Raw genomic sequence first — 56,695 nt, forward strand, 5'->3', positions numbered from 1 at the left:
GGCACCGCACCGGTCTGATACGGCGAGTTGCGGAACCCCGCGGGACGCAGGCGGCGAGTCGTGGAACCTCGGGAGGCAGGCAGGCAGGCGGGCAGGCTCGGCAGGCTCGGCAGGCGGGCAGGCGGGCAGCCGGGCAGGCAGGCACCTGCAGACAGCGGCAGGCAAGCGAGCAGACGGGTGCCGGACGGGAGGCTCGTGGCAGGGCCGCCACGAGCCTCCCGTCATGCGGTGGCGAGCCGACCCATCTCGGTCACCACGGCGCGGACCCGCTCGGCGAGCTCCTCGTGCGAGCCGACCGTGTACCGGTGCGCGGTCTCCATCACCGCGGCCATCACGAGCGTCGTTGCGGTGCGCGCGGTGTCGGCATCGGTGCGGTCGCAGGCGATCGCGTGGACCGCGAGCCGGGCGTCGGCCATCCACTGCAGCATCGTCGGGACCATCTCGGGACGGGCCTGCACGAGCGCCTTCACCCGCGCACGGTCGCCCGGCAGGTCGACGGTGTGCGCGACGAGGTCGCAGAGGTCGTCGACGAGGCGTCCCTCGGATGCCAGGAACCGATCGCGAGCCCGGTCCGGGATCGCGGTCTCCGGCAACCCGAGCGCGGCGTGCCCCTTCGACGGGAAGTAGTTGAAGAACGTCCGGGTGGAGACGCCGGCGTCGGCGCAGATCTCCTCGACCGTGACGCCGGCGAGTCCGCGGTCGCCGACGAGCGCGAGGGCCGACTCGTGCATCGCCTGTCGGGTGCGCTGCTTCTTGCGTTCCCGGAGACCGCAGGACTCGGGGTCGATGCCGCCGACCGCGATGCCGCCGGTCTCCGCGCCGCGGGCGTCGGGCGCTTGGATGGTGCTCACGTGGTGCTCCTGATGCGGCTCGGGGCCTCCCGCGGTGTGCGGGAGGCCCCGAGGTGACCTAGTCGTCCGAACGGGGACGCTGGACGGGGACCGAACCGGTGGCGGGCGCCGTGGGCGACCCCACCGTGTTCGCTGCCTCGACGGCCTGGGCCTCGAGGTCGTCGGCGGTGCCGTCCGCGTCGGCCTGCTCCTGCAGGGCCGAGCTCTTGCGGAGCGGCGGCGCCTTGAAGAACCAGCTCAGGACGAACGCGAGCAGGATCACGCCGAGGCCGACCCAGTAGACGGTCACGGCCGAGGAGTTGAACCCGGTCATGAACGGCCGCGTGAGCGCCGGTGCCGCACCGTTGAGGTACGACGTGTCACTCGTCTCCGAGCTGGAGCTGCCGGACGAACCGGTGCCCTTGTCGATCTGCTGCACGAGGTCGGGCACGACCCGGTCGACCCAGTAGGTGCGCTCGTCCCGGTTCGACCAGTCGACCACGAGGGCGCCGTCCTGGACCGAGGCGTGGGCCTTGTCCGCTGCTGCGGCGAGCGCCTGCGACTCCGCCTGGGGCAGTGCCGCGGCGACCTGCTGGTCGATGACGCCCTGCGCGGCGGCGGCCGGGACGGTGCCGGCGGCGACCTGCTGCTGGACCGCCGCGGTGACCTGCTGCGTGACGGCCTGGTCGGCTGCCTGCTTCGCGGCGCCGGTCGCGTCGGTCAGCCCGGAGGACACCTGCTGCTTGAGCGGGGTGACGATCGGGTTCCAGATCTGCTCCATGACGCCCTGGTTGGCCTTCGCCGAGGCGACGGTCGGGTTGAGCGCGGCGTCGAGCGCACCGGTCAGGTTCGCCTTGTCCGCCGTGGCGTGCACGATGTTCGTCGGCATGATCGAGAAGAGCACGCTGAGCAGCACCGCGGTGCCGAGCGTTCCACCGATCTGCCGGAAGAACGTCGCCGAGCTGGTGGCCACGCCCATGTCGCGCGGCTGGACCGAGTTCTGCGAGGCGAGGGTGATGCTCTGCATGAGCTGTCCGAGGCCGAGCCCGATGAGGAACATGCCGATCATCAGGAACCAGAGCGGCTTGTCGATCGTCATGAACGTCAGCACGACGTAGCCGACCGAGACCAGCGCGGTGCCGATGATCGGGAACTGGCGGTACCGGCCCGTCCGGGCGACGATCTGCCCGGAGGCGATCGACGCGATCATGAGGCCACCGATCATCGGCAGCGTGGCGAAGCCCGACTCGGTCGGGGTCAGCCCCGTGACGATCTGCAGGTACAGCGGGATGGTCAGCATGGCGCCGAACATCGCGAAGCCCACGAGGAAGCCGAGGATGGTCGCCATCGAGAACACCCCGGAGCGGAAGAGCTTCAGCGGGATGATGGCGTCGTCCTTCATGAGCGTCTCGATCACCAGGAAGGCGACGAGGCCGAGCGCGCCGATCACGTAGCAGGTGATCGCGGCTGCGGAGCCCCAGCCCCAGGTGCGGCCCTGTTCGGCCACGAGGAGCAGCGGGACGAGCGTCGCGATGACCGAGGTCGCACCCCACCAGTCGATGCGCGGCTTCGCCTTGGCGTCGCCGAACTTCGGCAGGTGCAGGAACGCGATGACCATGAGGAGCGCGCCGACGCCGATCGGCACGTTGATCAGGAAGACCCAGCGCCAGCCGGTCACGAAGAGGATCTGGTCGGCGCCGGCGAACAGGCCGCCGATGAGCGGGCCGATGACGCTCGAGATGCCGAAGACGGCGAGGAAGTACCCCTGGTACTTCGCACGCTCACGCGGGGCGAGGATGTCGCCCATGATCGCCAGCGGCAGCGACATCAGCGCACCCGCGCCGATGCCCTGGAACGCACGGAACGCGGCGAGCATGATCATCGACGTCGACATGGTCGACAGCAGCGAGCCGATGATGAAGACCGCGATGCCGAAGATGTAGAGCGGACGACGGCCGAAGACGTCCGAGAGCTTGCCGTAGATCGGCGTGGTGATCGTGCTCGCGATGAGGTAGGCGGTGGTCACCCAGGCCTGCTGGTCGAGCCCGTGCAGGTCGTCACCGATGGTGCGGATCGCCGTCCCGACGATCGTCTGGTCGAGCGACGACAGGAACATCCCGGCCATCAGGCCGTAGATGACGAGGAGGATCTGGCGGTGCGACATGACCGGCTTGCCCGGCGTGGTCGCCGGTGCCGATGATCGCCCGCGCTGCACCTCGACGGGTGCGGTGGCAGTTGACATGGGGGTCCTTCTGAGTGCGTGTGGTGGTCGATGCGGCCTGGAGGGACGCCGGGGCTCGCGCGGCGGGTCAACCTTGCAGACGCTGCAACTTTACACCATCGGCAGAATTGCCGCCACGCAATCTTGCCCGGAGCGCAAGTCCGTGCTCGACGCGGTCGGTTACGGTCGGACGATGGGGCGGACAGCATGGGACGACGTACCGGCGGCACTGCGGGCGGGGGTGGAGGACCTGCTGGGGTCCCCGGTCACGACGGCGGTCTCGCAGGCCGGCGGGTGGTCGCCCGGAGGCGCTGACCGCGTCCGGACCGAAGCGGGTCGGCGCGCCTTCGTGAAGACCCTCTCCCGTGCCACGAACCCCGACGGGTACGGCTTCCACGAGCAGGAGGCCCGGGTCATGGCGCACATCCCCGCGTCCGTGCAGGCTCCCGCACTCCTCGGCACGCTGCGCCGGACCGTCGACGGCGACGACTGGATCGCGCTGGTGCTCGAGGACGTCGACGGAGGGCACCCCGGCGGCGCGGACGTCGGCGCGGTGCTCGACGCGCTGGACACGCTGCCCGTGGCGACCGGCCCCCTCGCCGAGCTCCCGCGGGCCGCACCCGACCTGGCCGAGGAGTTCGGGGCGTGGGACCGGATGCTGCCGTCGGACACAGCAGCACTCCCGCCGGACGTCGCCGCCGCCGCGGACCGCTTCGCCGCGGCGGCACGCGGCGGCGCGACCGCGGCGGACGGTGGACACCTCGTGCACCTGGACTGCCGCGCCGACAACCTGCTCGTCGACCGCGACGGCGTCGTGTGGGTCGTCGACTGGCCCTGGGCGGGTGTCGGCGCCCACTGGCTCGACCCGCTCACCTACCTGCTCGACACCGTCGTGCGCGGCGAGGACGTCGACGTCGAGCACCACGTCGCGACCCACCCGGTCTTCGACGGCGTCCCGTCCGAGTCCGTCGACGCGGTGCTCGCGGGCCTCGCGGGCATGTTCCTCGAGAAGGCGAGCCGACCGGCGCCACCGGGCATGCCGACGATCCGCGCGTTCCAGCGGACCGAGGGTGAGGCCGCTGCGCGGTGGTTCCTCCGGCGGCAGGCCGCCTGACGCACCCGGGATGCGCCAGCGGGATGCCGGAGTCCGCCGTGTGCCACAATGCCGACGCCGGTGACGACGCCGGCGCCACGAGGGGGTCCGGTGTCCTGGTCGCGCAGTGTCCGCCGCCGCCCGGCAGCAGCGGTCGTGCTGGCCGCCCTCGCGCTCGTGTCCACGGTCGTGTCGGTGATCGCGCCGCTGCTCCTCCGTGCCGTGGAACAGGCGTCCCTCGACGACGCGCTCCGGGGAGCCGGCCTTGCGCGGACCTCGATCGCCGCGTCCGCGGAGATCCCCGTCGGGTCGCTGACCGATGCGCAGGGGGCCGTCGTCGCGACGACCTCGCCGGCCTCCGACCACCGCCGGTGGCTCCCGCACGTGGTGGTGGCCGAGAGCAGCGCGAGCGTGTCGTACCCGGTGCCGGGAGCGACGGACTCGACGACGAGGGCGGTCCAGCTCGCCGGACTGTCGAACGACTGTCACCGACTCGGACTCCGGGACGGCAGGTGCCCGACGGGCGACGACGAGGTCCTCGCCGCGAGGGGCTCCGGCATCGCCACCGGTGCACGACTCCCGGTGACCGTGCAGTCCGTCCCGCAGCAGACCCGCACATTCCGCGTCGTCGGCACCTACGACCCGGACACCCGCGTCGGCCGGATCGCGGGTGGGGCCGGGAAGCTCTTCGGCAGCGGCGGCAACGGCGATCCCGACCTCGTCATGTCCCTCGGCGGGTTCGACCGGCTGTCCCTGGAGGGCACGGTCTGGTCCGTGGCGACGCTCGCGCCGGGGCTGCAGCTGGACGACGTGCGGGCGGTCGTGCAGGACGTCTCGGACGTCAGCGACGCCACCCTGACGACCACCGGAGCGGCGTCGTCCGTCTCCGTGCAGCAGCGCATCGACGCACTCGTCGACCACGTGGCCGACGGCAACGACGCCGCCACCGTGGTGGTCGCGGTCGCCGCACTCCAGGCGATCGTGCTCGCGTGGTTCGCCCAGGGCGTCGTCGTCGGTCGCATCGGTCAGGCACGCGCCGCCGAGTGGGGACTCGCCCGCCTCCGGGGGCTCCCGGCGCGGCGGCGGCTCGGCGCGGTCCTGCTGGAGCCGGCGATCGCGACGCTCGTCGGCGCGCTCGTCGGCACGGCCGCGGGATCCGGCCTCGCGGTGGTCTGCGCGCCGCTGCTCCTCGGCGCGCACGCCCCGGCGATCCAGCCGTTCCGCGCCCCGGTGGGGCTCGCACTCGCCGCCGCGCTCCTCGGTTCGCTCGTCGCGCTCGTCGTCGCCAGCTCCCGCGCTGCCAGGGTCCCGCTGGTCGACCTGCTGCGCCGGGTCACCGAACCGAGGACACTCTCCCGCGCAGGCGCGGTCGTCCAGGCTGTGGCCCTCGTCGCCGCGGTCGTCGGGATCGCGGCCGTCGTGACCCAGCCGCGCATCTCCGGCCCCGGCGTGGCGCTCCTCGCGCCGTCGCTCGTGGCGGTCCTGCTCGGGGTCGTCGCCCTCCGGGTCGGCGTCGCGGTGGTGCGTCGACGGGCATCGCGGCCGGCCCGCTCACTGACCGAGTTGCTCGTCGTCCGGCGGATCGCGAGGACGCCGTCGGTGCTGACGACCGCCGTCATGGTGGTGATGGGTGTCGCGCTCACGGTGTCGTCGACCCAGACCGCCGTCCTCGCCGTCCGGCTGGCGGACGACCACGCCGCGGCGAGCCTCGGGGCCGCGACGGTCCTCGACGTCGCGGTGGGCGACGGCACGTCCTTCCAGCAGGCGGTCCGGGACGCAGACCCCTCCGGCCGGTCGGCGATGGCCGTCGAGACCACGACCGGCGGCTCCGGCGTCGGACGGCTCGTCGCGGTGGACACCACGCGGCTCGGTGCGGTCGGGTCGTGGAACACCGCGTGGGGTGGCCGTGACGTCGCGTCCGTCGAGCGTGCACTCCGTCCGGCGAGCGGCCCGTCGCTCCGGATCACGGGGCAACGCCTGTCGGTCACCCTGGCGGAGGTGGGGGCACCGGACGGCCAGGCGGCGCAGACGATCGCGACGGCCGATCCCGACGATGTCGACCTCGTCGCGGTCGTCCAGGCCGGCGACGGGTGGCACCGCGTCGACTTCGGCGGGGTCCGCGCGGGGACGCTGACCAGCCCGGACGGAGCCGTCCCGTGCCGTGACGGATGTCGACTCGCCTGGCTCGGCATCGCCAGTCACGCCTCCGAGGCCACGCCGTACGGCCTCGGGGCGACGGTCACCGCCATCAGCGTCGACGACCGTGCCGTGTCGACCAGGTGGCTCGACCCGGACCGGTGGCGTGACCGCATCGGTGAGGACAGCCTCCCGAGCGGCGGACCGAGCGCCACCGTCGGCGAGCACCGGACGGGACTCCGGGTGTCGTGGGTGGACCCGACCGGCCAGGGCACACCGAGCATCGCGCCCCGGGACGCGACGGAACCGCTCCCGGCGCTCGTCGGTGCGGGCACCGCACTGCAGCCGTTCGCGGGGATCCGCGACGCCGTCGTCGGCGTCGGTCTGGACGGCGAGTCCCTCGTCCTCCGGGTCGTCGGGACGGCCCCGACCCTGCCGCGTGTCCTCGGTGACGGGGCCCTCGTCGACCTGACCACGGCCGGACGGGTCACCGACCCCCGGGGCGTCGGCACCGACCACGAGGTCTGGGTCGCACCGGGCGCCGCTGACCGTGTCACGGCGGCGCTGCGGGCACACGACGTCACCGTCACCGGGCACCGCACGCTCGGGGACGCCGAGCGACGCGCGGAACGGGACCCGCGCGTCCTCGGGGCACTCGTCGGCGTCCCCGTCGCCGGCGCGGCGCTCGTCCTGACGCTCCTGGTCGTCGCGGGGGTCGCCGCGATCGGCGGCCGGGCACGCCGCGACGACGTCCGGGTGCTGCGCACGGCCGGGTTCGGTCGGCGCGCGCTCCGGAACGCCCTGCTCCTCGAGACCTTCCTGCCGGTCGCGGCCGCCACCGTGGTCGGCGCCGTCGCGGGGACCGCCGCCACCCTCCTCACCGCGGGGCGCCTGCCGCTCCGCCCGGACGCACTGCCGCCGATGGGGGTGCCGGTCGGACCCGTGACGGTGCTCGTCGTCACGGTCGCGACCGTCGCGATCGCGCTCGCGGTCTCCGTGGTCGTCGCGCGGGTCGGCGCACGACCACCGGGGCGGCGCGGCGGCCGGGACGGAGGCACGGCATGAGTCCCGACCCACAGCCCGCGTTCCGCGCCTCCGGGCTCGTCCACGTCTACCGCGAGGCAGAGGTCGACGTCGCCGCCCTGCGTGGCGTCGACCTCACGGTGCCACCTGGCCAGCGGGTCGCCCTCCTCGGCCGCTCGGGGTCGGGCAAGTCCACCCTGCTCTCGATCGCCGCGGGCCTGATGCGCCCGAGTGCCGGGACCGTCACGATCGGCGACCAGGACCTGGGGACCGCCGACCGACGCGCGCTGGAACGCCTGCGACGGGACGTCCTCGGCCTGATGCTCCAGGGCACGGACGTGAACCTGCTCGCACACGAGTCCGCGGCGGCGAACGTGGCGTGGTCCGTCCGCGGGCTCCGCGGCCGCGACACCACGCTCGGGGCGCGTGTCCTCGCCGCGGGCGGCGTCCCCGACGACGACCGTCCGGTCTCCGCACTGTCGGTCTCGCACCGGCAGACCGCCGCGCTGGCCGTCGCGCTCGCGCCACGGCCACGCCTGCTGCTCGCCGACGAACCCACGAGCCGGCTGGACGGTGACGCGCGGGACGCCCTGCTCGACCTGCTCGTCCAGGAGACCACGCGCGAGGGGATCGCCGTGCTGCTCGTGACGCACGACGAACGGGTCGCGCGGCGGATGGACCGGATGATCCACCTCCGCGACGGCCGTGTCGGCGAGGAGGACTCCGGCTCGGGACGCCGCGCGGTCGTGGCCGCCGACGGCTCCGTGCCGATCCCCCAGCACCTGCGCGGCGACTGGCCGACCGGGTCCCTGGTCACGGTCGAGCCGGACGGGGACGGCGGCCTCCGGATCCGACGAGCCGACGACGGGGAGACACGATGACCGTCCTGCAGTTCGACCGGTTCGCCGTGCGGACGGGTGGGCGCGAGGTCGTCGTCCTCGACGGCCCCGTCCCCGCCGGGACCGTCCTGGTCCTGTCCGGGAGCGACGGCGCCGAGGTGTCCGCGGTGCTGGCCGCCCTCGCCCGCGAGCTCGCGGCCCACGCGGGCGTCGAACCGCTCCTGGAGGTCCCCGCCGACGTCACCACGACCGGGTCCGCGCGGGTCGTGCAGCGCACGAGCACGAGCACGAGCACGGGCGCGGGTACGGGCGCGGGCGCAGACCCGGACACGGGCACGGGCGAGCCGGGCGTCGACCGGGTCGTGCCCGTCGCGGCCATGTCCCGCGACCACGGACTGCTCGGTGCCCTGACCGCCACCGAGAACGTCGCGCTCGGCCTGCTCGCGAGCGGACGGCCCCACCAGACGACCAGGACCGGCGACCGGGCCGACGCCGGCACGGGCACCGACCCGGTCCACGCCGCACTCGACGCCGTCGGTGTCCCGGACGCCGTGCGGCACAACCTCGCCGAGCAGCTCTCCGGTGGGCAGCAGCAGCGCGTCGCCCTCGCCCGGGCACTCGTCGCCGACGCCCTGGTCACGGTCCTCGACGACCCGGCGAGCGAGCTCGACCCCGCCTCCGTCGGTGTGGTGGACCAGGCGATCGCGGCAGCCGCTGCACGGGGCGGCGTCGTCGTCGTCGGGCGGTCCGACGACGGGGACGGCGTCAGCGGCGACGACGTGCGGGGCACCGTCCACCGGCGCGTGGGCGTCCCGGAGCCGCCGGGGCTCCGCCCGCACGGGCGCCGCCGTGCGGGGTACCCCATCGACCCAGGTCCCGGGACGGTCGGGAGCGTACGGTCCGCCCCATGAACGACGAGAACGGAACGCACCGCCCGGAAGAGGACGCCGCACGCCTCGGGCTCGTCGTCGTCGGCGAGGCCGCCGCCCTGCACTCCGGTGACGAGGCCGCGCTCGACGCGAGCGAGGACAACATCCGCGAGACCATCGACGACCTGATCGACGAACCGCTGACCCCGCGCCAGGAGGAGGTCGTCGAACGCCTCGCCGCCGCGAGCGGCACGATCGCCGCCGGCCTGAGCGGTGCACTCGCCGCACAGACGGACCGCCCGGTGGAGGACGTGCTCGAGGGCGCCGCCCGGGCCGTCGTCTGGCAGGAGCGCATGAGCGCCGAGCAGGACCGCCTCGACCAGGACGGGATGCCGGCGGACCAGGACCGCCGCGACCAGGACTGACGTCCCGGCGATCCACCGTCGGCTCGGCGGCGCCCCCGCAACACCGCGTCACGAACGAGCGCGGGATCCGGTCGCGTCCCTAGCCTCGCAGCATGCCGAAGCGACTCCTGCTCAACGTGTTCGAGATGAACTGCGTCGGACACATCACCCACGGGCTGTGGCGCCTGCCGGGCAACAACCGGCACCGCTACACCGACATCCGGTACTGGACCGAGCTCGCGCAGACCGCCGAGGCCGGACAGTTCGACGCGGTCTTCATCGCCGACGTCCTCGGCGCGTACGACGTGTACGGAGGTTCGGCGGCACCGGCCCTCCGCGAGGGACTGCAGATCCCGAACAACGACCCGATGCTCGTCGTCCCCGCGATGGCCGCCGTCACGGAGCACATCGGCTTCGGCATCACCGCGTCGACCAGCTACGAACCCCCGTTCGCCTTCGCCCGGCGCATGTCGACGCTCGACCACCTGACGAACGGCCGCGTCGGCTGGAACGTCGTCACGAGCTACCTGCCGAACGCCGCCCGGAACTTCGGGCTCGCGACCGAGATCCCGCACGACACCCGCTACGAGATCGCGGACGAGTACCTCGAGGTCGTGTACCGGCTCTGGGAGGGCTCGTGGGAGGACGACGCCGTGGTCCGCGACGCGGCGAACGGCGTCTACACCGACCCGGACAAGGTCCACCCGATCGACCACGTCGGCCGGCACTTCAGCGTCGCCGGACCGCACCTGTCCGAGCCGTCGCTGCAGCGCACCCCGACGCTCTTCCTGGCGACCGGGTCCCCCGCCGGCATCGCCCGCGCCGGGACGCACGCCGAGGTCGTCTTCACCGGCGGGCACGGGGTACAGCGGACCGCCGACGCCGTCCGCGCCGTCGCCGAGGCAGCCGGTCGGGACCGTGGCGACGTCCGCTTCGTCACGCAGGCCGCCGTCATCACCGCGCCGACGCAGCGCGACGTCGACGACAAGGTGGCGCGGTACCGGGCCTTCGCGAGCGAGGTCGGTCCGCTCGTCCACGGCAGCGTCCCCTTCGACGCCCTCGCGCACCCGCGGAACCGCACGGTCCGGGACGCGCTCGAGGCCGAGGGCGTCGAGGGCGGCGAACGGCTCGTCGGTCGGGTCGCGCTGGACGCCACGGTCGGCGAGCTGCTCGACCGGGTGGACGAGGCCTGGCACGGGGCATTCTGGGCCGCCGGCGTCCCCGAGGCCGTCACCGAGCAGATCGAGGGCTGGCTCGACGACGACGGCATCGACGGCATCAACCTCCGCCAGTACCACTCGTTCGACACGGTGCGGGACTTCGGCACGTACGTCACGCCGCTCCTGCGGGAGCGCGGGCGCCTGCCGGAGCGCTACACGGACGGGGAGACGCTCCGCGAGCGGGTGACGGGAGGCCCGGCTCGGCTCCCCGTTTCGCACCCGGCCGCCGGGTACCGGCAGACGCCGGTCACCGCCTGAGCGGGTCGGCGAACGCGGGGGGCGTCAGGAACGCCACCAGGTGTCGAACGGCGTCGCCGGCACCCGGCGCTTGTGCTCCGTCGCGCGGTACCGGGTCTCGATCGCCTCGGCGACCTCGACCGGCACGTCGTGGCCCTGCAGGTAGGCGTCGATCTCGGCGTAGCTCAGGCCGAGGTTCGCCTCGTCGGTCTGCCCGGGGGTCTCGTCGAGCAGGTCCGCCGTCGGGGCCTTCTCGTACAGCCGGGCCGGGGCGCCGAGGTGTTCGAGGACCTGCCGGCCCTGGCTCTTCGTCAGCCCGGTCAGCGGGGTGATGTCGACGCCGCCGTCGCCGTACTTCGTGAAGAACCCGGTGACGGCCTCCGCCGCGTGGTCCGTCCCGACGACGATGAGTCCGCGCTGCCCGGCCACCGCGTACTGCGCGACCATGCGCATCCGCGCCTTGACGTTGCCCTTCACGAAGTCGCTCAGCGGGACACCGGCGTCCGTGGTGTCCCGGACGACGCCGTCCACCCCGTGCTCGATGTTGACGGTGATGCCCGGTTCCGCGGCGATGAACTGCAGGGCGAGCTGCGCGTCGTCCTCGTCGGCCTGCACCCGGTAGGGCATGCGCACCGTGGTGAAGGTCACGTCGTGTCCCTCGGCGCGGAGCGACTCCACCGCCAGCTGGCACAGACGCCCGGCGAGGGTGGAGTCCTGGCCACCGCTGATCGCGAGGACGAGGCCCTTCGCGCCGGTGGTCGTCAGGTAGTCGCGCAGGAAGCCGACACGACGAGACACCTCCTCGGCCGGGTCGATGGTCGGCTGGACGTCGAGGGCCGCGGCGATGGCGGCTTGGAGTTCACGCACGTGCCCAGTATTCACCGTTGCCGGCGCGCCTTCTCGGCGACGTCCTCGGTCCGCTTCTGCCGCCACATCGCCGCGGGCTGGTCCGGCCCGTCCCAGACCTGCACGGCGCCCCACGCGGCGGCGAGGAGCGGCACCGACATCACCGCGCCGGTGATGCCGGCGAGCACGGTGCCGGCGGTCAGGCCGACCAGGATGACGAGCCCGTGCAGCTTGAGCGTCCGGCCCATGAGCACCGGCTGCAGGAAGTTGCCCTCGAGCTGGTTCACGAGCACGACGATGCCGACGACCACGAGCGCCTGGACCGGCCCGAGTGCGACCAGCGCCACGAGGGCGGCGAGGATGCCGGCTGCGGTCGCACCGACGATCGGGATGAACGCCGTGACGAAGACGACGACGGCGAGGGGCAGCGCCAGCGGGACGCCGACGATGGCGATCCCGACGCCGATGCCGATCGCATCGACGGCGGCGACGGCAGCGGTGCCGCGGACGTAGCCGCCGAGCGTCGAGACGACCCGGTCGCCGACACGACGAGCTCGGGCGTACCCGGAGCCGGTGAAGGGACGGAGCAGGAACTCCCAGATGCGGGGGCCGTCCTTGAGGAAGAAGAACAGCACGACGATCATCAGGACGAGCCCGGTGAGGAAGTTCGCCGTCGCCGAGGCACCCGCGAGCGCTCCGGACCCGAACTGCGCGCTGGTGACGAAGTCGGTGACGGTCTTCGTGGCGTCCTGGATCTGCGAGTCCGAGATCGAGATCGGCAGCGAGGTCACCCATCCCTGCAGCTGCCGGAAGCCGTCCACGGCCGAGTCCTGCAGGTCCGACCACTGGTTCTCGACCGCAACGACGATGAGCCAGCCGACGAGCCCGAGCACGACGAGCACCCCGACGAGCACGGCCAGCGTGGCGAGCACGGACGGCACGCGGTGTCGGCGCAACCAGGCCACGACCGGGTGCATGGCCGAGGCGATGATGAGCGCGATGAGCACCGGGATGGTGACGACGCTGATCGTGCTGGCCGCGAAGACGATCGCGATGACGACGACCAGCACGATGATGGCCTGCAGGCAGCGGGTCGCGAGGCGTCCGAAGGGGTCCGACCACGCCTTCCGCTGGGCCTGGGGCACCTCGGTGGGAGCGGGCGCGGACGGGCGGAAGAACGGCATGCGGATCCTTGTCGGTGACGGCGGGGCGATCTGCACTCGAACGCTCCCTCGATCTTGGCAGGCCGTCCGTGAGTACGCTCAGGAAGGTGACGACGACGTTCCCGCGCAGCACCCCGTCCGCCCTCGGCATCGACGCCGCCGGCATCGCCGGCCTGGTCCGGTCGCTCGAGTCCACGCCCGGCGTGGAGCCGCACAGCCTGGTGCTGCTCCGACACGGGCAGGTCGCCGCCGACGGATGGTGGGCGCCGTACTCCGCCGACCGCCCGCACCTGCTGTACTCGCTGAGCAAGAGCTTCACGGCCGCGGCCGTGGGCATCGCGAGCCGCGAGGGCCTCCTCGACCTGGACAGCACCGTCGTCAGCCACTTCCCCGAGCTCGACGCCGAGGTGACCGACCCCCGCAGCCGGGCGATGACGCTGCGGAACCTCCTCGCCATGTCGAGCGGGCACCGGCAGGAGACCCTGGACCGGGCTCGGGCCGTCGACCCGGGGAACCTCGTCCGGGGCTTCCTGCTGCTGCCGCCGGACGAGGACCCCGGGACCGTCTTCGCGTACAACCAGCCCTGCACGTACACGCTGGCGGAGGTCGTCCGACGCGCGAGCGGCACGTCGCTCCTCGGCTTCCTGCGGCCGCGCCTGTTCGACCCGCTCGGCATCGCGACGTTCGGGTGGCGCCGGGACGAGCACGGCAACGAGCTCGGGTTCAGCGGTGGCTACACCACGACGGAGTCGATCGCGAAGCTCGGCCAGCTGTACCTGCAGCGCGGCGTCTGGGACGGCGTCAGGATCCTCGACGAGGACTGGGTGGACCAGGCGACGCGGCAGCAGGTCGCCAACCCCGACGAGGCGAACCCGGACTGGCGGCAGGGCTACGGCTACCAGTTCTGGATGGCGCGGCACGGCTTCCGCGGCGACGGTGCGTACGGCCAGTTCTGCATCGTGCTGCCCGAGCACGACGTCGTGCTGGCGATGACCGGGCAGAGCACCGACATGCAGGCGGTCCTCGACGCGGTGTGGGAGCACCTGCTCCCGGCGATCGACCGCGCGGGCGACGACCACCGGCTGGACCTGTCGACGCTGACGTCGCCGCCGGTGGCCGGTGGTCCGATCGGCCTGGAGGCCCGGGGCCGCTCCACGCGCGCCTCCGGTCCCGGGATCCCGGGTCTCGACACCGTCGAGCTCGAGCACGACGACGACCGCGGGTGGACCGTCACGCTGCACCAGGACGGCTCCGCCGTGCGGGCCCTGGTCGGCGAGGGGTCCTGGGCCGTCGACGGCGCCACCGCGGCGAGCGCCGCCACCGCCGACGACGGCCGGACGGTCGTGTCCGTGCGACTGGTCGACACCCCGCACCAGCTCTGGCTCGACCTCGACGCCCCGACCCGGACGTTCACGGCGCGGTGGGAGACCGAGCCGCTGCACGACGCGATCTCCCAGCTGCACTTCCCCGCCGAGGACTAGCGGCTCACCAGGGCACGACCCCGGCGTCGTCGAACAGTCCGCCCCGGGGGCCGTCGTCCGGCAGCGTCGCGAGCCGGACGACGGCCGCGGCACCCTGCTCGGGGGTGCGGTCGCCGGCGAACCCGTTGAAGTCGGTCGCGACCAGGCCCGGGCACGCGGCGTTCACGATCACCGGGGTGTCCGCGAAGGCCCGCGCGTACTGGACGGTGATGCCGTTGAGGAACGTCTTCGACGAGGAGTAGACGCCCATCACCGGTCCCGGCTGCCGGGTCAGGGACCCCATGCTGCTCGACGTGTTCACGATCCGCGGGTGCGCCGACCGGCGGAGCATCGGCAGCATCGCGTTCGTCACCCGGACCACGCCGTACACGTTCGTGTCGACGACGCTGCGGAGGTCGTCGAGGTCCATCGTCGTGGGGTCCTGCCCCCACGTGACGGGGTCGAACGGTCCGGAGATGCCGGCGTTGTTGACGAGCACGTCGAGGGTGCCGAACCGCTCCTCGAGCTCGCGTGCCGCAGCCGCGACGCTCTCGTCGCTCGTGACGTCGATCCGCACACTCGTCGCGTCGATGCCGGACGCGGCCAACCGCGCCGCGGCGTCCGAGCCGGCCGCCTCGTCACGTGCGCCGACGACGACACGGAGGCCGAGCCTCCCGAGCGACTCCGCGATCGCGGACCCGATGCCCTTGTTCGCCCCGGTGACCAGGGCGGTGGTTGCTGTTGTCATGGTCCGATCCTCCGGCCGTCGCCGGGGTCCGGTCCAAGACCGATCCGGTGTCGACCGATACCCGACGGGTATCGGTCGACGTAGGCTCGCTGCCGTGGACGACCTCGAGACGCGTGAACTCCGGTACTTCGTGACCGTGGCCGACGAGCTGCACTTCGGCCGCGCCGCCGTGCGCCTCGGGATGTCGCAGCCACCACTGTCGCGCGCGGTCCAGCAGCTCGAGCAGCGGATCGGGACGGCGCTGTTCGTCCGCGGGACCCGCGGCATCACCCTCACCGCGGCCGGGACGGTCCTGCTGGCGGAAGCTCGACCGGCACTCGCGGCGGTGGCGGCCGCCGGTCGCCGTGCCCGTCGTGCCGGGCAGCCGGACCGGAACCTCGTGCTCGCCGTCAAGGCGGGCGCGGACCACGAGCTCCTGCAGGCGTTCCTCGACGTGCAGGCGGCTGACGCGGACGCACTGCCGGTCGAGGTGGTGTTCGGCGAGGTCCACGAGCAGGCGGCGTTGCTCCGGGACGGCACCGCGGACGTGGCGCTCATGCACCGCACGTACGACGACCTGACCGGGTTCGACACCGAGGACCTCCGCACCGAACAGCAGGTCGCGATCCTGCCGCGGTCGCACCCGCTGGCGTCCCGACCGGCGGTGTCCACCGCCGACCTGCGGGACCTCCCCGACCTGCCGGCCGCACGGTGGCCGCGGGTCGACGGCAGCTACCCGGACGGCCCCGGGCCCGAGGTCCGGTCACAGGCGCAGCTCGCGCAGCTCGTCGCCCTCGGGCGCACGGTGATCGTGATCCCGCGGTCGAGCCGGACGCTGCAGTGGCCGGAGCACGTCGCCGTGCCGGTGCTGGACGCGCCCCTCGCGACGACGGTGGTCGCCTGGCCGGCCGCGTCGACCTCGCCGGACGTGGCCCGTGCCGTCCGGAACGCCGTCGTCGCGGCGGAGTCCGCCGCTGTTCCGCGTTCCGCCTGAGCGTCAGGTCCGGACCGCCGGGTCCGGCGGGTCCGCCGGGTCCGCCGGGTCCGCCGGGTCCGCCGGGTCAGATCTCGACGTCGCTCCCCATCGTCACGGTGCGCTGCGGCGGCAGCCCGAACCGTGCCGCCGGGTCGGCGGCGTTGTGGGCGAGCCCGACGAAGAGTTTCTTCCGCCACGACACCATGCCGCGGTTCCCGTGCATCGGGCGGAGCGCACCACGGGAGATGAAGTACGACGCGTCGGCCATGGCGTCCGGGTCCAGGTCGAGCACCTCGGACAGGCACGCCGCGTGCAGGGCGTGCGGCAGGTCCTGGTCGTCGGAGAACCCGAACTTGACGGTGATGTGGTCGATGCCGTCGTCCGTGTAGCCGAGGTCGTCGCGCACGAAGGCCTTCGCGTGCGGGACGTGCGGCACGTTCGCCGTGATGACGGACACGATGATGACGCGCTCGTGCACGACGTGGTTGTGCTCGACGTTCGCCCGGAGCGCGAGCGGGGTCGTGTCCTTGTTCGGGTGCGGGAACACCGCGACGCCCTGCACGCGTGGGAGGTGCTTGGTGTTGATCTTCTCGATGAACGCGTCGAGCGGTCCCTCGCGCTCCTGCCGTTCCTGCTGCACGAGCTGCCGGCCGCGTCGCCACGTGGTCATCACGGTGATCACCGCGAGGGCGATGAGGAGCGGGACCCAGCCGCCGTGCAGCACCTTCGACAGGTTGCCGGCGAGGAACGTCAGCTCCAGGCCGCCGAACACGACGGCGACGAGCACGAGCTTCCAGGTCGCCCACTGCCAGAGGGGCTTCACCACGAGCAGCAGCAGGAGTGTGTCCGTGACCAGTGCACCGGTCACCGACACCCCGTACGCGGTGGCGAGGCTCGCCGACGACCGGAAGGTCAGCATGATCGCCATCACGCCGATGAACAGCAGGAGGTTCACGGCGGGCAGGTAGATCTGGCCGCCCTCGCGCTTGGAGGTCTGGCGGATCGTCAGCGGCGGCAGGAGCCCCAGCTGCACGGCCTGCCGGGTGAGCGAGAACGCGCCGGAGATGACGGCCTGGCTCGCGATCACCGTCGCGGCCGTCGCGAGCACCACGACGGGCAGCTGCGCCCACCCGGGGAAGAGCAGGAAGAACGGGTCCTTCGTGGCCTCCGGGTGCTCGAGCACCAGGGCGGCCTGCCCGAGGTAGTTGAGGACGAGGGCGGGGAACACCACGAAGAACCAGGCGCGGCGGATCGGCACCCGGCCGAAGTGCCCCATGTCGGCGTACAGGGCCTCGGCACCGGTGATGACGAGCACGACGGCGCCCATCGCGACGAACGAGATGAACGGGTGCGCGAACACGAACGCGATGGCCCACGTCGGGGACAGCCCCTGCAGGACGCCGGGGTGCTGCACGATGAGCGGCAGTCCGGCGACCGCGATGACGACGAACCAGAGCAGCATCACCGGGCCGAAGAGCGTCCCCACCCTGCCGGTGCCGAACCGCTGCACGAAGAACAGCACGACGAGGATCACGGCCGCGATCGGCACGATGAGGTGCCCGATCGTCGGAGCCGCCGTGCCGAGACCCTCGACCGCGGAGAGCACCGAGACCGCCGGGGTGATCACCGAGTCGCCGTAGAACAGCGAGACGCCGACGATCCCGACGATGAGGAAGATCGTGGAGCCCCCGCGGCGCTTGGCGTAGAGCCGCCGAGCCAGTGCGGCGAGCGCCATCACGCCGCCCTCGCCGTTGTTGTCGGCGCGCATGAGCACGAGCACGTACTTGATCGACACGATGATCGTGATGCTCCAGAACATCATCGAGATCACGCCGTAGACGTCCTCGGGGACCGGCTTCACGATCCCGCCGTCGATGGTGAACACCGTGCGGAGCGCGTACAGCGGGCTCGTGCCGATGTCGCCGAAGACGACGCCGAGTGCCGCGAGCGCCAAGCCCATCAGACTCCTGGGGACACCGCCCCCGGCGTCGTCGTGCCCGGCGTCGTCGTGTCCGGCGTCGTTGCCGGGTGCGGTGTCCTCGCCGACAGGAGCCGCGGAGTGGGTGTCCGTCACGCTCGATCTCTCCCGAATCCAGTCGCCAGGGAAGCGGCCAGCGATCATCCTGCCACCGTTGCTCGTGCGCGCGTGCAGCTGGCGCGAAGCGGCTGACCGACGCCGGTCACTCCTCCATCTGGAGGGTCTTGCCGCGCATCACCAGCTGCGGGTCCGGCGGCAGGGCGACGGCGGGGTCCTTGTCGTCGTAGTCGAACTGCGCCAGGAAGTAGCGCATCGCGTTGACGCGGGCCCGCTTCTTGTCGTTCGAGCGGACGATCGTCCACGGCGCGTACCGCTTGTCGGTGCGCCGGAACATCTCCTCCTTCGCCGCGGTGTAGTCGTCCCACACCCGGAGCGAGGCGACGTCGTTCGGGGAGAGCTTCCACCGTCGCACCGGGTCGAGCTGGCGGATCGCGAAGCGGGTGCGCTGCTCCTTGCGCGTCACCGAGAACCAGAACTTCGTGACGTGGATCCCGGCGTCGACGAGCATCCGCTCGAACGAGGGCGCCTGCGTCATGAAGGTCTCGTACTGCTCGTCCGTGCAGTACCCCATCACCCGCTCGACGCCGGCGCGGTTGTACCAGGAGCGGTCGAACATCACGATCTCCCCCGCGCTCGGGAGGTGCTCCACGTAGCGCTGGAAGTACCACTGCCCCTGCTCGCGCTCGCTCGGCTTCGAGAGCGCCACGACGCGGGAGGTGCGCGGGTTCAGGTGCTCGGTGAAGCGCTTGATCGTGCCGCCCTTGCCCGCGGCGTCCCGTCCCTCGAACAGGATGATCGCCTTGCGACCGTTGTCCTCGAGCCAGTACTGGAACTTGAGCAACTCGACCTGCAGGCGGTACTTCTCGTACTCGTACTCCTCGCGGCTCATGAGCTCGTCGTACGGGTAGTCCTCCCGCCAGGTGTAGATCGGGTTGCCCTCGGGGTCGATGAGCTCCGGGTCCGGCGTGTGGGCGTTGTCGACCGTGTAGCCCTTGGTGCGCAGGTCCTCGATGTACTCGCGCAGGTCTCCGATCGGAGCGGCATCCAGCACGGGTCCTCCTCTGCCGCACGGGTCCGGGTGCGCGGCTCGTCCCGGTCTAGCAGGCGGTCGTGAACACCGCCCGACCGGCGTGGGTCCCGCCGTGGAACGGTCGACGGGACCGTAGGCTGTGCGCGATGACCCTCGTGCAGCTCCGCGTCTTCGTCGCGGCGGCGCGGCTGGGCTCCTTCACCGCCGCGGCGACCGCGCTCCTCATGTCGCAGTCGTCCGTCTCGGAGTTCATCCGACGGCTCGAGGGCGCCTACGAGACCCGGCTGTTCGTCCGCGGCGGCCGGCGGCTCGGACTGACGGACGCCGGGTCGGTCCTGCTGCCGATCGCCGAGCGGATCGTCGCCGAGGCGGACGCGGCGGACCGGGCGCTCCGCGCGGTGACGTCGCTCGTCGGCGGCACGGCCTCGTTCGGGCTGCTGCGGAACGCGAAGTACTACGCCCTCGACGAGCTGCTCTCCCGCTTCCACACCGCACACCCCGCAGTCCGGCTCCGGGTCATCGGCCTGAACTCGGTCGAGGTGGCGAACGAGGTCGCGTCCGGCGGGCTCGAGGCGGGCCTCGTCGTCCTGCCGATCGACACCGACGGGCTGCGGGTCACCCCGCTCCGACGGGACGAGGTCGTGTTCGTGAGCCGGGACCCGTCCGTCACCCGGCATCCGATGACGATCCAGGAGATGGCTGCGCGTCGGCTGGTCCTCTACGACGCCCACTACGGCTGGCGTGATCCCACCCGTCGGCAGTTCGCCGAGCGTGCACGGCTCGCCGGCGTCGCCCTCGAGCCGCACGTCGAGGTCGAGCAGGTCGAGACGGCACTCGCCCTCGTCGCATCGGGGGTCGGCGACACGTTCGTGGCGCGGGCCGTCGCCGAGGCCGCCGTCACCGACGGACTGCACTGGACCCCGTTCGCCGATCCGGTGCACGACACCGTCGCACTGGTGGAGCGGGAGGGCGCGGTGCTGTCCGCCGCCACCGCGGAACTCGCCCGGCTGGCCCGGGAGCTCCTCAGCGACTGAGCGGTCCGTAGAGGTCGGGACGCCGGTCCCCGTGCAGGTCCGCGTTCGGGGTCAGCGTCTTGTCCCGGTTGGCCGCCAGGTCGAGGTCCGCGATGGCCGTCCCGGCACCCGGGCCGGTCGCGGCCCGCACCCATCCGTCGGCGTCGACGATCGACGTGCCCTCGTTCCAGTCGACGCCGCGCTCCGTGCCGCAGCGGTCCGCGCACACCATCGCCATCCGGTTGACCCGGGCTGCGGCCATCGCGATCTGCACCTCGGGCGCGCGCTCGCCCTCCGGTCGGTCCACCCATGGCCAGTTCGTCGGCACCGCGAGCATCTCCGCCCCGTCCAGCGCCGCCATCCGGGTCCACTCGGGGAACTCGACGTCGAAGCAGATCGACACCCCGATCCGGCCGTGGACGGTGTCCACCACGAGCGGGCGTTCCGAGCCGGGCGTGAAGCACGCCTTCTCGCCGTCCCACAGGTGCACCTTGCGGTACACGCCGACGACGCCGGTGCGGTCCACGACCGCCGCCGCGTTGTAGACGGCACCGTCCTCCCCCAGCTCCGCGAAGCCACCGACGACGATGCCGCCGGTGCCGTGGGACAGCCGGGAGGCCGTGGTCGCCCACCCGGTCACGCTCGCGTCCCGCGCGGGGACGGCACAGGCCCTCGCCTCGGCCGCGTCCCGGAAGACGTACCCGCTGGTCGCGAGCTCCGGCAGGACCACGACGTCGACGTCGTCCGGCAGGGCGTCGAGGGCCGCCCGGATGGTCGCCGCGTTCGCGGCGAGGTCGCCGACGACGGGCGCGAGCTGGACGGCCGCGACCCGGGTCACCGGACCACGTCCTCGACGTCGTCCGGGGTGGACTCGCCCCGCGCCGGCGCCGGGCCGGTCCCGGCGACCGCGGGAGGAGCCTCCCGGTCGGTCCCGGTGGACGCAGCCAGGGCGGCCCGGACCCGCTCGACCAGCCCGCGGCGGAACGTGATGCCCAGGCCGATGAGCAGCCAGGCGGCGACGATGTACGGGAACCAGCTGTACGGCGCCTCGAGCCCGACGGCGTTCTTGTAGATCGTGTACAGCACGAGGGCGAGCGCCAGGACCGGGATGACGATCTGCCACTTCGGTGTCGCGGCACGCCCCGAGAAGAACAGGAACCGCACGGCGCCGACGGTCGCCAGCACGTACGCGACGAGCAGGGCGATCGTGCCGACGGTGAGCGCCCAGTAGGTCGCGTCGAGCACCGCGGCGCCCGAGAAGCGTTCGCCGATCACGATGAGCACCGCGACGACCGCCACCACGCTCAGCGCGTTGACCGGCGAACCCTGCGCGGACAGCTTCGACACCGGCCGAGCGAGACCGGTGTCGCGCGAGAGCGCGAACAGCACCCGGGCGGCGCCGGACAGGGTGCCGAGGAAGATCGCGAACAGGCTGACCACGGCGGCCAGGGTGAGCAGGTCGGCGAGCCAGGTGCCGACGTAGGTGCGCGCGAGGTCGCCGTACGGCGCGGCGGAGCCGGCGAACTGCTTCACCCCGGCGGCCGAGGTGCCGTAGCCCAGCGACTGCGCGATGATCGAGAGCAGGTAGAACGCCCCGACGACGACGATCGCGATCTTCAGCGCCTTCGGGATGTCCCGCTTGGGGTTGCTCGTCTCCTCGCCGAGCGTGGCAGCGCCCTCGAACCCGGCGAACGCCAGGAACCCGAACACCGCGGCACCGGCGATCAGCCCGACGTCGGTCCCGCTCGGCAGCGCCAGGAAGTCCCAGCTGAGGTGTCGACCTGCCGGAGCTGCACCGACGCCCAGGCGGACCAGCACGACGACGTTGAGGATCGTGACGAGCACCGCGCCGATGAGTTCGGCGTACAGCAGGGACCGGGTGATGACGTGCACCTCGCGGCGCCCGAGCAGGACGACCACCGCCAGGGCGACGACCGTGATCCAGATCCAATCGGGTGCGACGTCGAGGCCCAGGTCGTTCAGCAGCTGCGTCACGAAGAGGCTGATCTCGATGCCGGACCCGGCGCCGATCGTGACGTAGGCGAAGAACAGCGCCCAGCCGGCGATGAAGCCCGCGCGGGCGCCGAGTGTCAGGCCGACCGTGGCGTACACCGACCCGGTGTGGGCGATGTGCCGCGAGAGCTTGACGAACCCGTAGGCGACCAGGGACACGGCCACGAGGGCGAAGACGAACGCCCAGGTGGCACCGCGTCCGAGGATCCCGGCGGCACCGGCTCCGAGCAGCGCCATGACGCCGACCGGTCCGATCAACCCGACCGAGAAGGCGGCCGCGTCGGCGACCTTGAGTTCACGCTTGAGGCCGGGGGCGGCCGGGGTGGGGTGGTGCTCGGTGGTCATCGCTGGCTCCGATGCGGTCGGGGGTCGGGGTGGGGGGACAGGTCAGTCGGAGGTTGCGTGCACCGGGGCGTAGGTCTCCAGGCGCATCGTCGCGGTCGCCCGGTGTGCGCTCATGCCCTCGCTCGCGGAGATCACGTCCACCGCGTGTGCCACCGACGGCGTCGCCTCGCGGGCGATGCGCTGGTAGGTGAGCGGCTTGAGGTAGCGCGACACCGACAGTCCGGCACTGTGCTTCGCGCCACCGGCGGTCGGCAGGGTGTGGTTCGTGCCCGCCATGCCCTTGTCCGAGTACGCCACGGTGCTCCAGTGCCCGAGGAACAGCGAGCCGTAGTTCGTGAGGTGGTCGTGGTACCAGGCGTCATCGGCCGTCTGCACCTCGAGGTGCTCCGGCGCGAACTCGTCCATCACCCGCACGGCGTCCTCACGGGAGCCGACGAGCACGACCGAGCCGTGATCCCGCCAGGCCGGACCGCAGATCGGCTCCGTCGACAGGGTCGGGAGCTGCCGTTCGACCGCGGCGACGACCTCGTCGGCGAGGCGCTCGGAGGTCGTCACGAGGGCAGCCGGGGAGTTCGGCCCGTGCTCGGCCTGCCCGAGCAGGTCCGCGGCGACGACCTCGGCGTCCGCGGTGTCGTCGGCGATCACGGCGACCTCGCTCGGCCCGGCGAGCAGGTCGATCGCGACCGTGCCGAACAACTGGCGCTTCGCTTCGGCCACGAAGGCGTTGCCCGCGCCGACGAGCATGTCGACCGGGTCCAGGTCGGTGTCGAGCAGGCCGAACGCCATCGCGGCGAGCGCCTGCACGCCGCCGAGCACGAACAGCCGGTCGACGCCGGACAGGTACGCGGCGTAGGTGACCGCGTCGTTGGCGCCACCGTCGGGCTGCGGCGGGGTGCACGCCACGACGGTGGGGACGCCCGCGACCTTCGCGACGCCGACGGTCATGAACGCGCTCGCCGTCAGCGGGAAGCGGCCGGCGGGCAGGTACGCACCGACGCTGCCGACCGGCACGTAGCGCTGCCCCACGACCAGGCCGTCGACGAGTTCGGCTTCGAAGTCGACGAGGTGCTCGCGCTGCATCGCGGCGAACTGCTTCGTCCGCGCCGAGCCCAGCTCGATCGCCGACCGCAGGTCCGGGGCGAGGCGGTCCCCGCTCGCCGCGATCTGCGCCGCGCTGAGCTCCACGGGGGCGTCCTGCCGGTCGAGCTCCTGTGCGTACCGCCGGATGGCGTCCATGCCGTCGCGCTCGATCTCGGCGAGCATCCGGCTGACGGTGGCGACGACCTCGGGGTCGCGCTGCGCCGGCGGGACGTCGACGCCGGGTGCCTTGACGAAGCGGAAGCGGTCGCTGTTCCGTGCGGTGAAGCGGGAGGAGAGTTGCATGCGATCAGCGTGGCCGCTGCCGCGCTGCGGAGAAAGCCCGAAGTCCGGGCAGGAGCCATCGGGGAACACGATGGCTCGGGGCCGGGCGGTGCATCACGCCAGCGGTTGACGGCCTCGATGACGAGCGCGTTCGGTCGCCACACGCCGTCCGGCCGTAGTAGCGGATGCCGCTGCTGTCGCCCGCGGACAACAACGCAGCTACCGGCTTGCGCAGCGACCACCCGGTGTTCTGGGGAGAGCAGCGGCGTTCTGGACACGGGTCCGCGACGGGCGGTGACCACGCGCAACCCGTCCATGGGTCGAGACCCACGGGGGGCGCGCAGTCACATGCTGTCGATGAGCCGGAGGGCGTACCCGTCTGGGATCTTCTGCTGCTCGACGTAGTGCACGAACACCGGTGCAGCCTCGTCGGCGGTGAAGAGCTCTGCCGGGTGCCGGGGCTCGTGCGCGTCCTGCACGTCGATGGCGTCCGTCAGCGGCTCCGCGAGGTCGTGGTCGCGGCCGACGACGTAGAACCGGTACTCGCCGTCGTCCTCACGGCGGCGCAGTTCAATGCTCATCTTCTCCGCGGTGCCGCCGGCTTGCAGATAGGCGGCGTCGAACTCTGCTTCGACCTTCTCCGGGTTGAACATCCAGTCGGCGTCGTCGGGGCACCACCAGATTCGCCACGCGAAGTGCTCGTCGTCGTCGAGCAGACCGAGCATGTGCCTCACCTGTTCCTGCATCGGCCGGAACGTTTCCTTGAGGACACTGCTGATGCTGCTGTTGGTCTCTTGGATGATCATGCGTTACTTCACTCGCTGGTAGTTGACCGACGTCGCAGTCCACGTCGTCTTCACCGGACGCCCCGACGAAGAGCGGCTGCATCCACGTTGATGCAGCCGCTTCTCGTGCTTGACCGGTGGTCGTCACCGTTGGGTGAACGTTGACCTGGGTGGAACCCCAGCCTGCGGACCCTTGCACTTCCGCTTGTCTGTGCCCCTGGAGGGACTCGAACCCCCAACCCTTTCCTTAGGACGGAACTGCTCTTCCATTGAGCTACAGAGGCCGGCCCGTCCACTCTAGCGGGCGCCGGCTACACCCTCGCCCGGAACGGCTCGAGGAACGCCGCGAGCTCCGCCGTGTACGACTCGGGCTGCTCAAAGGGCGCGAAGTGCCCACCACGCTCGGGCTCCGTCAGCGACACCAGGTTCGTGGTCCGTTCGAGCCACTCCCGAGGCGCTCGGACGAGGTCGCCCGGGTAGAGCGTGAACCCCGAGGGCGTCTCGACGCGTCGGGAGGTCTGCTCCGGCGGGATCGCGGCGTTCGCCCGGTACATCCGCATCGCGGAGCCGATGGTCCCCGTCGCCCAGTACTCGGTCACGAGCGCCAGGACCTCGTCGCGCGTGTAGACGGACCAGAGGTCGCCGTCGCAGTCGCTCCACGACCGGAGCTTCTCGACGATCCAGGCCGCGAGTCCGGCCGGCGAGTCGGTGAGCCCGGCGGCGGCGGTCTGCGGCTTCGTGCGGTGCATCGCCGCGTAGGCACCTTCGGCGTCCCGCCACGCCGCGGTGGCCCGGACGAACTCCCGCTCGGCAGGGGAGAGCGCGTCGACGTCGATCCCCGGCCACGGCAGTCCGCCGTCGATACGGTGGACGGCGACGACGCGGTCGGGGTGGTCGAGCGCGAGGTACCGGGCGACGTGCGTCCCGATGTCCCCACCGGCGACGGCGAAGCGCTCGTGGCCGAGCTCGGTCATGAGCGTCGCCCAGAGTCCGGCGACGTCGCGGGCATCGAGCGTCGTGGGCGGGACGGCGGAGAACCCGTACCCGGGCATGTCCGGCACGACGACGTCGAACCCGGCGTCCGCCAGGAGCGGCAGGACCTTGCGGTACCGCCAGTTCGAGTCGGGCCAGCCGTGCGCGAGCAGCAGCGGCATGCCGCCCTCGCCGGAGCGCAGGACGTTGATGCCCAGGCCGTCGACCTGGACGGTGCGGCTCGGCAGCGCGGCGAGGGCCGTACGGTGCGCCTCGAAGTCGAACCCGTCCGCCCAGTACGCCACCAGGGCGCTCAGCTCCTCGACGTCGGCGCCGAGGGACCACCCCGCGCCCGCGGGGGCGTCCGGCCAGCGGGTCGCACGCAGGCGCGCTCGGAGGTCGGTGATGGTGTCGTCGTCGATCCACATCGCTGGCATGCCCGGGACGCTACGCACGCCCACCGACACCCGGCAGGATGGGACGGTCCCGTCACCACAGGAGGAACTCCGATGCCCACCGTCCTCTTCGTATGCGTGCACAACGCCGGTCGGTCGCAGATGGCCGCCGGTTACCTCCGGCACCTCGCCGGTGACCGCATCGACGTCGTCTCCGCCGGCTCCGAACCCGCCGAGCGCCTCAACCCCGTCGCCGTCGCGGCGATGGCCGAGGACGGCGTGGACATCGTCGGCGAACAGCCGCGCGTGCTCACGACCGACGCCGTGCGCACGGCCGACGTCGTCGTCACGATGGGCTGTGGTGACGCGTGCCCGGTGTTCCCCGGCAAGCGGTACGAGGACTGGGAACTGACCGACCCCGCAGGACTCCCCCTCGACGCCGTGCGGCCGGTGCGGGACGAGATCCGCGCCCGCGTCCAGACGCTCGTCACGGAGCTGGTCGGCTGACGGCGACGCTGCTGGACTTCCCCTTCCGGAACCACTTGCCATTCTGGCAAGTACATGCCAGGGTGGATCGTGGAAGGGAGCAACCATGAGCAACCACGAAACCGTCAGCCCGAGCGAGGCCCGTCGACTCCTCGATCACGCAGACCGACTCAGCCGACGCGCCCACGACCAGACGCGGTGGCCGTACGTCACGTTCATCCTCGCGCTCGGCATGGTCACCGCGTTCGGCGCACTGGGGATGGGCCTGACGACCGGCGACGCGTTCGGGCTGGTGTACGTCACCACCCTCGCCGCGTTCTTCGCGCTCATCGTGTTCTTCGCGGTGTCGATCCGCGGCCGGTCGGCGTTCGCTCGGAGCCGACGGTGGACGGCGTACATCGCCAGCTGGGTCGTCACCTACGCGGCCGCCATCGCCGTCGTGGGCTGGGTGCACGGCTCGGTGCTGTGGTCCGGCGTGACCAGCGGGGCGATCCTCGCCGTGACGATGGCCTGCGCGGCGTTCGAGGCCCGGCGATGACCGTGACGGACCGCACGCACGCTCGACACCGCCTCGACGACCACCTGCAGAACCCGGTGCGGTTCTCGATCGTCGCCGCGCTCGACCGCGCGGGAACGCTCGGCTTCCGCGAAGTGCGTGACGCCGTCGAGGTCACCGACTCGGCGCTCAGCAAGCAGGTCGCCGTCCTCGAGAACGCCGGCTACCTGTCGGTCGGCAAGGCCTTCGTCGGGAAGACCCCCAGGACGTCGCTGACGCTCACCCGCAGCGGCCGCGACGCGTGGCGCACGCACCTCGACGCGCTCCGCGAGATCGCCGGTCAGCCGGAGCGGGACGACCCGGCGCGGTGACCGGAGGTCGGACTGGAGGCCCGTGGCGGTGCCGCCACGGGCCTCCAGTCCGACGCCGAGCAGCAGTCCACCGTGCGGACGCTGCCGACGAGCGTCAGACCGCGGAGACGACCGAGTACGCCGCCTCCCTCGCGGCGGCGAGTGCTCGCGTCGACGACGAGTGCGCGCGCGGGCGCGGGCGCACTCGTCGTTCCGACGCGCAGAGGTTCGGCCCTGCCGTCAGGCGGCGACCAGGAACTCGTCCCAGTCCGGCTGGGGCCGCTCCACACCGCGCACCACCCAGCTCGCACCGTGCGGGGCCTTCGGGCGGAACCGCAGGTGCCAACCCATCTCCCGCGGGGTCCGGTCACCCTTCTTGTTGTTGCACGCGAGACAGCAGGCGACGAGGTTCTCCCACGAGTCCTCGCCCCCACGCGACTTCGGCTGCACGTGGTCGATCGTGGTGGCGTGCCGGTCGCAGTACGCGCAGCGGTTGGCGTCCCGACGGAGGACCCCGCGGCGGGACACCGGCACCAGTCGCGCGTGCGGGATGCGCACGTACCGGGTGAGGATGATGACGGACGGACGGTCGTAGCTCGACGTCGACCCGGCGATGGGGTGGTCGAGGTCGGCGGCGACGATGGCGGCCTTCTGGTTCATGACCAGCACGAGGGCCCGACGGAACGAGATCACCGCGAGGGGCTCGTAACCGGCGTTGAGGACGAGAGTGCGCATGGGTTCCCTTCCGACGAGCCTGGACGGCTTCCAGGCGGTGCGGGACACCGGACCGGACGACGTCGAACAGGGGATCGCGACCCGGTCCCGGAACGAAGAAGAGCACCACCCCGCAGGGCAGTGCTCGTCGTCACGCTGGGGCGTGCAGTTGCACGCAGGTCGTGGTCGACCGTATGTCGACGTACGCGCGCCGACCCATGGTGCGGGTCGTGCGTGACGATGACATGAGGTCTCCTGTTCGGGCCGTGTCGGGCCGATGTCGCCAGGTTAACCCAGAAACCGGCTCAGCACGAGGAGTGCTGAGCCGGTTCTCCGGTTGTTCACCGGACGCAGTGCGTGAGCAGGGACGTCAGACGCCCATCCGGACGATGTGGTAGTCGCTGGTCCAGATCGGACGGATCGACACCGAGCCGCCGGGCTTCGGGGCGTCCATGATCATGCCGTTGCCCATGTAGAAGCCGTCGTGCGCCTCGTTGTTGAAGATGACGACGTCGCCGGGCTGGGCCTCGGACGTGGGGATGGTGGTGCCGGCCTGGTCCTGGAGCGGGACCGAGTGCGCGAGCTTGATGCCGTACTGCGCGTAGACGAACATCACGTAGCCGGAGCAGTCGAATCCGGACGGGTCCGCACCGCCGAAGACGTACGGGGTGCCGATGTACTGCTTCGCGGTCGCGACGACGGCCGGGAGCGAGAACGGGGTGTTCGCGGCCGGGGCGACGGACGCGCTGGCCGTGGAGGTCGTCGTCTTGGAGGCCAGGTAGTCCTGCGCCGTCGGGCCCTTGTAGGACGCGTACTGCGCGGCGGTCGCTGCGCGGGCGGCCTGCACCTCTGCTGCGTGCTTCTCGGCGGCGAGGGTCGCGGACGAGGTGGCGGAGTAGCCGTCACGGCTCGTGTCGGCGAGCGCAGCGGCGTCGGAGACGGAGAGCTGCTGGCTCTGCGTCGTGCGGATCGCCTGCTGCGCGGTCGCGGTGTCGGAGGCCCCGGACTGCTGCGTCGTCGCGAAGGCGGCGGGGACGGCCATGGTGCCGAACATGCCGGCAGCCATCGTGAGGACGATCGGCGCCATGAACCGGCGCTTGCGCGAGCTGGAGCTCGGCTTCTGCGGGTCACTGGCGGTGCGCGTCGCGACCGGCTGCTTGGCGTGGGTACCGGTGGCACGCATCGCCCGCGTGGCGCTGGAGCGCTTCGGGGTCTTGGCCTCGGCTTCACGAGCGGCCCGCCGGGTGAGCGGGGCGACCGTGTCGAGCGTCGAGTTCGCGGTGTTCGTCGGGTTCGCGGGCGTCACGTCCGCGGCGGAACCGGTCTGCGTCAAGGTGGGGGGTCTCCGGCGTCTCGTCATCGCACACCCGACGAGCGTCGAGTGTGCGCAACCCCATCCGTTCGTCATCGTTTCCGATCGAGGCAGGAGACGGGTTCGAGACGTCCTGCCACGGGTTCCCGGGTCGGTGTCAGCCCGGGGACTCGTCGAGTGTACGGGCGCTTCGTTACCTTGTCGAGACGAAAACGGCCCTTTGTAACAGAACGATGACGAAGCCCAGGTCAGAGCCGGTTTCCTGATCTCGACACGATTCCGTCGGGCGGGTCGCCAGACGTCCCCCGACGGTGTACCCCGACGGGCTACGCGGCGTCGATGTAGACGTGCTGCGCGACCTCGGAGGGCAGCTCGATGCCGGCGTCTTCGCCCTCCACGCGGACGGCGACGTAGGCGCCGGCGCGCTGGACACTCGCCATCCGGCCGGGCATCACGCCGGCCGACCGCAGCTGGTGCAACAGCTCCGGTTCGAACTGCACGGGCTCACCCAGGCGACGGATGACACCGCTCGCGACGGCGTCGGTGCCCTCGGTCGCGGCGACGATGTTGCGGACGCCGTCGAGGAAGCCCCCGGCGTCCGGACCACCGATCTCGGCGAGACCGGGGATCGGGTTGCCGTACGGGGACTCGGTCGGGTTGCCGAGCATCTCGAGCAGGCGGACCTCGACCTGCTCGCTCATCACGTGCTCCCACCGGCAGGCCTCGTCGTGGACGAATGCCCAGTCGAGGCCGATGACGTCGGCCAGCAGCCGCTCGGCCAGTCGGTGCTTGCGCATCACGTGGGTGGCGCGGGAACGGCCCTCACCGGTGAGTTCGAGGTGGCGGTCCCCCGAGACGACGACGAGGCCGTCGCGCTCCATCCGGGCGATCGTCTGCGAGACGGTCGGGCCGGAGTGCCCCAGTCGCTCGGAGATGCGCGCACGCAGCGGGACGATCCCCTCTTCTTCGAGGTCGAGGATCGTCCGGAGGTACATCTCCGTGGTGTCGACGAGATCGGTCACGGTCCGCCTCTCCTGTACTGGGCCCAGCGCAGCCCACCCTACTTGTTCGGACCGACAGGAACCGACCCCTGGCCGCCCAGCGCGGGGCCGGATGGGATACCACCGCCGGTAGGATCGCTCCATGGCAGACATCGTCATCCCCGCCGAGTTCCTCCCCACCGACGGCCGCTTCGGCTGTGGCCCGTCCAAGATCCGCGGCGCGCAGCTCGAGGCGCTCGTGACCCGGGGAGCGACGATCCTCGGGACGTCCCACCGTCAGAAGCCGGTGAAGGACCTCGTCGGCAGTGTCCGGCAGGGCCTCGCCGACCTGTTCGACCTGCCGGACGGCTACGAGGTCGTCCTCGGCAACGGCGGCTCGACCGCGTTCTGGGACGCCGCGGCGTTCGGGCTGATCGAGCAGCGCGCCGAGAACCTGTCCTTCGGAGAGTTCGGCTCGAAGTTCGCCAAGGCCGCCGCCGCCCCGTGGCTGCAGGCACCGCACGTCGTCGAGGCACCGGGCGGTTCCCGCGCCGAACTCGAGATCGTGGAGGGCGTCGACGTCTACGCCTACCCCCACAACGAGACGTCGACCGGCGTCATGGCCCCCGTCGTCCGCGCGGCCGGCGACCCGGGCGCCCTGACGGTCGTGGACGCCACCAGCGCTGCCGGCGGCGCCGCGTTCGACGTGAGCGCGACCGACGTCTACTACTTCGCGCCGCAGAAGAACTTCGCCTCCGACGGCGGGATCTGGCTCGCGCTGTTCTCCCCCGCCGCGATCGAGCGCGTCGAGCGGATCGCCGCATCGGGTCGCTACATCCCGGAGTTCCTGTCGCTCAAGAACGCGGTCGACAACTCGCGGCTGAACCAGACGCTGAACACCCCGGCGATCTCCACGCTCCTGCTCCTCGACGACCAGGTGCAGTGGATCAACGCCTCCGGCGGTCTGGCCTGGGCGGACACCCGCACGAAGACGTCATCGTCGACGCTCTACGACTGGGCGGAGTCGGTCGACTACGCCGCGCCGTTCGTGCGCGACCCCGACCACCGGTCGCAGGTCGTCGCGACGATCGACCTCGACGACGCGATCGACGCGAAGGCCGTGGCCGCGGTGCTCCGCGCGAACGGCATCGTGGACACGGAGCCGTACCGGAAGCTCGGACGCAACCAGCTCCGGGTCGCGACGTTCACGGCCATCGACCCGGACGACGTGCAGAAGCTCGTCGGGGCCATCACCTACGTGGTCGGAGCCCTGCAGTCCTGATCGCTGCTCCGGCACGCCGGCACAGCACCCCGGAACGGACACAGCACCGCGGATCTCCGCGGTGCTGTGTCCGTTCCGAGGTTCGGAGCGCTGGCTACTGCTCGTCGTGGTCCGGCTCGCGGTGGTCGGCGAGCTGGTCGACGTCGACGCCCTCGATCTCGTCGTCGTCCGACTCGGCCAGGTCACCCTCGTCGGCGTCGGTGAAGTCGTCGTCGTCGAACTCGTCGTCGACGTCCGACGCGTCGTCGTCATCGTCCTCGTCGTCGTCCGACTCGTCGTCGTCGAACTCGTCGTCGTCGTCATCCGACTCGTCGTCGTCATCATCCGACTCGTCGTCGTCCGACTCATCCTCGTCCGACTCATCCTCGTCCGACTCGTCGTCGTCGTCGTCCGACTCGTGGTCGTGCCCGTCCTGGGCCGCACGGTACTCGGCCAGCCGCTCGGACCACGGGACCCACTCGGGCGCGAGGAGCGACCCGTCGCCGGGCATGAGCTCGACCTCGAGCACGGTGGGGTCGTCGCCCTCGACCTGGGCGATGCTGACGGTCCAGCGCCACCCCGGGTAGCCGGGCATCCGGTTCGCGAACAGGTACGACACGACGCCGCCACCCTCGTCCGTGACGCCGACGGCGCCCCCGACGGTCGACTCGTCGGTCACCTCGAGCAGGGCCTTGCGGGCGAGCGTGCGGAGCTCGGGGAGCTCGCGGGGCTCGTTCTCATCGGTCATGGTCATGCATCCAATTGGTCTGCGACGTGCCGCAGGATCGCGGCGAGGCGTGTGCCGTTCTTCGGGTAGCGACCGTGGCGGAGGTCTCCGCTGATCCGGTCGAGTTCCTTCACGAGGTCCTCCACGATGACGGCCATGTCGTCCGCCGAGCGGCGGGACATCTTCGCCAGCGACGGCTGCGGATCGAGCAGGCGGACGGACAGCGCCTGCGATCCGCGCTTGCCCTGCACGACCCCGTACTCGAGCCGCGAGCCGGCCTTCACGGTCGTCACGCCGTCCGGGAGCGAGGACGCGTGCAGGAAGACCTGGTCGCCGTCGTCGCCGGTGATGAACCCGAACCCCTTCTGGTCGTCGTAGAACTTGACCTTGCCGGTGGGCATGCGTGGACTCCTTGATGGGTGTGCTGGCCGTGGTGCGGATATCCTGGGTCGATGGCCAAGCCGACCCGATCCCCCGGGGACACGCGGAACTCCGCTGAACCCCCGGCGACGTTCAATCGTACCGAACGCGCCCTCGCGTTCATGGTGGGTGGCATCTTCATCGCGGGATTCCTCTGCATGATCGCCATGATCGTGATGTGGCTGACGGTCCCGACGGCCCAGAGCGGCATGCCGTGGCCGGTCATCATGGCGATCCCGCTGATCGGTTTCCCGATCGGGATGGTCCTCATGCTCGTCCTCCTCGCCATCACCTGGACCCGTCGCGCACGAGCGAACCGGGAAGCCCGCTGACGTCCGCCCGCGGACGCGAGCGCAGGCCGATGACGACCACCGCCGACCTGGCAGCCCGCCTCCGGGCGATGCCGGACGACGACCTCGAACGACTCATCGTCGCTCGCGGGCTCCCCACCGCCGTGCTCGGCGACAGCGGCCCGCAGAGCGTGACCGACTTCTTCGACCTCGCCGAGGCGTTCCGCACGGACGCCGCGGTCGACGCAGCGATCGAACGCCTCCCGCGACGAGCGCTCCTCGCCCTCCGCGACGGCGTCGCCGGACCCGACCTCGGTCCGGCGCTCGACCTCGCGCTGGCCGACGAGGACGGCCGGGTCGACGACGCGGTCGCCGCACGCGTGGCCGCTCACCCCGACCTGGCCGCCCTCGGCCCGGGAGGCCCGGCCCACGTCCGCCCCGCCGCTGGCGTCGACGACGTGGGCGGGTCCACGGCCGCGCGCACCACGGGCGCCGAGCGCGCGTTCGACACGATGACGATGCTCGCAGAGCTCCTCCGCGCCGTGGACGAGGGCGGTGTCCGTGAGCTCGTGAAGGGCGGGATCGGCTCGCCGATGGCCAGGGCCCTCGGCGAACGGTCCGGCGCGGACGCGGACGTCGTCCCCGGTCGTCTCGACCTCCTCGAACGCATCCACTTCGCCACGACGGCGGACGGAGCGTGGTCGTTGACCGAGGACGGTCGGACGTGGCTGACCACCCCGTGGCCGACCAGGTGGGTCCGTCTCGTTGCGCGCTGGCGGGACGGCCTGGACCCCGCCGTGCGCGAGGTCCTCGCCGCGGCCGACGGCGACTGGCGCGACCTGGTGGCCCTCGGGCGCTGGGCCTACCCGGCCGGTGCCAGGTGGCTCGACGCGACCCTGCTCGACGTGGCCGGGACGGCCGGAGCGCTCGGCGTGACGGTGGACGGCACCGTCACGGACACCGGGCGGGCCCTCCTCGGTGCCGACCCCGACACGGCCGAGCACGCGGCCGCAGCCGACCTCCCCCCGACGGTCGAGGGCGTCTACCTGCAGCACGACCTCACGGTCATCGCGCCGGGGCCGCTCGCGCCCGCGGACGACGACCAGCTCCGGTCCGTCGCCGACCTCGAGGCGCCGGGGCTCGCCGCGCGCTACCGCGTCTCCGAGGACTCGCTCCGCCGCGCCCTCCGGTCGGGCAGCTCACGCGAGCACGTCGTGGCCCTGTTCGAGCGGATCGGCGTGACCGGCGTCCCACAGCCCCTGGCGTACCTCATCGACCAGGTGGCGGCCCGGGACGGCAGCATCGTCGTGGACCGCGGCGAGGACGGCGCCGGCGCCGTCGTCCGCGGGACCCCCGACCAGCTCGACCTGATCGGGGTGGACGCCGAGCTCCGTCAGCTGGCGTGGGAGCGGCCCGACCTCGAGACGCTCGTCTCCCACTACCCGGCGCACGTGGTGCACGCGGCGCTGGAGGACCAGCGCTACCCGGCCGTGTTGCGGCCGGGCGCACGCCCCGAGCCGCGCCACGAGCCTCCAGGCCGGCGCCGGCCCGCCGGCCGGTCTCCGGAGGCCGCGGCGAGGGCCGTCGTCGAGCGGCTCCGCCTCACCACCCAGCGCGGCGACGCCGAGCCGGAGCAGGAGTGGCTGGGTCGGCAGATCGACCTGGCGATCCGTGGGCGGACCCCGATCCGTGTGGTCGTGCGGATGCCGGACGGCTCCGAGCGCCCGTTCTCGATCGTGCCGACCTCGGTCGCCGCCGGGCGGATCCGCGGCAAGGACACGGCGGCCGACGTGGAGCGCACGCTCCCGCTGTCCCTCGTCCTGTCCGTCGACAGCGATGCCTGACACAGGTCCTCGCGGCTAGGCTGGAAGGCCATGAACGGACCGCTGATCGTCCAGAGCGACCGCACGGTGCTCCTCGAGGTCGCACACCCCGATGCCGAGGACGCCCGTCACGAGCTCGCTGTGTTCGCCGAGCTCGAGCGCGCCCCAGAGCACGTCCACACCTACCGCGTCACGCGGCTCGGCCTGTGGAACGCGCGAGCTGCGGGGCACGACGCCGAGAGCATGATCGCCACGCTCGAGCGGTACGCGAAGTTCCCCGTGCCGCAGAGCGTCACGGTCGACATCCGCGACACCGTCGCCCGCTACGGACGGCTGGTCATCCGGCGGGAGGACCCGGCGGACGCGCCCGTCATCGCCAACTCGCCGGAGGAGGAGCTCGAGCGCCAGCCGACCCTCCTCCTCACCGCGACCGACCCGCTGGTCCTCGCCGAGGTCGTCCGGTCGAAGCGGATCAAGCCGCTCCTCGGCGACCGGCGCTCCGACACCGCCATCGAGCTGCAGCAGTGGGCGCGCGGACAGGTCAAGCAGGAGCTCGTGAAGATCGGCTGGCCGGCCGAGGACCTCGCCGGCTACACGCCCGGACAACCGCACGCGATCGACCTGGCGACGACGGACTGGGACCTCCGGCCGTACCAGCAGGACGCGGTGCAGAGCTTCTTCGCGCAGGGCTCCGGCGTCGTCGTGCTGCCCTGTGGTGCGGGGAAGACGCTCGTCGGCGCGGGGGCGATGGCGACCGTCAAGGCGACGACGCTCATCCTCGTGACGAACACCGTCTCCGCGCGGCAGTGGCGGACGGAGCTGCTGCGCCGGACCAGCCTGACCGAGGACGAGATCGGCGAGTACTCCGGCAGCGTCAAGGAGATCCGACCGGTCACGATCGCGACCTACCAGATCCTCACCGCCCGCCGGAAGGGCGAGTACACGCACCTGTCGCTCCTCGACGCCCTCGACTGGGGCCTCGTGGTCTACGACGAGGTCCACCTGCTGCCGGCGCCGGTGTTCAAGCTCACCGCCGACCTGCAGGCCCGCCGACGCCTCGGGCTGACCGCGACGCTCGTGCGCGAGGACGGCCGCGAGGGCGACGTCTTCTCCCTCATCGGGCCGAAGCGCTACGACGCCCCGTGGAAGGAGATCGAGGCGCAGGGCTACATCTCGCCGGCGTCCTGCTACGAGGTGCGCATCGACCTGCCGCACGAGGACCGGCTGGAGTACGCGGCGTCCGGTGACGACGAGCGCTACCGACTCGCCGCGACGACCCCGGCGAAGACCCCGGTGGTGCGCGCGCTGATCGAGAAGCACCGTGGCGAGCAGATCCTCGTCATCGGGCAGTACATCGACCAGCTCGACGCACTGGCGTCCTCCCTGGATGCCGCCGAGATCACGGGTGCGACGCCCGTCGACGAGCGTGAGCGACTGTTCCAGGCGTTCCGTTCCGGCGATCTGGACGTGCTGGTGGTGTCGAAGGTGGCGAACTTCTCGGTCGACCTGCCCGATGCGACCGTCGCGATCCAGGTCTCCGGGTCATTCGGGTCGCGGCAGGAGGAAGCGCAGCGGCTCGGCCGGCTCCTGCGGCCGAACAAGGACGGGCTGCCGGCCTCGTTCTACACGCTCGTGACGCGGGACACCGTGGACCAGGACTTCGCCCAGAACCGGCAGCGGTTCCTGGCCGAGCAGGGGTACTCCTACACGATCCTCGATGCCGATCAGGTCCAGGACGCTTCCCCTTCACTCTCAGGGAACGTTTAGACAACAGTCAGATGATTGGGTCATGACCGATGGACCCAAGATCCTCATCGTCGACGACGAGCCGAACATCCGCGACCTCCTCACGACCTCGCTGCGCTTCGCCGGCTTCGCCGTGCGTGCGGTCGGGAACGGTGCACAGGCGATCTCCGCCGTGCTCGAGGAAGAGCCGGACCTCATCATCCTCGACGTCATGCTCCCCGACATGAACGGCTTCGGCGTCACCAAGCGCCTCCGTTCCTCCGGGTACACCTCGCCGATCCTGTTCCTCACGGCGAAGGACGACACCGAGGACAAGATCACCGGTCTCACCGTCGGCGGCGACGACTACGTGACGAAGCCGTTCTCGCTCGACGAGATCGTCGCGCGCATCAAGGCGATCCTGCGCCGCACGATGAACGACGAAGAGGACGCGATCATCCGCGCCGGCGAGCTCACGATGGACCAGGACACGCACGAGGTCACCATCGGCGACGCGCAGATCGAGCTCTCCCCCACCGAGTTCAAGCTGCTGCGCTACCTCATGCTCAACCCGAACCGCGTGCTGTCGAAGGCGCAGATCCTCGACCACGTGTGGGAGTACGACTTCAACGGGGACGCGGGCATCGTCGAGTCCTACATCTCGTACCTCCGTCGGAAGCTCGACCAGTACTCGGCCGAGCCGATCATCCAGACCAAGCGCGGGTTCGGCTACATGCTCAAGGCGTCCAAGGCGTCCTGACCGCCGGAGTTCTCACGGCGCTCGTCCGGTTTCACCGGGCGGGCGCCGTCTACCGTTGAGGCAGCATGCACGCGAGAATGAACCGCTGGTGGGACGGCATATCCCTGCGCACGAAGATCACCGGGATCACGGTGCTCCTCGTCGCGCTCGGGCTGCTCGTCGCCGGCCTCGGCACCATGACCGTGCTGTCGACGTACCTCCTCAAGCAGCTGGACAACCAGGTCACGACGACGACCACGCAGCTCGAGGGGCAGAACATCTCCGACGGGGAGCAGTACTGCAAGATCTCGCAGGTGCTCGAGAAGAGCACCTACGTCGCCGCCTACGCCGCCGACCGCAAGCAGATCTGCGACACCCAGTCGACCTCGCAGCCGGACATCTCTTCCGTCGACTTCGCCGCTGCCGCGAAGACGAGCAACCCGTTCAGCCTCTACGACAAGCAGCACAACCACGAGTGGCGCGCCCAGGTCTCCCCCGCGAACCTGCAGAACCTCGCGACCGGGTCCACCGAGACCGGGTACGTCCTCGTCGCGGTGTCCAGCGCGGACACCGACCAGACGATCACCCGCTTCACGATCATCTTCCTCGGCTTCGGCATCTCGGTGATCCTGCTCGGGGCGATGCTCACGCGGCTCCTCGTCACCGCGACGTTCGACCCGTTGCGTGACGTCGAGGACACCGCCGCCCGCTTCGCCGCGGGCGACTTCAACCAGCGCCTCGACGCCGACACCCCGAACACCGAGGTCGGTCGCCTCAACCGGTCGCTCAACGCGATGCTCGAGCGGATCGACAGCGCCTTCGAGGACCGTCAGCGCACCATCGACCAGATGCGCCGCTTCGTCGGTGACGCCTCCCACGAACTCCGGACGCCGCTGGTGTCCCTCCGCGGCTACGCCGAGCTCTACCGGATGGGGGCGCTGCGCAAGGACGAGGACGTCGCCCAGGCGATGGACCGCATCGAGAAGGAGGCCCAGCGCATGGGTCTCCTGGTGCAGGACCTCCTGCAGTTGGCGCGCATCGACGAGTCGAAGCCCCTCGAGCTCGGTCCGGTCGACCTCGTCGCGATCGCCCGCGACTCGGCGCTCGACACCATGGCGTCGAACCCGGACCGCGAGATCCAGGTGCTCGTCGAGGACGTGCCGCAGGCGGTCCGTGCGCCGTCGGCCTTCGGCCCTGCCGCCACTCCCTCGTCCTCGGACGCGCCTCCGGCCTCCCCCTCCGCGAACACCACGGGGCCGATCGCGTTCTCACGGCAGACCCTCGCGCGACTGCGGGCACGCCGGACCCGAGCGATGAACGTCGACGGGCCGATCACCGACGAGACCACCCCGCTGCCGACGATCGTGATGCCGAAGCGACCGCCCATCGTGCTCGCCGAGGAGAACAAGATCCGCCAGGTCATCACGAACCTGATGGGCAACGCGATGCGGTTCACCGAGCACGACGCCCCGATCGAGATCGGCATCGGCGTGGATGACGACCGCGGCATGGCGCACATCGACGTGATCGACCACGGCGAGGGCATCCCGCCGCAGCTGCGCGACAAGATCTTCCAGCGCTTCTGGCGTGCCGACACGTCCCGCGCGCGGGACACCGGTGGCTCCGGGCTCGGTCTGGCGATCGTGTCGGGCATCGTCGCCGCGCACCAGGGATCCGTGGAGGTCCTCGACACCGACGGTGGTGGCGCCACGTTCCGTGTCTGGCTTCCCCTGCTCCCCCGCGACTACATGCCGCAGGCCGCCGAGCACGCTGCCCCCACCCTGTCCTGAGGCGCGGGGCTCATGCTCGGCCCGGCCCAGGTTCCGTCGCAGGCCGGGTTCCGTCCCCGGCCAGGTTCCGTAATTGCGGCATCTCGACGCGACGCACGGGCGTTTCGTGGCATCTCGGCGGTAGGCGGCGGCGAGTCGTGGAACCTCGAGAGAACGGCGCGCACTCCTGCTCCGGTTCGGTGTCAGGCGGCGCGACGCTGCTCGAGTCGGCGCTGCACGAATGCCTGGCGGAGCCGTTCAAACAGCACGCTCGGCCGGTCGGCGTCCATCGCCGTGGCGTGGATCACGATCCAGCGGTTGACGCTGAATCCGTTGGCTCGTCGCTGGTCCCGGCGGTACTGCTCTCGACCACGGTGGTGTTCCCCGTCGTACTCGAGCGCGATCCGCGACTCAGGCCACGCCAGGTCGACGCGGCCGAGGAACTGACCGTCATCGTCGAAGACGTCCACGTTCACTTCTGGCTCTGGGAACCCGGCATCGACGACGCTCAGGCGCATCCGGGTCTCCATGGGCGACTCTGCGCCAGCCCGGACGCGCCCCAACGCTGCTCGCGCCGTGACTGCGGCGCGGGCGTTCCTCGTGATCGCCGCAGCCAGGTCGTCGATGGTGGCCAGCGCGGATGGTCCGACGAAGAAGTCACCGAGGACCACGAGCTCCTCGACGGTGAGGATCGACGCGCATTCGAACCAGCACCGTGCCGGACCGCTCACCGGGATACCGTGCAGGGTCCTGACGTCGGGGTCGCCGACCCGGATCCGGTGCGGCGTCACCTGCGGCCGCCGCATGATCGGGGCCGGGCCGATCGACGTCACGTGGACGAGCGCATCCTGGAGACGACTCGGAAGTGGCGCGCCCCACAACCGAGCCGCGGTGACGTGACTGACGTACTGGTCTCGGCGGAGTACCAACGCGACGGCCTCGATGATGTCGACCTCGTACGCCGCAGGTGCGCGGACCCCGTGCAGTGGTGCCATGAGGTCACGACGCGTGAGCCGGGATCGGGAGAGTCCGTTCGCCAACGCGGCATCGACGCGGAACGGGCCCCGCCAGGTGTTCGGCACGGACGACGGATCGGTCATCCCAGAAGGATCAACGGTAGGTCTGTGGTGAACCGCGCTCTGGGATGGTTCCGTGGAGAACGAGGTGACCCGAGCCTCCTGTGCGGAACAGCCGCCGTCGGGTCGGCGGAACCAGGTGCCACAACTCGCCGGCCGCGTTCGACGGAGTTCCATGACTCACCGCGCCGAACGCGCGAGATGCCGCAATTACGGAACTTCGGGGGCGGGCCGGAACTTCGGCGGAGGGCGGGGGGGGCGGGCGCCGGCACCCCCGCACGCGGAAGGGCCCCCGCACGCGACTGCGTGCGGGGGCCCTTCCGTGTCAGGACTGGATCAGAAGTCCATGCCACCCGTCGGGTCGCCGGCCGGAGCGGCCGATGCCTTCTCGGGCTTGTCGGCGACGACGGCCTCGGTCGTGAGGAACAGACCGGCGATCGACGCGGCGTTCTGCAGCGCCGAGCGGGTCACCTTGGCCGGGTCGATGATGCCTGCGGCGATGAGGTCGACGTACTCGCCGGTCGCGGCGTTGAGGCCCCAGCCGGACTCGAGCTCGCGCACGCGGGCCGCGACGACACCGGGCTCCATGCCGGCGTTGAGCGCGATCTGCTTGAGCGGAGCGTCGATCGCCACGCGGACGATGTTCGCGCCGGTCGCCTCGTCACCCTCGAGCGAGAGGGAGTCGAGCGCCACGGCACCGGCCTGGATGAGGGCGACGCCACCACCGGCGACGATGCCCTCTTCGACGGCGGCCTTCGCGTTGCGGACGGCGTCCTCGATGCGGTGCTTGCGCTCCTTGAGCTCGACCTCGGTCGCGGCACCCGCCTTGATGACGGCCACGCCACCGGCGAGCTTCGCGAGGCGCTCCTGGAGCTTCTCGCGGTCGTAGTCGGAGTCGGTCGCCTCGATCTCCGCGCGGATCTGCTTGACGCGCCCGGCGATCTGGTCCTCGTCGCCAGCACCCTCGACGATGGTCGTCTCGTCCTTGGTGATGATGACCTTGCGGGCCTTGCCGAGCAGGTCGAGCGTCGCGTTCTCGAGCTTGAGGCCGACCTCTTCCGAGATGACCTGGCCGCCGGTGAGGATCGCGATGTCCTGCAGCATGGCCTTGCGGCGGTCGCCGAAGCCCGGGGCCTTGACGGCGACGGACTTGAAGATGCCGCGGATCTTGTTCACGACGAGCGTGGCCAGGGCCTCACCGTCGACGTCCTCGGCGATGATCAGGAGCTGCTTGCCGGCCTGGATCACCTTGTCGACGACCGGCAGGAGGTCCTTGATGTTCGAGATCTTCGAGTTGACGATCAGGATGTAGGCGTCCTCGAAGACGGCTTCCTGACGCTCGGGGTCGGTCACGAAGTACTGCGACAGGTAGCCCTTGTCGAAGCGCATGCCCTCGGTGAGCTCGAGCTCGGTGCCGAAGGTGTTCGACTCCTCGACGGTGACGACGCCTTCCTTGCCGACCTTGTCGATCGCCTCGGCGATGAGCGCACCGATCGTCGGGTCCGCGGCGGAGATCGACGCGGTGGCGGCGATCTGGTCCTTGGTCTCGATGTCCTTGGCGTTCGCGAGCAGCTGGTCGGAGACGGCCGCGACGGCCTTCTCGATGCCGCGCTTCAGCGAGACGGGGTCGGCACCGGCGGCCACGTTGCGGAGGCCTTCGCGGACGAGGGCCTGGGCGAGGACGGTCGCGGTGGTCGTACCGTCACCGGCGACGTCGTCGGTCTTCTTGGCGACCTCCTTGACGAGCTCCGCACCGATCTTCTCGTACGGGTCGTCGAGCTCGATCTCCTTGGCGATGGAGACACCGTCGTTCGTGATCGTGGGGGCGCCCCACTTCTTCTCGAGGACGACGTTGCGGCCGCGCGGGCCGAGCGTCACCTTCACGGCGTCGGCCAGCTGGTTCAGGCCGCGCTCGAGGCCACGGCGGGCCTCCTCGTCGAAAGCAATGATCTTAGCCATGTGAGTTTCTCGTCCCTCCCGGACGTCGTGGGGGTCTTCTGGCACTCAGCGTCACCGAGTGCCAACCCCGATTCTGGCACTCGACCCCCGAGAGTGCAACACACCCCGACACACGACGAGCACCCGGACGACACACACCCCGACACACGACGAGCACCCGGACGACACACACCCCGACACGCGACGAGCGCGCCGCCCCATCGGGGACGACGCGCTCGTGGTGTGGTTCGGACGACTACGCCGGACGCACCGACTCGGCCTGCGGTCCCTTGGACCCCGTGCCGACGTCGAACGTCACTGCCTGCCCCTCCTCGAGGACCTTGTAGCCGCTCATGTCGATGGCCGAGTAGTGGACGAACACGTCCTGGCCCCCTCCATCGACGGTGATGAAGCCGAAGCCCTTCTCAGCGTTGAACCACTTGACGGTTCCGTTGGCCATGATCTGTTGCTCCCTGCGGTACTGCTGTTGCGATCGACGGCGTCGTCGGGAGACGCCGCGGGTCGGGCCCGGGTGTTCCTGGCGAGCGCACCGAGGTCCGTCGACATTCCGATCACGGGATGACCACTTGTGACTCTAATCAGGAAGCGCGATTCGGCAAGAGGGCAACAGCCCATTTCACGTCGATTCCTCCGGAACTCAACGTGCCGGAAACACCGCCGTCACAAATGCCGGGTTCAACCGGTGAAGTCGGCCCCGAGCACGACGCTCACGTCGGCGTTCGGGAACGCCGACGACTGCTGCACGGCACTCACCCCCAGGGACGCCGCGATGCCCTTGGCGAGGGCCGCCTGCGACTCCTGCTGGTAGTAGACGATCGTCGACGGGGTGCCGGTCGTCCCGGCGTTGCCGCTCGAGGTCACCTTCCACCCCGCGGTCGTCAGCTTCGTCGTCGCCGTCGCGGCCAGACCACGCGTCGACGTGCCGTTGAGGACGACGAGCGTGGTGCTGCCCTGGTCCGACGGCGACGCCGCGGCCGCCTCGGACGAGCTGCCCGCCGACGGCTCGCCGGACGGTGCCGCCGTCGAGGTGGCCGACGAGGACGCCGAGGGCGCCGGGGACGAGCTGTCCCCGTTGAAGGAGTAGCTGCCGTTGAGGAGCGCGAGGACGAGCACCCCGATGCCGACGAGCACGCCGGTGGCGAGGGCCGCCCACGCGAACGCGATCCACCCGCGGCCCCGCCGGTACGAGCCACGGTGGGCGCCGACGCGTGGCCCGTCGGTCACGTCGTCGAAGCGGTCATGGGGGAATCTCGTCATCGTTCCTCTTCGGTTCCGGTGCCGGCATCGGCAGACGGGGACGCGGACCCGGGCACGACGAAGCTGCGGTTCGCCCGCGCGGTCGTCCGCGCACGGCGCAGTCGTTGGAGCCGTCCGACCAGCTGCGGGTCGTAGGCGAGCGCTGCCGGTGAGTCGATCACACGGTTCAGCACCTGGTAGTACCGCGCCGGGGACATGTCGAACTCGACCCGGATCTCCGCTTCCTTGGTCCGGTCGTGCCGCGCGCGGTCGTGCTCGAACGCGAGCACGTGCTTGGCGAGCTCACTGAGCTCGTCCGCGGGGATGGTCGTCACGACGGTCCGATCGCATTCGGGGAACGGGTCCCGCACATCGTAGGGGTGCGATCGAGGCCGACCCTGGCATGGTGCTGGACTGTCGCGGAATCGGCCGAACGCACGCTCAGCGTGGTCAGGACCAGCGGATCTCGGTGCCGAAGGCGTCGGACACCGCGACGGCCTGCCCGTCCAACGACAGTGTCGCGAACGCCGCAGGGTCGTCGGGGTCCACCTCCGGGGGCAGTGTCGCCGCCACGCCGGACAGGATCCCGGTCCGCTCGAGGGCGATCCACCGCACGCCCAGCTCGTGGATCCGGTCGACGAAGCGCTGACGCTCTCGCCCCGGGACGTAGACGAGCGTCCCGGTGGTCAGCACCACGGGTTCGCAGTGGTCCGGCAGGCGGTCGAGTGCCCGGTCCAGGTCGTCCGGCACGCGGCCGACGACCCGGACGGGAGGCTCGGCGAGCGTCGCGCGCGCTGCCTCGCGCATCAGGGCGGTGCGTTCCAGGGCCTCGGGCGGCACCGCCTCCACCAGACGGTCGAAGGCGCCGGTAGTCGCCAGGTCGACGGGGTGCGGGTCGAGTGCGACGCGGGCCGCGACCCGGATCGGCGCCGTGGCCGGCGCCGGCACCGCTCCCCGGGCGTCGGCGACCAGGTGGATCGACGGCTCCGTCGGTGCGGTGTGCATCCGCACGGTCCTGGTCGAGTCGCCGTCGGGCACCCGGTAGTCGAGCGTGACCCGGTCCGGGATCGAACAGAGCCCGGCGGACGCGCCGACGTCGACGAGCCCGATCGGCCGCGCGGAGTCGGTGGCGACGGCCGCGAGGAGCGGGACGACGGGGCCGAGCCGCCGCGGGTCGTTGGCCTGCATCGTGGCGGCGGTGAGGGCCGCGACCAGGGCGGGGCGAGCCTCCCGTCCGAGCGCGCGGAGCGCACCGGGGTCCGACGGATCAGCACCGAGTCGTCGCGCGACCGCGAACAGCAGCTCGGGCTGCCGCTGGGTCGGCGGGACCTCGTCGAGGAGCCGCACCAGGTGCTCGTCGAGCGAACGCGCCCAGGCGGCGTACGTCGGCGAGACGCCCTCGATGCGTTCCGCGTACGCGGCGTAGCGGTCCCTCGTCGTCACCCGCGGTGCATCCCGACGTGCCGGATGCCGGCTTCGACGTACGGCTCACCGAAGCGGACGAAGCCGTGGCGCTCGTAGAGGGCGGCGACGTACTCCTGGGCGTGCAGGACGAAGGGCTCGTGACCGTGGCGGTCGAGCACGGCGGCGACCAGCCGGCCGGCGATGCCGCGGCCGCGGTGCTCGGGGTGGGTGGCGACCCGACCGATCACCCAGGACGGCGGAGCGGTCCCTTCGGGGTGGACCTCGCCGGCAGCGGGTCGGATCAGGCGGAGGTACCCGACCGTTTCGTCGTCGGCGCCGAACCACCAGTGTTCGGTGTCCGGCTCCCGGTCGCGGCCGTCGAAGTCCTCGTCCGAGACGCGCTGCTCGAGCGCGAACACGCGGTTCCGGAGTCGGACTATGCCGTACAGTTCGTCCGTCGTCAGACGGTCCCATCGGGCGTGCTGCACGGAATGCTCGGACACCCGGACGAGTTTACTGAGGGTGGCTGCACCACAGCGCCAGAAGCAGGAGGCACATCAATGGCATACAACGTCGAGAAGACCGACGCCGAGTGGCGTGAGGAACTCTCCCCCGAGCAGTACGCCGTCCTCCGGCAGGCGGGCACCGAGCGCCCCTGGACGGGCGAACTCCTCGACGAGGAGCGCGCCGGGATCTACACCTGTGCCGCGTGCGGCGCCGAGCTGTTCAAGAGCGGCACGAAGTTCGACTCCGGCTGCGGCTGGCCGTCGTTCTACGAGTCGGTGGACCCCGATGCCGTCAAGCTCATCGAGGACAACTCGCTCGGCATGTCCCGCACCGAGGTCCGCTGCGCGAACTGCGGCTCGCACCTCGGGCACGTGTTCCCGGACGGCTTCGGCACGCCGACCGGCGACCGGTACTGCATGAACTCGCTCTCGCTCAACTTCTCCGAGAAGAGCGAATGAGTCCCCGACGCGCTCACCGGTAGGATGATGCGCGTCAGCCGGCATGGCGCAATTGGTAGCGCACCGTACTTGTAATACGGGGGTTGCGGGTTCAAGTCCCGCTGCCGGCCCTCTGATCGACCGTCCCGCGGCGGCCTCGGCCGCTCACCTGCGGACGGTGAGCCCGGTGCCGTCCGCGACGACCTCGCCGTCGGGGATCCACACGACGATGTCGTCCAGCCGCACCCGCTCGAACGACGACCGCTCCGAGGTGAGCAGGTCCCTGACCTCGACCGGCGGCGGGAAGCGCTCGTCGTTCCCGATGACGATCGCGGCGAACGGGGCGTCCCGCACGTCGCGCACCGCGCCGGTCGGGACGTACTCGACGTAGGCACTCGGCGAGATCCCGGCGAAGTAGACGTTCCCGCTGCGGACGCCCTCGTGGCGGAGCAGCGGCACGAGTCGGGCGATGCCGACCGGGCGCGTCTCCCAGACCGTCCGGGCGAACGGCGCGCTGGCGACCAACGCCACCAGGACCAGGAGGGTCGAGACCGTCGCGGTGAGACGCCGGGGCGGGAGCGCTGCGAGCCGCGCGAGGCCGATCGCGGCGAGCAGCACGATGAACGGCACCCACGCCGAGTAGTACGTCGGGAGCGCGACCTTCGCGACGAACGAGTAGAACACCACGAGCAGAGCCAGCGGCACGGCGAGGAACACGACGAGGCGCCCCGGGCGGACGACCGCGGCGAGCAGCACGCCGACCACGAACACGACGACGACCCCGGTGCCGACGCCCTCCTGCAGGAACAGGGCGTTCGCCCACCACGGCGCGAACTGGTGCACGACACCGCCGAGGATCACCGGGTGGCCGCCGGCGTTCTGTCCGCCCTGGACGTCGAGCATGTACCGGATGGCCGAGACCATCCCCATCGGCGCGTACAGCGCGACGCCCGTGACGACGAAGACCCCGAGCCAGACCGGTCCACCGATCGCGAGCGCCCGCCACTTCCGGAAGAGCATCGGGGCGACGAGGAACGCCGGGAGCAGCACGAGCGTCGAGACCTTCGACGTCACCGATGCGGCCATCAGCACCGCCGACAACGGGAGCCACCACCACCGGTCGGTCCGGAGCCACATCCAGATGGCGAACAGTGCGACGAGCGCGAAGAACGTCATGACCGGGTCGAGGAGCGCGACGCGGTCGACGCGGGCGCCGGCGCCGCCACGCGGGGTCAGCGTCCAGAGCGCCGCCGCGGCGTACCCGGCCCAGAACGAGACCTCCCGGCGCAGCCACCAGAACATCACGGCCGCGCCGATGACGACCATGGCGCCGACGAGCACGCGAGGACCGGTGGCACCGTCGCCCGCGACGAGCTGGGCGAGGCCGAAGAGGTACTTGGCGGTCGGCGGGTGCTCGCGGTTGAGCTCGAACGCCCCGTGCACGTACGCCAGACCGGCCTTGACGTAGGTCGCTTCGTCACCGCCGACGTTCTCGGACGCGATGCGCCAGAAGCACTGGTAGGCAGCGGCGAGCGCGAGCAGCACCAGAGCGGCCACGCGTACCCGTGGTCGCTGGGTCACGCCAGGGGTGGTCCGGTTCTGCACGCCGAGAGCTTACGGGGCGGCAGCCCGGAGCGCCTCGGCACCCCGGGCTGCTGCACCGTCTCGGTCAGCGGCCGCCGCTGATCCGGCGCTCCCGCTGCGCCACGCCCGCGGTCCCGTAGGGGTAGTCGTCGACCCGCGGGGCGCTGGCGTCGGTGAGTGCCGCGAGCTCCTCGTCCGTGAGCACGAGGTCGGCGGCGCCGAGGTTGTCCTGCAGCTGCGCGACGGTCCGCGCGCCGAGGATGACGCTCGTGACGGCCGGACGGGCGAGCAGCCACGCGAGGGCGACCTGCGACTTCGAGGCGTCGTGCGCGTCGGCGACCGCGGACACGGCGTCGAGCACCTGCCACGTGCGCTCGTCGCCGTTGCGGGCTTCCCACGCCTCCATGCCACGCTGCGGGTTCTCCCCGAGGCGGGTCGAGCCGGTCGGGGCCTCGTCGCGCTGGTACTTGCCGGAGAGCCAGCCGCCGGCGAGCGGGGACCACGGGAGCAGTCCGATGCCGGCGTCGAGGCAGGCGGAGACGACCTCGTGCTCGATGTCGCGCACGAGCAGGTTGTACTGCGGCTGCAGCGTGACCGGGGGTGCCCAGCCGTGCGCCTTCGCCTCGTAGACGGCCTTCGTGACCTGGTAGCCGAGGTAGTTGGAGAAGCCGTACGAGCCGATCTTGCCCGCTGTGACGGCGTCGTCGAGGAAGCGCAGGGTCTCCTCGATCGGCGTCAGCGCGTCCCACGCGTGCATCTGGTACAGGTCGATGTACTCGACGCCGAGTCGCTCGAGGGAGGCGTCGAGTGCGATGCGCAGGTGCCGCCGCGACAGGCCGAGGTCGTTGGGCCCGTCGCCCTGCGGGAACCGTCCCTTGGTCGCGAGGACGACCTGCCGGGCCTCGGTCGGGTGCGCGGCGAGCCAGCGCCCGATGATGCGTTCCGACTCGTTGCCGGAGTAGACGTCCGCCGTGTCGACGAGCGTGCCGCCGGCCGCGACGAAGGCGTCGAGCATGGCGTGTGAGGTGGGTTCGTCGGCTTCGCTGCCGAAGGTCATGGTGCCGAGGGTCAGCGAGGACACCGCTGTCCCGCTGTTCCCGAGGAGTCGCTGTTCCATGCGGCGGACGCTACGCCGCCGAGTCCCGAGCGAGCCAGGCCCTGGCGGTACCGGTCAGGACGCGGCGCCTCCGGTCAGGACGCGGCGCCCCCGGTCACGAACCCAGGAACGCGATCGCCGCCTCCCGGAACGCCCGCGACGTCGGCGCGCCGAACGGTGTCACTGCGTGGTTCCGCCCAGGAACGCGATCGCCGCCTCCCGGAACGCCCGCGACGTCGGCGCATTGAAGTGGTTCCGCCCCGGGATCTCGAAGAAGGACGCGTCCGGCGCCGCCGCGGCCAACCGCACGGCGCTGTCCCGGATGCCGTCCTCGCTGCCCGCCGCCACCAGGATCGGCTGCCCTGGAGCGTTCGCCGGCGTCGGCTCGATGCTGTTCCGCATCCCCTCGACCATCGCGACGAGCGCCCGGAGGTCGTTCCCCTCGACGTTCGCGGCCATCGTCAGGTACCCGTCCGTCACGCGGTCCTCGACGGGGGTGCCGTCGGTGATGAACGCCCGCGCCTGGTCGACCTGCACGCGGCGCATCGGGTCGGCGTCCGGGATCCCGCCGAACACCGCACGCGAGATCCGGTCCGGGATGCGCTCGGCCGTGTGCCAGCCCACGCGGGCGCCGAGGGAGTACCCGAGGAACGCCACGTCGTCGAGCAGGTACGTGTCGATGACGGTGGTGACGTCGGCGACGAGCAGGTCCATCGAGTACGCGTCCGGCTCGTGCGGCTTCGCCGAGGCGCCGTGCCCGCGCTGGTCGAGCGCGACGACCCGGTACCCGGCGCGGAGCAGGTCCCGCGTCCAGCCTGAGGCGTGCCAGTTGAGCAGCGCCGCCGAGGCGAACCCGTGCACGGCGACCACCACGGGGGCGTCCGGGTCGCCGAAGTCGTACGTGGCGAGCTGCCGCCCGTCGGGCGACATGACGAAGCGGGGGCTGGGTGCGGCGGGGACGAGTGACATGACCTCCCAGCGTATCGGCGCAGTGTGGTGGCATGGACGGCTACGGCGGCGATCAGATCCGGGCGGCCGAGCGGCCCCACCTCGACGCGGGCGAACCGCTCATGGAGCGGGCGGCGGCCGGGCTCGCGACGATCGTCGCGGGGCTGCTCGACGACCCGGCCGAGCGGCCGGTGGACGGACCAGGGTCCGTCCTCCTCCTGGTGGGCAGCGGCGACAACGGCGGTGACGCCCTGTTCGCCGGTGCGCGCCTGGCAACGGACGGGAGGCACGTCGAGGTCCTGCGCGTCGGCTCGCGTGTCCACGAGGCGGGCCTGGCAGCGGCGCTGGGAGCCGGGGCGGTCCTCCTGGCCGGTGACCCCGCGCAGGTGGCGACGGACGCGGCGCTCCGCGCCGACCTGGTGCTCGACGCAGTCCTCGGCATCGGGGTGCACGGCGCGTCCGCGCTCCGCTCCCCGGCGCGCGAGGTCGTGCGCGCGATCCGCGAGCTGGCCCGCGACCAGCGGGCGCCGTTCGTCGTCGCCGTCGACGTGCCGAGCGGCATCGACGTGGACACCGGGGCCGTCGCCGACGACCACGTGCTGCACGCCGACGTCACCGTGACGTTCGGCGGGGTGAAGGCCGGACTGCTCCGTGGGCCCGGCGCGACCCTTGCCGGTCGGATCGAGCTGGTCGACGTCGGGATCGGCGCGGACCTGGCGGCGGTGGAGCCCCTGGTCCGCAGCTGACCTCGCCGCCCGGTCGGTCAGATGCCGCCGGCGTCCACCCCGTGCTCGACGTCCCCGCGCGCCTCGAGCCAGGTGTCGACGAAGTGCCGGTAGTTCGCGGCGATCAGGTCGGTCGCGGCGGCCTCGTCGAGGTGCTCGCGCACGACGTCCTCGAGCGGTTCCTCCCAGTTGCTCCGGCCGATGGCGAACCCGACGAAGCCGTCGACCGACGCCGCGGTGCGCAGCCAGTGGTCGAGCTGGTCCTGAGGTGCGTCGCGGCCGAGGACGATGCACTGCACGCCGTCGCGACCGTCACGGCGCGCGGTGGCGACGACCCGTTCGGCGTCCTCCCGACGGTCGAGGCCCTCGAGCTTCCACACGTCGGCCTCGACCCCGCGGTCCTGCAGGTACTCGAGCACCTGGACGACCAGGTCGGGCCGGAGGTCGCGGTCGTAGTCCTCGACGGACGCCTGCTGCTCGTCGGTGCCGGGGACGAGGAGCTCCACGAGGAACGGCCGACCGGCGTCGTGCAGGTCGGTCGCGACGTCGGCGAGGTCCGCCGCCTGCTGGGCCCGGCGATCGGCGTCGAAGGCGGGGTTGTCGCGGACGAGCACCTTCACCCAGTCCGGGTCGAACGCGTCGACGTGCGCCATCCAGTCGTCGCCGTACTCGAGCTCGAACCACTCGCGTCCGGACCGCTCGACGGGCATGGCGAGCTGCAGCCCGGCCTCCTTCGTGAGCCGGGCGACGTCCGCGCCGTAGCGCTCGTCGACCAGGACGCCGGTGTGTTCGCGTGCGGCTCCGGCGGCGAGCGCCGACAGCACACCGCGGTAGACGAGCTGCTTGCCGGCGCGGACGCGCTCCGCCTCGGCTTCGTCGGCGGGCTCGCCGTCGGACTCGTCGTAGGTGTGCTCCAGCAGCGACGACCGCTGGTCCATCGCGAAGAGGAAGAGGGGGTGGGTCTCGTCGAGAACGGGCATGCACCCCGGTGTACTCGCTGTTCGGTGCACGGCGGCTCGGTGATCCGTACCCTCGTGGGCATGACGTTCAACGACGACTCGCAACTGCAGGGCGGCAAGGTCAGGCGGCGCGGGCGCACCACGGCGATCGCCGGCGGCGGTGTCGGCATCGCCGCCGTCGTCGTGTTCCTGATCGCCCAGTTCACCGGCGTCGACCTCAGTGGGCTGGTCGACTCCGGCGGGGTGACGCAGATCCAGCAGGCCGGCGACGAGGCCTCACCGGTCGCCGAGTGCCGGACGGGTCGGGACGCGAACGCCAGCATCGACTGCCGCATGGAGGGTGCGGCCGAGTCGCTCGACGCCTACTGGACGAGCGAGAGCCGGCAGCTCGGCATCACGTACTCGTCCCCCGACTTCTGGCTGTTCGACGGGTCGACGGACACCGCGTGCGGGACGGCGTCGGCAGCGACCGGTCCGTTCTACTGCCCGCCCGACCGCGCGATCTACCTCGACACCGCGTTCTACGACGACCTGCAGGCGAAGTACGGCGCGTCGGGCGGTCCGCTCGCGCAGATGTACGTCGTCGCGCACGAGTGGGGCCACCACGTGCAGCAGCTCCAGGGCACCTTCGCCGACACCGACCGGAGCGGCACCGGGGCGTCCTCGGGCAGCGTCCGCGTCGAGCTCCAGGCGGACTGCTACGCGGGGGCGTGGGTCGGCGACGCGGCGAACACGACGGCCGCGAACGGGCAGACCTTCTTCGAGCCGATCACGCAGGCGCAGATCGCGGACGCCCTCTCCGCGGCGAGCGCGGTCGGCGACGACAGCATCCAACGTCGGAGCACCGGCCAGGTGGACCCGGACTCGTTCACGCACGGGTCGAGCGCGCAGCGGCAGCGCTGGTTCGAGCGCGGCTACGAGCAGGGCGCGACGAGCTGCGACACGCTCACCGTGCCGGGGTCCTCGCTCTGACCGGTCGCGCCGTTCGTGACCGGCGGTGAGCTGTCCCGACCCGACCGGTCCCGACCAGACCGGTCCCGACCAGACTGATCCCGTCCAGACCCATCCCGACCCGACTGGTCACGACACCCCGCTCAGGTCCGTCGAGTGGTCACGAGACGTCGGGTCGAGCGCCGCGGAGCGACGATCCGCGACCGCTCGCCGGGTAGCCGACGGGGAGTCGCGACCGCTCGCCGCGTCGCCCGCGGGGAGTCGTGACCGCTCAGCTGGCGGACGCGCTCGGGCTCGCCGACCGCGTCGGGGCCGGGGTCGGTGTTGGCGTCCCGGAGCCGGCGGCCGTGATGACGAACGTCCGGAACTCCTCGTTGGTGAACGGCTGCGAGTACTCGTACTGCTGACCGTTCACGAGGACGAGCGGCGTCCCCGGGAACTCGGACAGGTCCGATCCCGGGATGTCCCCGCCGGTGACGGCACTCGTGCGCTCGTCGACCCACTTGCCGTAGCGCTGGTCGTCGATGCAGTCCCGGATCGTGGACTTGGCCTGCACCCCGGAGACACCGGTGACCAGCGTCTTCAACTGGGCGTCGGTGAGCCCGGCGGTGCCCTCCTCAGGCTGGTCCGCGAACAGCGCACGGTTCACCGCGAAGAACTGGTCAGGCGAGGACTGCGCCACGCACGCGGCGGCGTTGGCGGCGCGGAGCGAGTACTTCGTCCCCTGGGACCGGTTGGACAGGATGGCGATGGGGTGGATGTCCACCGTGGCGACCCCGGAGTCGACGAGCTGCTCGATGTAGCGCGAGTTCGTCTTCTCGAACGCACCGCAGATCGGGCAGAGGTAGTCGACGTACATCGTGATGCGCACCGGTTCGGCCGCGTCGGACGCGGTCGGCTCCGGTGACGACGAGGAGCCCGCCGTGACCGCCTTCAGGTCCTGCCCGATGGTGATGCCGCCGTCGCGCATCGACGAGGGGCCGGGGCCGGCGGGCTGCGTCGAGTCGACGAGCACGAGCGTCACGACGGTCGCCGCCGCCAGGAGCACGACGCCCAGTCCGACCTGCAGGCCGATCCGGACCCCGCGCTGGCGGCGCTTCTGCTGGCGTCGGGCTCGCTGGGCGCGCTCGCGTGCTGCGGCACGGCGCTGGTTCCGCTCGGCGCGGGCGTCACCCTCGGGGCGGTTCGTCATGGCGTCGGTCGTCCTCCTGATCGGGGTCCGCACGCGCTCACCCCCGCACGGCGGACGGACCCGACCGATCGTAGTGGCGGGTTCTGGGAAGCGCACACCGAGGTGCTGGGAACCGCATGATGTGCCGGGAGGCACTGGCGCGCTGACCCCGATTCGTGTTGTATGGCCATCGATGGTCGACGGCGACCATCCGGGGCCCTCACGGGCACACCGCTTCACTCGGATCGTCCGGCACGTACCTGCCGGTGGAGAAAGGACCGAACGCTCATGGCGTCCGTCACCTATGACAAGGCAACCCGTCTGTACCCCGGAGGCAACCGCCCCGCGGTCGACTCCCTCGACCTGGACGTCGCCGACGGCGAGTTCCTCGTCCTCGTCGGCCCCTCCGGCTGTGGCAAGTCGACCTCGCTCCGCATGCTCGCGGGGCTCGAGGAAGTGAACTCCGGCGCGATCCGCATCGGCGACCGCGACGTCACCGACGTGCCGCCGAAGGACCGCGACATCGCGATGGTGTTCCAGAACTACGCGCTGTACCCGCACATGACCGTGGCCGAGAACATGGGCTTCGCGCTCAAGATCGCCGGCGTCGGCAAGGAGGAGCGCGCCACCCGCGTGCAGGAGGCCGCCAAGCTCCTCGACCTCGAGCAGTACCTCGGCCGCAAGCCGAAGGCACTCTCCGGTGGTCAGCGTCAGCGCGTCGCGATGGGCCGCGCGATCGTCCGTCAGCCGCAGGTGTTCCTCATGGACGAGCCGCTGTCGAACCTCGACGCGAAGCTCCGCGTCCAGACCCGCACCCAGATCGCCTCGCTGCAGCGCCGCCTCGGCGTCACCACGGTCTACGTCACGCACGACCAGACCGAGGCGCTGACCATGGGTGACCGCATCGCGGTGCTCAAGGACGGCATCCTGCAGCAGGTCGGCACCCCGCGCGACCTGTACGAGAAGCCGAACAACGTGTTCGTCGCCGGCTTCATCGGCTCCCCCGCGATGAACCTGCTCCCCGCGGGTGTCGTCGAGGGCGGCATCTCGTTCGGTTCGCTCAACCACCCGATCGACCGCGACACGCTCGGCAACGCCCGCGCCGGTCAGGTCACCGTCGGCGTCCGCCCCGAGGACATCATCGTGGCCCAGTCGGGCGAGGGTCTGCCGGTCACGGTCGACGTCGTCGAGGAACTCGGCGCCGACGGCTACCTGTACGGCCACGCCGACGTCAACGGCACCCGCACGGACATCGTCGCCCGCGTCGACGGTCGCGCGCACCCCTCGATCGGCGACACGATCGTCGTGAGCCCGAAGCAGGGCCACGTGCACGTGTTCGACGCCGAGTCGGGCGAGCGCCTCGACGACAAGGCCGTCGTCAGCGCCTGATCCACAGCACCATCCGGGAGCCCGCGCCCGCCTCACAAGGGCGGGTGGCGGGCTCCCGTCGTCCCACCCCCGACACGGCCCGGACGCCGCTGGCGCGTCGCCCGGGAACCGGCGGGGTGGGCCCAGTCCGCACCCCTGAAGGAACCACCGTGCCCGACTCCCTCTCCATCACCGCCGCGACCGTCGACCCCGGGCTGCTCGACCTGCCGTGGGACCTGCCGCTCGACGCGTGGCCCGACGAGACGATCGTCGCGCTCCCGAAGGGCATCTCACGGCACCTGGTGCGCTTCGTGCACCTCAGCGGGTACGTCGTCGCCGTCAAGGAGACCGGCGAGGAGATCGCCCGCTCCGAGTACGAGATGCTGCGGACCCTGCAGCGGATGGACGTGCCGTGTGTGGACCCGGTGGCGGTCATCACGAACCGCGTCAGCGCGGACGGCGAACCGCTCCACCCGGTGCTCGTCACACGGCACCTCCGCTTCTCCCTTCCCTACCGCGCGCTCTACTCGCAGACGCTTCGGCCGGACACGGCGACCCGACTCGTCGACGCGCTCGCCCTGCTGCTCGTGCGCCTGCACATCCTCGGCTTCTACTGGGGCGACGTCTCGCTGTCGAACACCCTGTTCCGTCGCGACGCCGGGTCCTTCGCCGCGTACCTCGTCGACGCCGAGACCGGCAAGCTCTACCCCGGCGGCCTGTCGAACGGGCAACGTGAGAACGACCTCGAGGTCGCACGCGTGAACATCGCCGGGGAGTTGCTCGACCTCGAGGCTGGCGGTCGACTCGACGAGAACGCCGACGCCGTGGACGTCTCGAATCGGATCGTCGCGCAGTACCGGACGCTCTGGAAGGAGCTCACCGGCACGGAGCAGTTCGACGCGAAGGAGCGCTGGCGGATCAACGACCGGGTCGAGCGGCTGAACGCGCTCGGCTTCGACATCGAGGAACTCTCGATCAACACCGCCGCCGGCGGCGCGCAGGTCCGTATCCAGCCGAAGGTCGTCGACGCCGGGCACCACCAGCGCCGCCTGCTCCGCCTGACCGGGCTCGACGCCGGGGAGAACCAGGCCCGGCGGCTCCTCAACGACCTCGACGCCTACCGCGCGCGGAACGGTCGTGACGAACTCGACGAGGAGATGGTCGCGCACGAGTGGGTGTCCCGCGTGTTCGAGCCCGTCGTCCGGGCGATCCCGCGGGAGCTCCGCGGACGGCTCGAGCCCGCCGAGGTCTTCCACGAGCTGCTCGAGCACCGCTGGTTCATGTCGCAGCAGGAGGAGCGCTCCGTCTCCCTGCCGGAGGCGACGACCGCGTACATCAACGACGTCCTGCGCCACCGTCGGGACGAGCGCCTGCTCATCAACCCGCCGACCTCGTCGATCACCGTCCCGATCCCGGTCATCGACGACGACGAGTCCGAGTCCGACGACGTCGAGGACTGGCGCGCCACGGTCTGAGGCGTCCCCGCCGAGGTTCCAGAATTCTGGCATCTCGACGGGTTCCGACAGCGTGTCGTGGAACCTCGTCGGACGTGAGCGGCGAGTTGTGGAACCGCCAGCGCACCGGCACCGCACACACAACCGCGCCGCCAGCGCACGGGCACCGCAACCGCCTGGAGGCCCGGTGCCGGTCCCAGGGACCGGCACCGGGCCTCCAGGCGGTGCGGTGGTGCGCCTACTCCGCGCGTCGGCGGCGGGCGACCTCCCACAGGGTGACGCTCGCGGCGATGCCCGCGTTCAGGGACTCGGTGGCCGACGAGATCGGGATCGACACGATCGCGTCGCACGTCTCGGTCACGAGGCGGGACAGCCCCTTGCCCTCGGACCCCACGACGATCACGATCGGACGGTCGGCGAGCTCGAGCGCGTCGAGTTCGACGTCCCCGTCCCCGTCGAGGCCGAGCACGAACAGGCCCATCGACTTCAGCGACTTGAGCGTCTGCGTCAGGTTCGGCGCCATCGCGACGGGGGTCCTGGCGGCAGCACCGGCCGAGGTCTTCCAGGCCGACGCGGTCACGCCGACCGAACGACGCTGCGGCACGATGACGCCGTGGCCGCCGAACGCCGCGGTGGAGCGGATGATCGCACCGAGGTTGCGCGGGTCGGTGATGCCGTCGAGGGCGACCATCAGCGGCACCTGGTCGCGGGAGAACGCCCGCTCGGCGACG

General features: G+C 71.6%; 53 protein-coding genes and 2 tRNA genes (1 of these 55 only partly in view). 24 read left to right on the top strand and 31 right to left on the bottom strand.

Going from position 1 to position 56,695, the window contains the following annotated elements:
- Positions 1-221: 221 nt before the first annotated feature.
- Positions 222-851, bottom strand: a complete 630-nt coding sequence (locus tag FS641_RS03520) for a TetR/AcrR family transcriptional regulator (RefSeq protein ID WP_260855674.1) — start codon at positions 849-851, stop codon at positions 222-224.
- 58 nt (positions 852-909) lie between these two features.
- Complete coding sequence (locus FS641_RS03525) at positions 910-3,072, bottom strand: MDR family MFS transporter (protein WP_186317564.1); 2,163 nt, start codon at positions 3,070-3,072, stop codon at positions 910-912.
- Positions 3,073-3,244: 172 nt separating this feature from the next.
- Between FS641_RS03525 and FS641_RS03530 the strand changes: the two genes are divergently transcribed.
- From FS641_RS03530 to FS641_RS03555, 6 genes are all read left to right on the top strand, one after another.
- The gene (locus tag FS641_RS03530) at positions 3,245-4,165 is read left to right on the top strand and encodes a phosphotransferase (RefSeq protein WP_186317565.1); all 921 of its coding nucleotides are present in this window, start codon (positions 3,245-3,247) and stop codon (positions 4,163-4,165) included.
- Between the two features lie 90 nt (positions 4,166-4,255).
- Complete coding sequence (locus tag FS641_RS03535) at positions 4,256-7,345, top strand: FtsX-like permease family protein (protein ID WP_144760062.1); 3,090 nt, start codon at positions 4,256-4,258, stop codon at positions 7,343-7,345.
- Positions 7,342-8,184: an ABC transporter ATP-binding protein gene (locus tag FS641_RS03540; RefSeq protein WP_144760064.1), complete on the top strand. Its 843-nt coding sequence runs from the start codon at positions 7,342-7,344 to the stop codon at positions 8,182-8,184. The genes FS641_RS03535 and FS641_RS03540 overlap by 4 nt, the downstream gene beginning before the upstream one ends.
- Positions 8,181-9,053 (top strand): ATP-binding cassette domain-containing protein, encoded by an 873-nt coding sequence (locus tag FS641_RS18525; protein ID WP_144760067.1) that lies wholly within the window; start codon positions 8,181-8,183, stop codon positions 9,051-9,053. Before FS641_RS03540 ends, FS641_RS18525 begins: the two co-directional genes overlap by 4 nt.
- A complete protein-coding gene (locus FS641_RS03550) occupies positions 9,050-9,436 on the top strand; it encodes a hypothetical protein (protein ID WP_144760070.1) in 387 nt (128 codons plus the stop codon). The genes FS641_RS18525 and FS641_RS03550 overlap by 4 nt, the downstream gene beginning before the upstream one ends.
- A gap of 92 nt (positions 9,437-9,528) precedes the next feature.
- Positions 9,529-10,893 carry an NtaA/DmoA family FMN-dependent monooxygenase gene (locus FS641_RS03555; protein ID WP_144760073.1) on the top strand — a complete coding sequence of 455 codons (1,365 nt, stop codon included), beginning with the start codon at positions 9,529-9,531 and terminating at the stop codon, positions 10,891-10,893.
- Between the two features lie 24 nt (positions 10,894-10,917).
- On the opposite strand, the gene nadE is transcribed toward FS641_RS03555, so the two are convergent.
- Together nadE and FS641_RS03565 are read right to left on the bottom strand one after the other, a co-directional pair.
- Positions 10,918-11,739 carry an ammonia-dependent NAD(+) synthetase gene (gene nadE / locus FS641_RS03560; RefSeq protein WP_144760076.1) on the bottom strand — a complete coding sequence of 274 codons (822 nt, stop codon included), beginning with the start codon at positions 11,737-11,739 and terminating at the stop codon, positions 10,918-10,920.
- Positions 11,740-11,750: 11 nt separating this feature from the next.
- On the bottom strand, positions 11,751-12,902 hold the full coding sequence (locus FS641_RS03565) for an AI-2E family transporter (protein ID WP_144760079.1): 1,152 nt from the start codon (positions 12,900-12,902) through the stop codon (positions 11,751-11,753).
- An 86-nt stretch (positions 12,903-12,988) separates the two neighbouring features.
- On the opposite strand from FS641_RS03565, the gene FS641_RS03570 reads away from it, so the two are divergent.
- Positions 12,989-14,362, top strand: a complete 1,374-nt coding sequence (locus tag FS641_RS03570; protein ID WP_144760082.1) for a serine hydrolase — start codon at positions 12,989-12,991, stop codon at positions 14,360-14,362.
- 4 nt (positions 14,363-14,366) lie between these two features.
- Here the strand turns inward: FS641_RS03570 and FS641_RS03575 are convergent, their stop codons facing one another.
- Positions 14,367-15,089, bottom strand: a complete 723-nt coding sequence (locus FS641_RS03575) for an SDR family oxidoreductase (protein WP_144760085.1) — start codon at positions 15,087-15,089, stop codon at positions 14,367-14,369.
- A gap of 94 nt (positions 15,090-15,183) precedes the next feature.
- Here FS641_RS03575 and FS641_RS03580 point away from each other — a divergent pair, with 94 nt between their 5' ends.
- A complete protein-coding gene (locus tag FS641_RS03580; RefSeq protein WP_144760088.1) occupies positions 15,184-16,062 on the top strand; it encodes a LysR family transcriptional regulator in 879 nt (292 codons plus the stop codon).
- Positions 16,063-16,129: 67 nt separating this feature from the next.
- On the opposite strand, the gene FS641_RS03585 is transcribed toward FS641_RS03580, so the two are convergent.
- Both FS641_RS03585 and ppk2 read right to left on the bottom strand, forming a co-directional pair.
- On the bottom strand, positions 16,130-18,118 hold the full coding sequence (locus FS641_RS03585; RefSeq protein WP_260855675.1) for a potassium transporter Kup: 1,989 nt from the start codon (positions 18,116-18,118) through the stop codon (positions 16,130-16,132).
- 106 nt (positions 18,119-18,224) lie between these two features.
- Positions 18,225-19,130, bottom strand: coding sequence for a polyphosphate kinase 2 (ppk2, locus tag FS641_RS03590; protein WP_144761488.1), 906 nt, complete (start codon positions 19,128-19,130; stop codon positions 18,225-18,227).
- A 128-nt stretch (positions 19,131-19,258) separates the two neighbouring features.
- Here ppk2 and FS641_RS03595 point away from each other — a divergent pair, with 128 nt between their 5' ends.
- Entirely contained in the window at positions 19,259-20,146 is an 888-nt protein-coding gene (locus FS641_RS03595; protein WP_144760093.1) for a LysR family transcriptional regulator, read from the top strand.
- On the opposite strand, the gene FS641_RS03600 is transcribed toward FS641_RS03595, so the two are convergent.
- From FS641_RS03600 to FS641_RS03625, 6 genes are all read right to left on the bottom strand, one after another.
- Positions 20,136-20,963, bottom strand: coding sequence for a nitrilase-related carbon-nitrogen hydrolase (locus tag FS641_RS03600; RefSeq protein ID WP_144760095.1), 828 nt, complete (start codon positions 20,961-20,963; stop codon positions 20,136-20,138). The genes FS641_RS03595 and FS641_RS03600 overlap by 11 nt on opposite strands.
- Positions 20,960-22,483, bottom strand: coding sequence for an APC family permease (locus FS641_RS03605; protein WP_144760098.1), 1,524 nt, complete (start codon positions 22,481-22,483; stop codon positions 20,960-20,962). The genes FS641_RS03600 and FS641_RS03605 overlap by 4 nt, the downstream gene beginning before the upstream one ends.
- 42 nt (positions 22,484-22,525) lie before the next feature.
- The gene (gene hisD, locus FS641_RS03610) at positions 22,526-23,866 is read right to left on the bottom strand and encodes a histidinol dehydrogenase (protein ID WP_144760101.1); all 1,341 of its coding nucleotides are present in this window, start codon (positions 23,864-23,866) and stop codon (positions 22,526-22,528) included.
- Between the two features lie 323 nt (positions 23,867-24,189).
- On the bottom strand, positions 24,190-24,651 hold the full coding sequence (locus tag FS641_RS03615; protein ID WP_144760104.1) for a hypothetical protein: 462 nt from the start codon (positions 24,649-24,651) through the stop codon (positions 24,190-24,192).
- A gap of 191 nt (positions 24,652-24,842) precedes the next feature.
- Positions 24,843-24,914 (bottom strand) — tRNA-Arg (locus FS641_RS03620).
- A gap of 27 nt (positions 24,915-24,941) precedes the next feature.
- Entirely contained in the window at positions 24,942-26,039 is a 1,098-nt protein-coding gene (locus tag FS641_RS03625; RefSeq protein WP_144760106.1) for an epoxide hydrolase family protein, read from the bottom strand.
- A gap of 72 nt (positions 26,040-26,111) precedes the next feature.
- Between FS641_RS03625 and FS641_RS03630 the strand changes: the two genes are divergently transcribed.
- The 3 genes from FS641_RS03630 to FS641_RS03640 all read left to right on the top strand — a co-directional run bounded on the left by FS641_RS03630 (position 26,112) and on the right by FS641_RS03640 (position 27,350).
- Entirely contained in the window at positions 26,112-26,504 is a 393-nt protein-coding gene (locus FS641_RS03630) for an arsenate reductase ArsC (RefSeq protein ID WP_144760109.1), read from the top strand.
- Positions 26,505-26,589: 85 nt separating this feature from the next.
- On the top strand, positions 26,590-27,021 hold the full coding sequence (locus FS641_RS03635; protein ID WP_144760112.1) for a chemotaxis protein CheY: 432 nt from the start codon (positions 26,590-26,592) through the stop codon (positions 27,019-27,021).
- Positions 27,018-27,350 carry a transcriptional regulator gene (locus FS641_RS03640; RefSeq protein WP_144760115.1) on the top strand — a complete coding sequence of 111 codons (333 nt, stop codon included), beginning with the start codon at positions 27,018-27,020 and terminating at the stop codon, positions 27,348-27,350. Before FS641_RS03635 ends, FS641_RS03640 begins: the two co-directional genes overlap by 4 nt.
- Before the next feature lie 219 nt (positions 27,351-27,569).
- On the opposite strand, the gene FS641_RS03645 is transcribed toward FS641_RS03640, so the two are convergent.
- The 3 genes from FS641_RS03645 to FS641_RS03655 all read right to left on the bottom strand — a co-directional run bounded on the left by FS641_RS03645 (position 27,570) and on the right by FS641_RS03655 (position 30,377).
- Positions 27,570-28,064: an HNH endonuclease gene (locus FS641_RS03645; protein WP_144760118.1), complete on the bottom strand. Its 495-nt coding sequence runs from the start codon at positions 28,062-28,064 to the stop codon at positions 27,570-27,572.
- Between the two features lie 349 nt (positions 28,065-28,413).
- A complete protein-coding gene (locus FS641_RS03650) occupies positions 28,414-29,376 on the bottom strand; it encodes a C40 family peptidase (RefSeq protein WP_144760120.1) in 963 nt (320 codons plus the stop codon).
- 305 nt (positions 29,377-29,681) lie between these two features.
- The gene (locus tag FS641_RS03655; RefSeq protein WP_144760123.1) at positions 29,682-30,377 is read right to left on the bottom strand and encodes a metal-dependent transcriptional regulator; all 696 of its coding nucleotides are present in this window, start codon (positions 30,375-30,377) and stop codon (positions 29,682-29,684) included.
- Between the two features lie 121 nt (positions 30,378-30,498).
- Here FS641_RS03655 and serC point away from each other — a divergent pair, with 121 nt between their 5' ends.
- Positions 30,499-31,617: a phosphoserine transaminase gene (gene serC, locus FS641_RS03660; protein ID WP_144760126.1), complete on the top strand. Its 1,119-nt coding sequence runs from the start codon at positions 30,499-30,501 to the stop codon at positions 31,615-31,617.
- A 94-nt stretch (positions 31,618-31,711) separates the two neighbouring features.
- Here serC and FS641_RS03665 read toward each other — a convergent pair whose 3' ends face one another.
- Both FS641_RS03665 and FS641_RS03670 read right to left on the bottom strand, forming a co-directional pair.
- Positions 31,712-32,344 carry a DUF3027 domain-containing protein gene (locus FS641_RS03665; protein ID WP_260855676.1) on the bottom strand — a complete coding sequence of 211 codons (633 nt, stop codon included), beginning with the start codon at positions 32,342-32,344 and terminating at the stop codon, positions 31,712-31,714.
- A 2-nt stretch (positions 32,345-32,346) separates the two neighbouring features.
- Positions 32,347-32,724 (bottom strand): cold-shock protein, encoded by a 378-nt coding sequence (locus tag FS641_RS03670; RefSeq protein ID WP_144760132.1) that lies wholly within the window; start codon positions 32,722-32,724, stop codon positions 32,347-32,349.
- Positions 32,725-32,775: 51 nt separating this feature from the next.
- Here FS641_RS03670 and FS641_RS03675 point away from each other — a divergent pair, with 51 nt between their 5' ends.
- The 5 genes from FS641_RS03675 (at position 32,776) to FS641_RS03695 (ending at position 39,110) form a co-directional block, all read left to right on the top strand.
- Positions 32,776-33,075, top strand: a complete 300-nt coding sequence (locus FS641_RS03675) for a hypothetical protein (protein ID WP_144760136.1) — start codon at positions 32,776-32,778, stop codon at positions 33,073-33,075.
- A gap of 29 nt (positions 33,076-33,104) precedes the next feature.
- Positions 33,105-34,877, top strand: a complete 1,773-nt coding sequence (locus tag FS641_RS03680) for a helicase-associated domain-containing protein (RefSeq protein WP_144760139.1) — start codon at positions 33,105-33,107, stop codon at positions 34,875-34,877.
- A 30-nt stretch (positions 34,878-34,907) separates the two neighbouring features.
- Positions 34,908-36,623 (top strand): DNA repair helicase XPB, encoded by a 1,716-nt coding sequence (locus tag FS641_RS03685; protein ID WP_144760142.1) that lies wholly within the window; start codon positions 34,908-34,910, stop codon positions 36,621-36,623.
- A gap of 22 nt (positions 36,624-36,645) precedes the next feature.
- Complete coding sequence (locus tag FS641_RS03690; protein ID WP_123656292.1) at positions 36,646-37,341, top strand: response regulator transcription factor; 696 nt, start codon at positions 36,646-36,648, stop codon at positions 37,339-37,341.
- A gap of 65 nt (positions 37,342-37,406) precedes the next feature.
- Positions 37,407-39,110: a cell wall metabolism sensor histidine kinase WalK gene (locus FS641_RS03695; protein ID WP_144760145.1), complete on the top strand. Its 1,704-nt coding sequence runs from the start codon at positions 37,407-37,409 to the stop codon at positions 39,108-39,110.
- Positions 39,111-39,292: 182 nt separating this feature from the next.
- On the opposite strand, the gene FS641_RS03700 is transcribed toward FS641_RS03695, so the two are convergent.
- From FS641_RS03700 to FS641_RS03730, 7 genes are all read right to left on the bottom strand, one after another.
- Positions 39,293-40,189, bottom strand: coding sequence for a hypothetical protein (locus tag FS641_RS03700; protein ID WP_144760147.1), 897 nt, complete (start codon positions 40,187-40,189; stop codon positions 39,293-39,295).
- A gap of 312 nt (positions 40,190-40,501) precedes the next feature.
- The gene (gene groL, locus FS641_RS03705; protein WP_144760150.1) at positions 40,502-42,124 is read right to left on the bottom strand and encodes a chaperonin GroEL; all 1,623 of its coding nucleotides are present in this window, start codon (positions 42,122-42,124) and stop codon (positions 40,502-40,504) included.
- A gap of 235 nt (positions 42,125-42,359) precedes the next feature.
- Entirely contained in the window at positions 42,360-42,563 is a 204-nt protein-coding gene (locus FS641_RS03710) for a cold-shock protein (protein ID WP_022903461.1), read from the bottom strand.
- Positions 42,564-42,799: 236 nt separating this feature from the next.
- Entirely contained in the window at positions 42,800-43,381 is a 582-nt protein-coding gene (locus tag FS641_RS03715; protein ID WP_144760153.1) for a LytR C-terminal domain-containing protein, read from the bottom strand.
- Positions 43,378-43,695 carry a DUF3263 domain-containing protein gene (locus FS641_RS03720; RefSeq protein ID WP_260855677.1) on the bottom strand — a complete coding sequence of 106 codons (318 nt, stop codon included), beginning with the start codon at positions 43,693-43,695 and terminating at the stop codon, positions 43,378-43,380. Before FS641_RS03720 ends, FS641_RS03715 begins: the two co-directional genes overlap by 4 nt.
- A 115-nt stretch (positions 43,696-43,810) precedes the next feature.
- Positions 43,811-44,803 (bottom strand): DUF2332 family protein, encoded by a 993-nt coding sequence (locus FS641_RS03725; RefSeq protein WP_144760159.1) that lies wholly within the window; start codon positions 44,801-44,803, stop codon positions 43,811-43,813.
- A complete protein-coding gene (locus FS641_RS03730; RefSeq protein ID WP_222122042.1) occupies positions 44,800-45,267 on the bottom strand; it encodes a GNAT family N-acetyltransferase in 468 nt (155 codons plus the stop codon). Before FS641_RS03730 ends, FS641_RS03725 begins: the two co-directional genes overlap by 4 nt.
- A gap of 57 nt (positions 45,268-45,324) precedes the next feature.
- On the opposite strand from FS641_RS03730, the gene msrB reads away from it, so the two are divergent.
- Together msrB and FS641_RS03740 are read left to right on the top strand one after the other, a co-directional pair.
- Entirely contained in the window at positions 45,325-45,729 is a 405-nt protein-coding gene (msrB, locus tag FS641_RS03735) for a peptide-methionine (R)-S-oxide reductase MsrB (protein ID WP_144760162.1), read from the top strand.
- A gap of 37 nt (positions 45,730-45,766) precedes the next feature.
- A tRNA-Thr gene (locus tag FS641_RS03740) sits at positions 45,767-45,839 on the top strand.
- 34 nt (positions 45,840-45,873) lie between these two features.
- On the opposite strand, the gene FS641_RS03745 is transcribed toward FS641_RS03740, so the two are convergent.
- From FS641_RS03745 to FS641_RS03755, 3 genes are all read right to left on the bottom strand, one after another.
- On the bottom strand, positions 45,874-47,313 hold the full coding sequence (locus FS641_RS03745) for a glycosyltransferase family 39 protein (RefSeq protein ID WP_144760165.1): 1,440 nt from the start codon (positions 47,311-47,313) through the stop codon (positions 45,874-45,876).
- Between the two features lie 64 nt (positions 47,314-47,377).
- The gene (locus FS641_RS03750) at positions 47,378-48,409 is read right to left on the bottom strand and encodes an aldo/keto reductase (protein WP_144760174.1); all 1,032 of its coding nucleotides are present in this window, start codon (positions 48,407-48,409) and stop codon (positions 47,378-47,380) included.
- Positions 48,410-48,568: 159 nt separating this feature from the next.
- Entirely contained in the window at positions 48,569-49,357 is a 789-nt protein-coding gene (locus FS641_RS03755) for an alpha/beta fold hydrolase (protein WP_144760176.1), read from the bottom strand.
- A gap of 32 nt (positions 49,358-49,389) precedes the next feature.
- Between FS641_RS03755 and FS641_RS03760 the strand changes: the two genes are divergently transcribed.
- Positions 49,390-50,082: an NAD(P)H-hydrate epimerase gene (locus FS641_RS03760; RefSeq protein WP_144760178.1), complete on the top strand. Its 693-nt coding sequence runs from the start codon at positions 49,390-49,392 to the stop codon at positions 50,080-50,082.
- Between the two features lie 17 nt (positions 50,083-50,099).
- Here FS641_RS03760 and FS641_RS03765 read toward each other — a convergent pair whose 3' ends face one another.
- Positions 50,100-51,041 carry a 2-deoxy-5-keto-D-gluconate 6-phosphate aldolase domain-containing protein gene (locus tag FS641_RS03765; RefSeq protein ID WP_144760179.1) on the bottom strand — a complete coding sequence of 314 codons (942 nt, stop codon included), beginning with the start codon at positions 51,039-51,041 and terminating at the stop codon, positions 50,100-50,102.
- Positions 51,042-51,101: 60 nt separating this feature from the next.
- Here FS641_RS03765 and FS641_RS03770 point away from each other — a divergent pair, with 60 nt between their 5' ends.
- Complete coding sequence (locus tag FS641_RS03770) at positions 51,102-51,992, top strand: neutral zinc metallopeptidase (RefSeq protein ID WP_144760181.1); 891 nt, start codon at positions 51,102-51,104, stop codon at positions 51,990-51,992.
- Between the two features lie 250 nt (positions 51,993-52,242).
- On the opposite strand, the gene FS641_RS03775 is transcribed toward FS641_RS03770, so the two are convergent.
- Positions 52,243-53,163 (bottom strand): thioredoxin domain-containing protein, encoded by a 921-nt coding sequence (locus FS641_RS03775; protein WP_144760183.1) that lies wholly within the window; start codon positions 53,161-53,163, stop codon positions 52,243-52,245.
- 267 nt (positions 53,164-53,430) lie between these two features.
- On the opposite strand from FS641_RS03775, the gene FS641_RS03780 reads away from it, so the two are divergent.
- Entirely contained in the window at positions 53,431-54,531 is a 1,101-nt protein-coding gene (locus tag FS641_RS03780) for an ABC transporter ATP-binding protein (RefSeq protein WP_144760185.1), read from the top strand.
- 149 nt (positions 54,532-54,680) lie between these two features.
- Entirely contained in the window at positions 54,681-55,985 is a 1,305-nt protein-coding gene (locus tag FS641_RS03785) for a DUF4032 domain-containing protein (protein WP_144760187.1), read from the top strand.
- 217 nt (positions 55,986-56,202) lie between these two features.
- Here the strand turns inward: FS641_RS03785 and rlmB are convergent, their stop codons facing one another.
- A protein-coding gene (gene rlmB, locus FS641_RS03790) for a 23S rRNA (guanosine(2251)-2'-O)-methyltransferase RlmB (protein ID WP_144760189.1) crosses the window boundary here: on the bottom strand, positions 56,203-56,695 show its 3' portion. Its footprint extends 518 nt past the window's final position; only the last 493 of its 1,011 coding nucleotides appear in the window; its start codon lies beyond the right edge, outside the window; it ends in the stop codon at positions 56,203-56,205.

The sequence above is a fragment of the Curtobacterium sp. 9128 genome, from assembly GCF_007673775.1.
Taxonomy (GTDB): domain Bacteria; phylum Actinomycetota; class Actinomycetes; order Actinomycetales; family Microbacteriaceae; genus Curtobacterium.

Bases quoted from the DNA above. Each gene is read 5' to 3' on its own strand.
- FS641_RS03525 (WP_186317564.1), bottom strand. From the start codon at position 3,072: ATGTCAACTGCCACCGCACCCGTCGAGGTGCAGCGCGGGCGATCATCG.
- FS641_RS03670 (WP_144760132.1), bottom strand. From the start codon at position 32,724: ATGCCCACCGGCAAGGTCAAGTTCTACGACGACCAGAAGGGGTTCGGG.
- FS641_RS03700 (WP_144760147.1), bottom strand. From the start codon at position 40,189: ATGACCGATCCGTCGTCCGTGCCGAACACCTGGCGGGGCCCGTTCCGC.
- FS641_RS03550 (WP_144760070.1), top strand. From the start codon at position 9,050: ATGAACGACGAGAACGGAACGCACCGCCCGGAAGAGGACGCCGCACGC.
- FS641_RS03540 (WP_144760064.1), top strand. From the start codon at position 7,342: ATGAGTCCCGACCCACAGCCCGCGTTCCGCGCCTCCGGGCTCGTCCAC.
- serC (WP_144760126.1), top strand. From the start codon at position 30,499: ATGGCAGACATCGTCATCCCCGCCGAGTTCCTCCCCACCGACGGCCGC.
- FS641_RS03685 (WP_144760142.1), top strand. From the start codon at position 34,908: ATGAACGGACCGCTGATCGTCCAGAGCGACCGCACGGTGCTCCTCGAG.
- hisD (WP_144760101.1), bottom strand. From the start codon at position 23,866: ATGCAACTCTCCTCCCGCTTCACCGCACGGAACAGCGACCGCTTCCGC.
- FS641_RS03695 (WP_144760145.1), top strand. From the start codon at position 37,407: ATGCACGCGAGAATGAACCGCTGGTGGGACGGCATATCCCTGCGCACG.
- FS641_RS18525 (WP_144760067.1), top strand. From the start codon at position 8,181: ATGACCGTCCTGCAGTTCGACCGGTTCGCCGTGCGGACGGGTGGGCGC.
- FS641_RS03605 (WP_144760098.1), bottom strand. From the start codon at position 22,483: ATGACCACCGAGCACCACCCCACCCCGGCCGCCCCCGGCCTCAAGCGT.
- msrB (WP_144760162.1), top strand. From the start codon at position 45,325: ATGGCATACAACGTCGAGAAGACCGACGCCGAGTGGCGTGAGGAACTC.
- FS641_RS03565 (WP_144760079.1), bottom strand. From the start codon at position 12,902: ATGCCGTTCTTCCGCCCGTCCGCGCCCGCTCCCACCGAGGTGCCCCAG.
- FS641_RS03575 (WP_144760085.1), bottom strand. From the start codon at position 15,089: ATGACAACAGCAACCACCGCCCTGGTCACCGGGGCGAACAAGGGCATC.
- FS641_RS03765 (WP_144760179.1), bottom strand. From the start codon at position 51,041: ATGCCCGTTCTCGACGAGACCCACCCCCTCTTCCTCTTCGCGATGGAC.
- FS641_RS03690 (WP_123656292.1), top strand. From the start codon at position 36,646: ATGACCGATGGACCCAAGATCCTCATCGTCGACGACGAGCCGAACATC.
- FS641_RS03615 (WP_144760104.1), bottom strand. From the start codon at position 24,651: ATGATCATCCAAGAGACCAACAGCAGCATCAGCAGTGTCCTCAAGGAA.
- FS641_RS03715 (WP_144760153.1), bottom strand. From the start codon at position 43,381: ATGACGAGATTCCCCCATGACCGCTTCGACGACGTGACCGACGGGCCA.
- FS641_RS03665 (WP_260855676.1), bottom strand. From the start codon at position 32,344: ATGACCGATGAGAACGAGCCCCGCGAGCTCCCCGAGCTCCGCACGCTC.
- FS641_RS03645 (WP_144760118.1), bottom strand. From the start codon at position 28,064: ATGCGCACTCTCGTCCTCAACGCCGGTTACGAGCCCCTCGCGGTGATC.
- FS641_RS03595 (WP_144760093.1), top strand. From the start codon at position 19,259: ATGACCCTCGTGCAGCTCCGCGTCTTCGTCGCGGCGGCGCGGCTGGGC.
- FS641_RS03630 (WP_144760109.1), top strand. From the start codon at position 26,112: ATGCCCACCGTCCTCTTCGTATGCGTGCACAACGCCGGTCGGTCGCAG.
- FS641_RS03555 (WP_144760073.1), top strand. From the start codon at position 9,529: ATGCCGAAGCGACTCCTGCTCAACGTGTTCGAGATGAACTGCGTCGGA.
- FS641_RS03530 (WP_186317565.1), top strand. From the start codon at position 3,245: ATGGGGCGGACAGCATGGGACGACGTACCGGCGGCACTGCGGGCGGGG.
- FS641_RS03780 (WP_144760185.1), top strand. From the start codon at position 53,431: ATGGCGTCCGTCACCTATGACAAGGCAACCCGTCTGTACCCCGGAGGC.
- FS641_RS03750 (WP_144760174.1), bottom strand. From the start codon at position 48,409: ATGGAACAGCGACTCCTCGGGAACAGCGGGACAGCGGTGTCCTCGCTG.
- groL (WP_144760150.1), bottom strand. From the start codon at position 42,124: ATGGCTAAGATCATTGCTTTCGACGAGGAGGCCCGCCGTGGCCTCGAG.
- FS641_RS03760 (WP_144760178.1), top strand. From the start codon at position 49,390: ATGGACGGCTACGGCGGCGATCAGATCCGGGCGGCCGAGCGGCCCCAC.
- FS641_RS03675 (WP_144760136.1), top strand. From the start codon at position 32,776: ATGGCCAAGCCGACCCGATCCCCCGGGGACACGCGGAACTCCGCTGAA.
- FS641_RS03640 (WP_144760115.1), top strand. From the start codon at position 27,018: ATGACCGTGACGGACCGCACGCACGCTCGACACCGCCTCGACGACCAC.
- FS641_RS03775 (WP_144760183.1), bottom strand. From the start codon at position 53,163: ATGACGAACCGCCCCGAGGGTGACGCCCGCGCCGAGCGGAACCAGCGC.
- FS641_RS03625 (WP_144760106.1), bottom strand. From the start codon at position 26,039: ATGCCAGCGATGTGGATCGACGACGACACCATCACCGACCTCCGAGCG.
- FS641_RS03755 (WP_144760176.1), bottom strand. From the start codon at position 49,357: ATGTCACTCGTCCCCGCCGCACCCAGCCCCCGCTTCGTCATGTCGCCC.
- FS641_RS03635 (WP_144760112.1), top strand. From the start codon at position 26,590: ATGAGCAACCACGAAACCGTCAGCCCGAGCGAGGCCCGTCGACTCCTC.
- FS641_RS03680 (WP_144760139.1), top strand. From the start codon at position 33,105: ATGACGACCACCGCCGACCTGGCAGCCCGCCTCCGGGCGATGCCGGAC.
- FS641_RS03770 (WP_144760181.1), top strand. From the start codon at position 51,102: ATGACGTTCAACGACGACTCGCAACTGCAGGGCGGCAAGGTCAGGCGG.
- FS641_RS03710 (WP_022903461.1), bottom strand. From the start codon at position 42,563: ATGGCCAACGGAACCGTCAAGTGGTTCAACGCTGAGAAGGGCTTCGGC.